This window comes from Velazquezella soli (assembly GCF_977018685.1).
In genome coordinates this window covers 3,371,613-3,429,283 of record NZ_CDRNXF010000004.1, presented here as the reverse complement: position 1 = coordinate 3,429,283, position 57,671 = coordinate 3,371,613, and the positions used below count along the sequence as shown (strand labels likewise).

Here is a 57,671-nt window from a genome sequence, read left to right as displayed (position 1 = left end):
GGTCACGACGATCGGATCGCGGATGATGACGTCTTTCACCCCATGACCGACCCCGGATTTCGACCAGGCGACGGCCATGACGCGCGCCGTGCCGTTGAACTGGGGAATGTCGAAGGAGACATTCGCCTTGCCTTCTGCATCCAGCTTCACCGGCCCCGAGAAGAAAGCGACCAGCTTTTCCTTTGGCGGGCTTGCCTGCAGCGCGATGCTGCCGCCATCACCGCCGGTTCGAAGGCGACCGGTAGCACCAAGCGAGCCATCGATCAGCCGGCCGTAGATGTCACGGATTTCGAGCCCGAGACGGCGCTGGCCGAAATACCAGTCGTCCGGCGCCGGTGGCTCGTAGCGGGTGAGATTGAGGATGCCGACATCGACGGCTGCCACCGTCACATAAGCGTCTTCGTTGGCGCCGGCACCGGTCACGGCCACGGAGATATCCAATGGCTGGCGCGGCAGGGTTTTATCCGGTGCCGTGATCGCGACCGCGAGATCGCGCGCTTCCGGATCGACCTTCAGCCAGGTCACGCCGATCGCCCGCATCGGCATACGGTTTTCACGCGCAGCACCCGGGCGGTAGAGCGTTGCGGTCACATAGGAACCTGCTCCCCATTCGGCCGTGACGGGGATCTCGATCTCTCCGCCGGTCTCCGCAAGGCTTGCCGTCTTGACCGCGGTCAGCTGCTCGGAGCCTGCAATGATCATCAGTTCGCCGGCATAACGCGAGGAAACCTTGAGCTTGGCAGTATCGCCGACCTTGTAGCTCGGCTTGTCGAGGGCAATCTCCAGCGCGTCGGGCGTCTCGGTCGACGTAGCGGTCACGAACCAGCCGGCATCGAACTCGGTGCTTGAGGCCGGGCCGCCGGCATCGACCGTCTCGACTTCCAGCCGGTAACGGCCCCATGCGACCGGAACCGAAATCCGGCCGCCGTCAGCAGTTACGTCAACGCTGCCATTGGATACCTGCTTGGTGCGGGTGATCGGCTCGTAGCGCCAGGAACTGCCCTCGCGATACCACTGATAGTCCTGCTCGACCTTGACCAGCTTCCAGGCCAAGCCTTTCGCGGCCTGCTTTGCTCCGGTCTCGTCCACGAGGATGACGTTGAAACTGCCGACCGCGCCCTCGGGCAGGTCACCTGAAAACTCCGGCTTGATGCCGATCCGCGGTCCATCCGCCTTGACGGGTAGCGACAGTGTCCGCTCGATGGCACGGCCACCGGTTTCCTGCATGCGCACGACGATATCGGCATTGATCAGCTTGGTGGTCGAGGGAAGCTCCGCGACATCAGCCGCAAACGATGCCTTGCCGTCTTCATCGGTATCGTCGAGGGCCTCGAGCGGAATGCGGACGGTTTCCGCCTGTTCCTCGTCTGCAAGGCCGAACTGGTAGCCCGGGAAGGCAGCGTTTTCGCGGGTCGGCTTGAGGGCGATCTCGCCTTCCAGGCCAAGTCCCGCCGCCGGTGCGCCATAGAGGAAACGTCCGTCAATCTCGACCGTAGCGGGTTCGCCGACCACGATTTCCTTCGCCGCGCTGGTCATGTCGAACTCGATGCGATCGGGCACGAAATCATCGACCAGAAACGTCTTTTCGCCGATCGCCGAGCCTTTGGGATCGGTAAAGACCTGCATTGTCCAGGTCCCGCGCATGGACGTGTCCTGCAGCGCGAGATCGAGCGTATAGCCACCGAGCGCGCCTGTTTTCACCACGCGGCGATCCTCAACGCCGTCAGGGCGCAGGAAGACGAAGGTGAGCGGCAGGTTGTCGATCGCGGTCGCATCCACATTGCGGGCAAGGGCGCTTGCATGCACCGTCTCGCCCGGCCGGTATATGCCGCGTTCCGTCCAGGGCAAGAGATCGATCGCGCCGGGTGCCGGCCGGCCGGTGACGCCGCGATCGGAGAGATCGAAACCGGCGCGGGTCATGTCGAGAAACACGTAGTCCTGGCCGCTGTTTTGCGCCGTCAGCACCGCCGGCACCATGGCCGCCGTCCCGCGCATCAGGCCGGCCGTAAACGTGGCACGGCCATCGCCATCGGTCTTTGCGGTACCGAGCACTTCGTTATTCTTGGCAAGAAGCTGCAGATCGACGCCGGCAATCGGCTTGGCCGAACCGAGCGAGCGGGCAAACACACTGAGGCCGTCGGTGCCGGCATATGTGGTCAGCCCGATATCGGAAACGACGAACCACTGCGTCGCCTTGTTATCCCATTCCTGCGAAATGGCGTTGGCGGCCGATGCGGTCAGCACATAGACGCCGGGCTTGCGGTTCGGCAGCGCCTCGTCGACCGGGAAACTGGTCGCGACATCCTTGTTGAGCTCGCGGTTGGATTCGGGCCCAAGAGCGATCGTGCCCTGCCAGACGAGTTCGCCGTTTTCCTGCTCGATGCGGTCGGCAGTGTAGCCGCTCATCTGGGTCAGAAATTCCGAATCCGTCAAAAGCGGCGCGATATTGCGGTCGCCGATCCGGTAGAGCTTGAGAGCGGCCTTTTCGGTATTCACCGAAACGATCGGAATGCCACGCCGGGCCGTGGATGGCAGCACGAAACTGTCTCCGGTAAACCGCACCGTCGGAGAGCGATCCTTGACGTAAAGGTCGAGATCCACCTGAGCTGGCAGCGGTTCATCGACGGAGGAGGGAAGGCCTCGCCGCAGCGACAGCTTGTAACGCTGGCCGTGGGTCAGACCCTCGACGCAGATCTGGCTGTCCTTCGCCTCCATCGCTTTCGGCGCCTTGCCGTCCAGCGTGACGAAGGGTGCATAGTCGACGCCGGCCTTCACCAGAGGATCGGAAAACTGAACGCAGGCGCGCGGATTGGCGCTGTCTGCATCGACCGTGTTGCCGGTCACGCGAAACCCGTGACGCTCGCGAAGGTCGTTATAGGAAGCCTGCACCGTGCGGGCGCTGACCAGCGCGAGGCTCTGCTTGTAGGCGGAAATCGCCTGGCGGTAAGCCTGCTGCTTGGCAAGCGCTGCACCGAGAACGGCAAGCGCATCGGCTCTTGTCTGGGTCGTTCGGGTTAGAAGATAGCCGTTGATGGCGCCAAGCGTCGCATCGCCATCTGCAGAGCCGTTGCCATTGGCGGTGGAGGCTGCGCGGGCAAATTCGATCCAGAGTGCGCCATCATCCGGCGTCAGCGACAGGGCGCCTTTGTAATTATAGATCGCATTATCGAAGCGACCTGCGAGAAGTTCGGCCTGCGCGTCGGTCTTCAGTCTTTCGACATCCCGGCCCTGCTGGTTGTCACCGAGCGTCAAGCCATCCTTCTGCTCGCGGGCCTGCTGAAGCAGTTCTTCCGTCAGAAAGGAGAGCCGCGGCGCCGCTCCGATATCCGGCTCTGCCGCCACTTCGACGATCTTGCCGGCGACCGCGCCTATAAACGGATTGAGCTGCGCGTGGTCGGACTTGAGAAAGCACCACTTGGCTTTGACATTATAGGTAAAGGCGCGGCACTGGTTGTCGCCGATACAGGCAGTTTCGCACTGACCCTGGCTGACATTCTTGACGGTCCGCAGATCAAAACCCGAATAGTCCCCATCCGCCGTGGTCTCTATCCGCCGCTCCGCCGCAGTCAGAGGCAGCGCCAGAACGAGAGACGAAAACAACAATGCGGAAAGTCCGAAGATCGCGCGCCTAGACATCAAAAAGTCCCCCCGGTGGCTGCCGTCCAAGTTATGTTGTCGGATCTGAGTAAGCACTTGTCAACGGAAGTAAAGCCAACCGTCGGCATCTGTTTTGTCTATTTCTGTGCCGTCGTAGACTGCATCAGTCGAACGGTTCTGTCATGGGGCTATCGATCACTGTGGAAGCCGCTTTCTGCAAGACAGTGTCCGAGGACCGCGCTGGAATCTTCAGCGATCTGGCCCCTTACAACACCCGCCCCTTCATCTCCGAGAGCAGTTCGATCGCTTCCTCGAAGCTGAGCGGCTTGTGGAGGGTAGGGTGGAGATAGCGGGCGTAAAGGATGTAGGCGGCTGCGAATATCTCTTCGGGAGTTCGCTTTGCCGTCCGCCGTTCGCATTCCTGCCGGTCGTCCGTTGCGCCCCAGCCCGCATAGAACGGCATCCCCAGACAGGTGACCGGGATGCCGCGGATAAGTGCCTCGAAGCCTGACAGCGATGTGATTGTGTAGACATGATCAACGGTTTGAAAGGCATCTGCCAGGGTGATGTCCTGTTTCAGGATCATCGCCAGATCGCTCACGTCATTTGGATCGGACTGGTTAGCGCGCGTTCCGTGAAGCACTTCCGGGTGCGGCTTGTAGATGATCTGGGCCTGCGGGTTCTCGCTCGCGGCAATTCGCACCAGTGCATTATTATCGATGATGCGGTCGCACCCCAGTCGGATCGAGGCATCGTCCTCAACCTGACCGACGACGAGAATGCGCTTCCGATCGGTTTTGGGTCCATAGACTGCGGCGATATCGGTATCGGTCGAGGTGTTGTACTTGGAAAGCCGCGAGGCAATGAGCTTGTTAATGCCAGTCCGGGCACGCGCAATCAGGTCGGGGTCGGCGTTGAAGTCGTAGGCTTCGATCAGTTGTTCGAGGTCAGAACGCTGGGTCGCGTCGAAATACATCCCCGAACGATCGAAGCACAAGGAAAGGGGTGGCGCTTTGAAGGCGCCGAGAGATATGGACCGGATGAACCCGTCTTCGACACGGATGATCGGGATGTTCCGTGATCGACAGAACTGTTCGATGTGGGGCTGAACCTTGTAACCCCAGACATAGACCTTCGAGCCTTTCCGCGCGGCAATGGCGGGAGCGATAACAGCATGAAACCAGACTTTTCCGACATGCCTGCTTTTTTGCGAAACGGTTTCGCCGTCCAGCCAGTGGCGCACGTTTTTTTTCCACGGGCTCATCCCGAACACATAGGCACGCGGCTTGACCCCGGCCCACGTGAAAGATGAAAGCACCCAACCCAGATATCGCTCGTACATCGCGCGTGTCACCGCAAGTTTGTCAGGAATGATCCTCACCTGAAGTGCCGTGCTTTAGCATGCCGCCCGGCATCTTCAACCATCTCTCTGGACGTCCAGCATCCGCAGGAGTTCCCGGATCACATTTAGCGCTTCGTTCAGCACCACGATGACGTCGTCGGATGGTAAAGAGTCGTAATTCTCGATCGTATCCGTAATCCGGTCGATGACATCTAAGCTGATGCAGGTCGCTGAAAAATCATCTGCCATCTCTCAAGAGCCCTTCGCTGATCGCGAGAGGAGTGTAGCAGAACTTCAGGCTCAAGATGGGATATCCGGCGGCAGCCTGCGCTTGCTGCGGACGAAACGATTGCGGCATCTCACTGCCGCATGCAATTTCGCTTTATCGTGTGAAGACAATTCGCAACGTCAGAACGAGTTATTTTATCGTTCACGTGCAAAAGGGATCAAGGTGAACGTGAGCATGCCGACGAACAACAGGCATGCCGACCATTCGGCCAGATAGCGGCGATCTACTCCATCCAACGGGCTCTGTCCGTAAAAACCTTCCCGGAGAAGGATCACAACGTGCGTGAGCGGATTAAGGAGCATATATTCGCGAAACGGCGATGGCAGCAGGCTGGGTACGTAGAACACGCCGGAAAGAAGTAGAAGCGGCTTCGTCACGATCGAATACAGCTTCTCATACAACGAGTACCTCTGAAAAAGCGCTGCATTGAAGAAGGCCATGCCCAGCGCTAGCGCCCAAGCATAGAAAACTGCTTCCAGTAATGCTTTCCAGTTCAAGGCTAACGCGTGAGGTTCCGTCATGCGAGCAGCAGTCAGGATCACCAGCGCCACCAGAAGCGACGTTATGGATTGCAGAATGAAGCGTCCTACGAAAGCGTCGATTGGAGCGACTGTGGGATAGGAAAGAAGTGCTCTGTTCGCGCTGATCGAGGAGGTCAAATACCGGTATGTATCGGAATAGAATGCGAAAGCGATGAAACCGGTCGCGAAGAACAGCGGAAAGCTGGTACCCAAAGCAGGATGACGCGCAAGGGCTCCGAAGAGGAAGCTCATCAGCACCACGTAGGATACAGGCTCAAGGAGCGCCCAAATATATTTCCGCCGGGATGCTTTCCATATCGCGTCGCGACCTCACGCAAAGCAAACGACGTCGATACCCTTATATGTGTCTTGAAATACTGCATTACGTCCCCGGCACTGCTTCCCAATTGTCATAGCGCGGAATTTGTGGCGGCAAAATGGATTTCTCGATATCCGCCACCTCTCCCGCCCCCAACACAAAAAGACTTGTTCGCCACCAAAAAATCCGTGACATCTACCCTATCGAACAGGAGGCTTTCATGGACCACGCGAGCAAGACAAACGCGCTCAATCTTGACAATTTCTGGATGCCGTTTACGGCAAACCGCCAGTTCAAGGCGACGCCGCGTCTGCTCGCGCAGGCGGATGGCATGTATTACACCGATGTGGACGGCAACAAGGTTCTCGACGGCACGGCGGGGCTGTGGTGCTGCAATGCCGGCCATGGTCGCAAGAAGATCGCGCAGGCCGTCGAACGCCAGCTCACCACCATGGATTTTGCCCCGACCTTCCAGATGGGTCATCCCATCGCGTTCGATTTCGCCACGAAACTGGCGGAGCATGCGCCGGGCGGTGCCGCCGCCAAGCTGGATCGGGTGTTCTTTACCGGTTCCGGTTCCGAATCCGTCGATACCGCGCTCAAGATCGCCATCGCCTATCAGCGGTCGATCGGGCAGGGTACACGAACTCGCTTCATCGGTCGCGAGAAGGGCTATCACGGCGTCGGCTTCGGCGGCATTTCGGTCGGCGGTCTCGTCAACAATCGCCGTGTCTTTCCGCAGATCCCGGCAGACCATATGCGTCACACGCTCGATATCGAGCGCAACGCCTTCTCGAAGGGATTGCCGGCGCATGGCATTGAGCTTGCCGACGATCTCGAACGTCTCGTCGGACTGCACGGGGCGGAAACCATCGCAGCCGTGATCGTGGAGCCGATGTCAGGCTCCGCCGGCGTCATCCTGCCGCCCAAGGGCTATCTCGAAAAGCTGCGCGCAACGGCCACCAAGCACGGCATTCTTCTGATTTTCGACGAAGTCATCACCGGCTTTGGCCGTCTCGGCATGCCGTTTGGCACGGATTACTTCGGTGTCGTGCCGGATCTCGTCACCACCGCCAAGGGCATTACCAACGGCACGATCCCGATGGGCGCCGTCTTTGCCAGCCGCACCATCTATGATGGCATGATGGCAGGACCAGAGAACGCGATCGAGCTGTTCCACGGCTATACCTATTCCGGCCACCCGGTCGCCTGCGCCGCCGGTCTCGCGACCATGGAAATCTACGAGGAAGAGGGCCTGTTGACCCGCGCTGCCGGTCTTGCCGGCGAATGGGAAGAGGCGCTGCACTCGCTGAAGGGCCTGCCGCACGTCATCGACATCAGAAACCTTGGCCTCGTCGGCGCCGTCGAGCTGGCATCGCGCGAAGGCGCTGTGGGCGCACGTGCCTATGATCTCTTCGTCGATTGCTTCCAGAAGGGGCTGCTGGTCCGAGTGACGGGCGACACGATCGCGCTGTCGCCGCCGCTGATCATCGAAAAGGAGCAGATCGGCACCATCGTCTCGATGCTCGGTGATGCGCTCAAGCGCGCGGCATGACGGGCGACCTTAAAAAGAAAGTGCAGCCGGTAGGTGGTACCGGCTGCACATGAGTTCGTCTGTCTAGCGTCGATAAGCGCGAGACCGTTTCCGGATCAGGGCCTTGCTGCTGGCGCAATGTCGGTTTGCGACGGCTGCAGCGTATCGCTTTTACCGGACACTGGGGCCTGACCGGTCAGCCGCTCTTCTGCAGGGGCGGTTGGTGCGGCGAGTGCCGGTTCCGTGGAGCCGGTCGTCCCGTTGGCCGGAGGACTCACTGCTGCAACCGGTGCCCGATCCGTCTTGTCGGTGGTCGCGGACTGCTGTGCGGTTGCCGCGGTCTGGTCGGTGCCGATCGGCTGCGGAATGACCGTGCCGTCGGCATTGGCGACCCGCCAGACCGTGTTGCCGGAATCGTCGGCAACCAGAAGCGCCCCCGTTCCATCGATCCCGACACCGACAGGTCTGCCGCGCGCCTGATCGTTCTCGATAAAGCCTGTCACGACGTCCTGTGCCTTGCCGACAGGCTTGCCGTTTTCGAAGGGCACATAGACGACCTTGTAGCCGTTGAAGTGATCCCGGTTCCAGCTGCCATGTTCGCCGATGAAGGCACCGCTTGCGAAGGCGGACGGCATGGCGGAATTGGCCGAAAACGTCAGGCCGAGTGCTGCGACATGGCTGGACAGCGCGTAGTCCGGCGCGATCGCCCTTTCGACCATGTCCGGCCGTGGCGGGTGAACGCGAACGTCGACATGGTTGCCGTAGTAGCTCCACGGCCAGCCGTAGAAGCCATCTTCCTTCACCGACGTCATGTAGTCCGGCACCAGGTTCGGACCGAGTTCATCACGCTCGTTGACGACGGTGTAGAGAACGCCCGTATCCGGGTTGAAGGCAAGACCATTCGGGTTGCGTAGGCCGGATGCGAAGACGCGTGCCGCCCCCGTCTGACGATCGACTTGCCAGATCGCGGCGCGGCCCTTTTCAGCCTCGAGCCCGTTCTCCACGATATTGGAGTTCGAGCCGACCGAGACGTAGAGCATCTTGCCATCGGGGCTGAGCGCCAGATCCTTGGTCCAATGGTGGTTGATTGGCCCGCCAGGAAGCGGGGTCAGCACCTTTGGCGGCGCGGTAATCTCGTTCTGGCCGAGTTCATAAGGGTAGGCGATCACGGCGCTGGCCGAGGCCACGTAGAGCGTATTGTCCACCCAAGCCAGGCCAAACGGGGAATCGAGCTTGGTCAGAAGGTCGTGTCGTTCGTCGACCGTGCCATCGCGATTGGTATCGCGAAGCAGGGTGATGATATTGGTTTCCTTCTCAGCGCCAATATCGCCGTGGGCGATCGACATGATCCAGCCGCGGATGAAATCCTTCGGCCTCGAGGTCGGCTCGCCTGCCGGTGCCTTGGATTGCACGACAAGCACATCGCCGTTCGGAAGCGTGTGGACGGTGCGCGGGCTCGAAAGATCCTTGGCGTAAACGGTAACCTTCAGGCCTTCAGGAACCTTCGGCGTTTCGCCATCCTTCCAGCCGATCACTTCCGCGACTTTCAGGTCGGGGATGAGCGGGTGCGATGGTTCCGGCAGGACAGGATCGGGGCCAATCTGCGAGTTGACGTCGAAGTCATTGCTTTGGGAAAAGGCCGGCAAGGCGGTGCCGAGCGACAGCGAAAGCGCGGAGGCAAAGAGAATGCGGGACGGCTTCATGGATCAGATCCTCCAGGCCAGGCGGGAATACTTGCGGGCGGAAATCGCAGCGGCGAAAACCGAGAGAACGAACGTGACGACAGAAATCGCCAGTCCGTAAGGCACAACGGCCGTCCAGCCGTCGCCGGCGTGAACAAGGCTGTTGAGGAAGGCCAGCGCCAGAATGACGATATAGATGACGATGGTGAGAAATGCCGGGCGCAGCGGCCGCGTTCTTGGACGAAGCATATCCAGCAGGCCGGCGACGATTGCGACGCCACCGAAGACAAGGCCGGCGAACAGAAGCCAGGAGGAAAAGTTCTGCCACATCAGGTGACCATCGCTTAGCCAGAAGGCCAGGTCGGTCCCGAGTGTCAGGGTGAAGCAGACGAAAGGAAAGGGAACGAAGAGGGACTGCAGCGGATACGCCGCAGAGTCTCTGTTATCGGAAGAAAAAACAGTCATGAAAACGCTCCGGGAGGCAAAGAGCCAGGGAATGGACGCCAACCCGTGACGACGCCCTTTGTTCCCTTGGCGCTATCGAGTGGTTAGGTTGGATCATGATCCACAGAAATGGTGAGGCACGACATGACACTGGCAGTCGGATTTTTCACGCGGTCTGCGGTGGATGTGGCGCGCGACCTGATCGGCGCTGAATTCGAGCTTTCGGGCGTCGGCGGCGTCATCGTCGAGACAGAGGCCTACCAGCCGGATGATCCGGCATCCCACAGCTTTCGCGGGCCGACGCCCCGCAACCTTGCCATGTTTGGGCCGGCCGGTCATGCCTATGTTTACCGTTCCTACGGCATACACTGGTGCGTGAATTTCGTTTGCACGCCAGGCAGCGCGGTGCTGATCCGGGCCTTGCAGCCCGTGAACGGCATTGCCGAGATGGAACACCGGCGGGGCAGGGCGGAGCCCCTGCTGTTATGCTCCGGCCCCGGACGCGTCTGCCAGGCGCTGGGAATTGGTATCGAGCATGACGGCCTGTCGCTCATGGAAGCGCCTTTCCGGCTTGCTCCGCCGGTAACACCGCCCTTGGTGGTCGCGGGACGGCGGATCGGCATCTCGCGTGGTATCGACCAGCCCTGGCGGTTCGGCCTTCAGGCATCGCTGCATGTCAGCCGACGCTTTACCGGCAAGGGAGGGCTGCCGGGGGACCCGACAGCCGCACAGGATTGACCTGCCGTGCCTATTTCCGACCGAGCCGGGTCAGCAGTCCACCGGTTGCCAGCCCCACGAGAATTGCACTCGCGACGAGAAGCAGTCCGTAGGACATGATGTTGTCCGACAGCCAGTTCGTTGCGATCAACCGTGCATTCGAGAGTGAAAAGTTTGCAGTCGGCGTGAAGTGGAACCAGTTGACCGGAACAATCACCGGATCTGCTTCGGAAACATCGTGCACGGACACGCGTCCGTCGAGTTGGTTCCACGCCTCGCGTGCCGAAAAGGCCTCCATCCCGGCGGAAAGCTCATCGCCCGTCGCGCCGATCACTGCCGTCCAGGTGCCGGTTTGGGTCGGATCGTTTTCCTGTGCGATGATCATTCCGGCGGTTTTCGGCGGCACATAGATCGCGTCACCGGCCGGCGCAAACCGCAGCATCGGTGCGGAGAGGTCAAAGTTCCGCTTGGCCCAATCCGCCACGGAAGAAAGCTGTCGGCCGAAGAAGTTGTTGCCGTTGCGATCCTGCCAGTCCTGGAGCGTCAATGACGCCCGGTCGGCCGGGACGTGATCGCTGTTCTCACCCCAGCTACCGCGGCTTTTCTGCTCGATGCCGAGATCCGTCAGGATATTGGCTGGAAATTCGGAGATCGCGCCGACAAACAGCGCATTGCGCCCGGCGATACGCGCCGTTGAAATCGTCACCGAGACCGGTATTGCCCGATGTGACGCGGTCGCGATCTTGCCAAGGAAAGTTGCCGCAGATCCGAGGGTCTTTTCATCGATCCGGCCGAGGAACAAAGGAACGGACTCGGTGCCGGTCGAGTAAGGAAAGCCGGTGCCCGACGTAGCGCCGAGATTGGGGACGCGCGCGATGCGGGCGAAATCCGGCATCTCGAACTGTGAAGTACCGAAGAGAGCAAACCGCGTGCCTTCATTCGCAGTGGCACCCGGCGCGCAGGCCTTGTCCGACGCCGTCAGCAGCGCAGCTTCGAGCGTGATCGTGTTGACCCCAGGTTTGAAGTGACGCAGCGTCAGCTTGATCGGCAGGTGGCGCAGAATGGCGCCTCCGTCCGAGGTGATCGGAACGGTTGAGGCAATATTCCCATTGACGAAGACGTCGATGTGACTGCCAGGCAGAACCTCCGACACATAGGCGGCATCCAGCAGGATGCGCGCTTCGCCATAGGCGTTCGCGTAGAAATCCGCCGGAACGCCGATTGTGAACTCGGTACGGTAAAGCCGCCCGGAAAACTCCTCGCTGCTGACCCCGAGAGAATTAAAATCAATCGATTTCTCGGCAAACAGGAATGGCGTATCGATGCCGCGCCAGCTCGAGGTCGCCAGTGTATCGCGGCGCTGGATGCTGCCGCCATCGGTGGAGGCAACGAAACTGTCGATAAGGCCCTGAAGCGCCGGCCAGCTGGGTCCCGACAGGACCAGAGCGGAGGATCCGTGCCCGGGGTAATCGGTAAAGCTTGCAACGGCTGCACTGGAAGCGGCTGCCGCCAGGTTCGGAAGGATCGGTCGAAGCTCGTCCGGTGTCCCCACGAAGACCGCAAGTTCGCCGGGCCTCAGATCGGGTGTAATGGTTTTCTGGAATGAAAACGACTGGTTCGGCATGCCGCCCACCAGCGATAATCCCTGCGCAAGCCGCATCAGAACATCCGTCGCGCCCAGCTGGTCGAGCGCCGGCACGATCAAGCGGAACCGTGTCTTACCGCTGCCGTCGACGCCGACTGCCCTGACATCGTCCAGTCGGTTGAACCGGTCGCTACGCTCGTCGTCGAACGCCAGGAACGTCCGCTTCGGGTCGATGTCGGTCCAGAGTTCGAACGTGGATTCGACCGTGCAGTCGGTGCGGTGACGCTGATTGGCCGCGAACCGTACCATATTGCCGCCCGCCTTCAGAACGCCCGGCGGTATGTCGAGCACCCGTTCGAACGGCTGGTCGGGCGATGCAATCTTGTCGCCATAGATCTCGACGTCGTTGATCGTCACGGAAAGGCGCGAGGCCTCCGGCGCAACGACGATCGAGTTCTGGTACGTAAGGTGCAGCTTTGCACCCGTCGCCGCCTGCTCCTCGGTCAGGTAGACGGACCAGGAACGCTGCTGGACCTCGCCGTTCAGGCGCAGCGACGGGGCAGGGATGAGGTAGCGCCGCGCCGTTTCGGTCGAAGCCTTGGCTGCCGCCTGAGGAGCAGGGGCCGTTACCGGAGAGGGAGAAGCGGTGGCCGCCGGTGCCGGTGCCGCGGGCGTTTTCGGAGCGGCTGGAATGGGCCGTTGAACCTGTGGCACAGGTGCCGGAGCCGGGGTCTGCGGTGAAGGCGGCGCGGTCGGGGTTACACCTTGGCGGGATCGCTCCGGACCCATGTCGAATGGCGATGATGCGGGGGCCGGCGATTGAGCGGGTTGCTGCGCAAGCGACGAGACCGACAGGGCGCCGGTCGATGCCAGCATGGCCGCGACGAAGAGAAGGCGGGGGAAGCGTGTATTGATGATCATGTCGCTCAACCTTCCTTCGTCGTCTGGCTCTTGCCCAGATCCTTCAACAGGTAGCCGAGGCCGCGGGTCGTCTGATAGGCGGCAAGACCCAGGAACCAGATCGTGCCGCGCAAGAGGCCCGGGTTGTAACGTCGCGAGGTCTGGAATTGTGTCCACTGGCTCGAATTGGCGAATATGAGATCGGCGATCAAACGGTGATCGGTGGATTTCTGGGGCATGTAGCGGCACCCCGCCGTTGTCACGTCGCCGACCGTATCGAAGTTGCGGATTTCGATCGGCAAGTCGCTGATCGGCAGGTCGCTGAACGGCTGGAACCGGAGCACACCCATGGCACCGTTCGCGATGTCCCTGGCGCCTTCCGTATAGATCTGCAGTGCTGCACCATTGACCGAAACATCCTCGATCGTCGCCGTGAACCAGCGGTCGCCGATCCCGAATTCGCAACGCCGGCTGACGCGGATACGGCGGGACGACTGCTTCTCTCCACGTTCGGAAACGACGCCGAGCGCGCAGCCCGCAATGATGATGTTGAGAAGATTCCAGCCCCCAACCACCAGCGTCACGTCCGCTTTGAACGGTTCTGTATAGACCCGGTAGATGCTGATGAAGAAGGCAATGACGAGAACGCAGAAGATCACGAAGAACGGCCGGCTGATCTCCGAAAGTCGGCTGACGGACACGGACTCGTCTTTCGCCGTCACCTTGAAGGTCGGCTTGCGCGGATTGAGCATGACCGAAACGACAGCCGGCAGCAGGTGCACGGTCTGGACGTATTCGTAAAGCTCCGAAATCCACGGCCAGCGGAACGAACCGTAGAGGTAGTTCTGCATCAGCATGTTCACGATCATATAGGTCAGCGAGTAGACCAGGAACTCGCCGCCGGACGAGGTGAAGATCTGCAGATCGAAGAACAGATAAAACAGCGGCGCAAACAGGAAGATCGTCCGCGGGAAGGGAAACAGCCAAAATAGCGTCGAGGACATGTAGCAGAGGCGCTGCGGGAAGGAGAGCCCGCGCTTGAGCGGCGGGAAGCGGAACCGCAGGATCTGCATCATCCCTTGCGCCCAGCGCGAGCGCTGGCCGATGAAGCTGGCGAAGGTCGCCGGCTGCAGGCCGGCAATCAGTGGGCGGTCGACATAGATGCTGTGCCAGCCGAGACCGTGCAGATCGAGCGCGGTTTCACAGTCTTCCGTGATGCTGACGCCGCTGAAACCGTTGGAGACTTCGAGCGCCTTGCGGTTGAGAACGGCCGCGGAGCCGCAGAAAAAGGCGGCATTCCACTTGTCGAGACCACGCTGGATGATGCCGTAGAACATCTCGTTCTCGCTCGGCATCTTCTCGAATGTGCGCAGGTTGCGCTCGACGGGATCAGGATTGAGGAAGAAGTGCGGTGTCTGCACGAGGAAGAGTTTCGGCTCCTTCTCGAAATAGTGGACGGTTTCCAAGAGGAAGTCGCGCGTCGGGGCGTGGTCGGCGTCGAACACGGCAATCAGATCGCCGCTCGAATGGGCAAGCCCGTTGTTGAGATTGCCGGCCTTTGCGTGTTCGTTGCGCTCGCGGGTCAGGTATTTGACGCCGAGGTCTTCGCAAAGCTGGTTGAGGGCCTTGTAGCGCGCATCCGCAGCCCGTGCATCCGCCACGTTGTCGGCGCGGCGCTTCTGCAGCGTGCTGCCGTCATCGAGCAGCCAGACGGTCAACTTGTCGGCCGGGTAATCCATGTTGCGGCAGGCTGCAAGCGTGTTGGCAAGCAGCGTCTCGTCCTCGTTGTAGGACGGCACAAAGACGTCGACGCTCGGAAGCGGTCCTTCAGTGCGGCCGTGCGGCTTTCGCGCCGGCAGCGGCATGGCAACGACGAAGAGGCTGAGCGCCAGCATCATCACGCTGTACATCTCGGCCAGGTAGACGAGCATGCCGGGAATGAAATTCTCCAGCTGGTTCACCGGCGGCAGCGTGCTCGTCGTGCGCCAGTAGACGTAGCGCATCACCATCGCGGTGCCGAAGGCGAGAGCCACGAGACGCCATTTGCCGTCGGCGTTGAGCATCTTGATGATGATCATCACCGTGACGATCAGGACGCTCGCGATCAACTGGGTGCGCGTGTTGATCGGCAGGGTGACCAGGGTCACGATCATGATCGTGGCGAGAACCCACACGATGGCAGAAATAAAAGTACGCATCGCCGGATTACCTTTGCGGTTCGATCGACCGGATTACGGTTGGCAGGATCACGACGGGATTGCCGGCCTGACGCTCAGCGACATACGACATTGGCACCCTCCGCCTGTGTCGAGCAGGAAGGCGAAGGAACCGTGACGCGCGGAGCGGCTGCGGGTGTCAGTGACCTCGGGGACGCAGCAGCGTCCGAGGGCGCTGACGGACTGAGGCCTGCGGGAGAAAGTGCGGAAACGCTGGGGATCCTTGGCCCCACCGGCTGCATGACAGGCTCCATCATGCTGCTGGCAACCGGTGCTACGGCTGGCCGGACCGGCGCGGCAGGGGCTGCGCGGCGGATCATCGGCGCAGCTTGCCGTTGCGGCAGGACCGGAACGATAGCTTCCGTCGAGGCAGGACGCGGGTAGGTCGGAGCGCCGGTTCGTCCGATTTCAGGCGAAAGCGGGCTCGCATCGCCATAGGGATTCCAGCCGAGCGAGTCGACGGAGGCGTTGATAGTGAAATTGTACATGAAGGCGAGAAGTGCCTGCTCCGTCGCGCCGGCCTCGCAGATCCGCACGCGGATCTGGATCGAGCCGTAGTTATCGACCGGCGACATCTTCTGCGCCTGCGAGCGGATCTGCTGCCATCCGTAGAGGCAAAGATCGCTGCCCCTGCCGCGCCCGAACGCATAGCCGAACGGGCCATAGCTGTTCTGGACGTAAAATTGCGACCGCACCATCCGTACACCCGGAAACCCGGATGCCATTTCGCGTGCCGTGCCGCTTTGCGAGACCATTTTCGACGTCAGCCGGTTCGAGCTATAGCTGAACGCGCTCTTCGTGCCGAAGAACTGCGCCTTGATGAAGTTCTGGCCGGGCGTGAGTGCGGATGTGAAGAGCGGAATTTCCTGCTCGATGGCGTTGTCGTAGCGCCGCTCGATGACGCCGACGATACCGGGGCCGGATGGCGGGGGCATGACCATGGCTTCTTCCGCCTGCACGGTCTTCACCAGGGCGCCCGGCTGGATCGGAGCTCCGCCGCAACTTGCCAGGACGAGAGGCAGCAATCCTGCGATGGCAATTGCGAAGCTTCGGCGGTCGCTGCGTACGAACCGGCGAACTTCGGCAAATGATCTTTTCGTCATGGGCACTCGCATATAATGGCGCATCTATTGGACAGTCATCGTCCGATCGCTTCCGTCTCGATTTCCGCTTCCACAAAAGTCTACGCAACGAAGCGAATCGCGAGTCTTGCTTACAATTTGCTAAACAAATCTAAATTGTTCGTTAACCATATCAGCTCATTCTTACACATCATGGCGTTCATGCCATTGATGTGCCTCGTTGCGGGGCAACAGGTCGGGGTTAGGATCGGGATCGGAAGTCCATGAAGGTTATGATGATCTCATTGACGGTGGTAGGTATAGCCGCTGTTGGATTCTGGAGCCTCGATAGACAATCCTCCAATGTCGACATGACGCAGCTGACCGGCGCCATCAGTCCCGAAGCGCTCGCATGGGCAGACGGAATGCAGCCGCGTCCCAAGACCGAGCGGCTTACGGCTCAACTGCTCTCCTCCGACGAACCTTCCGCGCAGTCTCCGGGTACAGCAGCGCTTGTGATCACGCAAACGCTGCCGAACGGATCCGCCACCGAACCGGCCGATACGCCTTCCCCGGCGCGTTCGGGCATGCCCTTGATCGCACAGTCCCCGGCCGCATCGTCGCCACCACCCTTGCAGCGTCCCGAAAACTTGACGGCGCAGCGCGGCAACACGCCGCCTCCGGTGGTCGTGGATGAAAGCGCCTTGCGATATTTTGCTGCCCGTGGCGACACGGCACGGCTTCAGGCCGAGATCTCGCGCCTGCGCGCGCTCTATCCGACCTGGTCGCCGCCCGCTGATCCGCTGGCTGTGCGCGCAAGCAGTGATCCACAGCTCGAAAACATGTGGCAACTCTATGCGCAGTCGCGCTTTGCCGACGTACGAAAGGCAATCGCTGACCGTCAGACTGCCGAGAGCGGCTGGCAGGCACCGGACGATCTCCTCGACCGGCTAAAGCTTGCCGAGGCACGTGTCAGCCTGACCGGCGCCTCCGACAGCAAGGATTACGACGTCGTCATCCGCATGGCGGCCGAAAACCCGAGCCTTCTCACCTGCAGCGAAATCGACGTCTTGTGGCGGGTGGCGGAAGCCTTTGCCAAGACCGAGCGACAGGGTCGCGCCCGGGATGCCTATCTCTACGTCCTGGACAATTGCGAGGACACCGCCGCGCGTGTCGCCACGGTGCAGAAGGCAAGTGAACTTCTTCCCTCCACCATGCTGGAAGATCTCCTCGCAAAGGAAAAAACTCCCGCCGGTGGTCAGCCGGAATTCGAGGGTCTGAGAAACGATCTCGCGCGCCGCTTTGTCAACGAAGCCGGCGACGATGCGAAACTGGTCGTAGGCCAGCAGTATGTCACGCGTCTCGAACAACTCGCGGAACGCGAGGGGCTCGCCTCGGACGCGCTGCTGCTGGGCTGGTATGCCTATCGCAGAGACAATCTCGGCGGTGCCGAGCGCTGGTTCCGGCGCGCCTATGGCAAGGAAGAGACGGCCTCCGCTGCTGAGGGGCTGGCGCTCACCCTGGTCCGCCAGAAGTCGCCGCTTGAAGCGGAAAACGTTCTCTATCGTTTCCGGGAAAGTTCCGAAGGCACCAAGGCGGCCTATCTTTCCGCCGTCGCCAATCTTCTTGCACTCGATCCTCCGCCCATGCTGCAGGAAGAGGTTCTGGCCCGCATGGCGCCTGTCGTGATCGCCGCCCGCGATGCCGACGCGGCACAACAGTTCGGCTGGTATGCAAGAGCAATGCGGCAGCTTCGCACGGCCGCCGAGTGGTTCGGGGCAGCACTCGCCTGGAAGCCGGATGACGAGCCCTCCGCCTATGGTCTGGCGCTGACCCGCAACGACCTGGGCGACCGGGCCGGTGTCGCTTCTCTCCAGCGTGCCTGGGGCGGTCGTTCAGAGCGCATTGCAAATCTCGGCAGACCATCTGTAGCGGGCGTCGATGATCGGACAGGTTACCGTCGCCAACCGCCGCTGCCGAGCGTCAGGCCCGAGGATCGCACTGCGGAAGCCTATTCGCAGCAGGACGGACAACCCTACCAGCAACCAGCGCAACGCAGCGTTCAGCAACCCAACCCGCAGCGTGCCGCTGCAACCCGGCAGCCTGTTGCCGTGCAGCCGTCGGTCCGCCAGGCAACCAGATCCGCTCAGGCAAGCTCCGGGCCGCCGTCGCGCGGTTGTGCTCTGACGGAACTCCGCCAGACCAATCCAGACCAGGCGCTATCGCGCGGCTGGTGCCTGATGGATCTGAACAGGCCGCTCGAAGCCGTCAAGGCTTTCGAGGTCGCGCAAAACAGTGCTTCCGACGTGGTCCGCTCCGATGCGTCCTATGGTCGAAGCCTTGCCTATCTGCGGGCAGGCCTGACGGATCAGGCGTCTGTTGCCGCCGCCGCCGCCAAGCAGACCAACTCCCGCGCCGTGGAGCTTCAGAGCGCCATTCTTGCCAATCGCGCCCAAAGCTCCTTCAACCTCGGTCGCTACCGGGAGGCGCTCATCGCGCTCGATCAGCGCGCCCAGATCACGCCGGAACAGACCGATTTGATGATTCTTCGCGGCTACGCCTACCTCAATGTCGGTCGCAAGCCCGATGCGCGAAGAATTTTTCAGGCCCTTGCATCGACCGGAAGCAAGGACGGCCAACGAGCGCTGGCCGAACTGATCTGGCCGCCGGACAATTGAAACACTGCCACAAGCTGAACTTCCAGATTAGATCCATTTGATTTTACTGAAAGTTTTAAAGCTTTTGGTTGAGCTTTTCTGCGCCTCTGTTTGTTGTCACCTTTGCGGACAGTCCGAGCTATGGCCGGTTTCTGACTTTGCTTGAAAGAGCATTTCACACCGCCCGTGTTAACCTTCGGGCAAGGAATTAACCATACATATTAGATAGACGGCGAATGGGATGTCCCGAGGGCTCCCAACAGGCATGAAGCCGCCAAGCCGTACCGGTCTGAATCCGGTATTTCTCATCGACAGATTACGAAATGCTTCGCGGTATAAGCGTCGCCACCGCAGACAGGTCATGGCCTGTCCCGGCACGCTCCCTCCCGTTTCGGATTTGCCTCGCTGGGCGGCAATACACCAACTCGTCGGGTTGGTCTGACTTTCATGCGGGGACGGTTTTGGTGCAGGACACGCCGACAGAACAGGGGCGACGGAGCCAGGCAGGCAGCCTGAGTGAACGCTTGGCCTTTGCTGGCCTCGACGGGGACCTGCGCGACTTGCTGCGCCGGTGCCGGCCGCAGCTCGAACCTCATCTCAAAGCCGGATTGCGCGACTATTTTCACCGGCTGCAGTCCGTTCCCGAGGCTGCCGGTATCTTCGAAAGCGAACAGCAGATCGAACGCCTGCATGACCTCCAGGCGTCTCACTGGAGCGTGCTCAGCGACGCGCGCTTCGATGCACTGTATGCCGAACGAGTCAAACTCCTCTCCGATACCGAAAGCCGCATGGGTCTTGATCCGCGCTGGCACCTTGCCGGTCATTCGGTGATGCTCGAGCATCTGATCACCGGTGCGGTCACCGGAATGTCATCCCGCTCCATTCTTCCGGCAAGTCGCAAGCGCGAACAGGAACTCAACGATCTCGTCAGCGCAATCGTGCGCCTCGTCATGGTCGACGCGGAGATCGCGGTGTCGTTGCGCTTTAACGAATTGCGCCTCAAGCACCAGCGTGCCCTGACCGAGCAGCGCCAGGCCGATCAGGCGCAGGCCGTTGAGACGTTCCTCTCCGTGGTTTCAGCGCTGGCCGATCGCGATCTGACCGCAAAGGTTCCGGACGACATGCCGGACGCCTATCGCGAACTCGGCGACATCCTCAACAGCGCCATCGGCGACATCCGCACGACATTCGAGACCGTCGGCGAAACCGGAATCCAGGCGGACATGCTGACCGACGCGCTTTCCGAGAGCGCACGCACGTTCGCCAGAACTTCCGAGAACCAGTCCGCCCGCTTGCAAAAGTCCGGCGAAACGCTTTCGTCGATCGCTGCCGGTGTCCGCCAGAGTGCCGTCGGCACGGCCGCCGCCGAAAAGGCGACGGCTGCGACGCGCCGCTCGGCGGAAGACAGCGGCAAGGTCGTCGGCCAGGCAATCAGCGCCATGGCAGATATCGAAGCCTCCGCCGAAAAGATCGGCCAGATCATCGGGACGATCGACGAGATCGCATTCCAGACCAACCTCCTTGCCCTCAATGCCGGCATCGAGGCCGCCCGCGCCGGCGACAGTGGCCGCGGCTTTGCGGTCGTCGCCCAGGAAGTGAGAGCGCTCGCCCAGCGTTCCGCCGAGGCCGCCCGCGAGATCAAGACGCTCGTCAACGGCACCAAGACGCAGGTCGATGCGGGTGTCGAAATGGTTCACCGCACGCAGGGCGCCATCGATGGCATCGTCCAGCAGGTGTCCGCCATCAACGACACGATTGCGGGCATTGCTCGCGATACCGGGGTCCAGGCGGAAGGCCTCGACGTCGTCACGGCACATGTCAGTGATCTCAGCCAGGAAGTCGCATCCAATGCCGTTCTGGCGCGTCGCTCGGGCGAAGGCGCGGACGAATTGCAGACGGTGATCCTGGAGCTTGGACGCACGGTTCGCGAATTCCGGATTGCGCGACAGGGCCGTTACGATGACGACCGCTCAAGGCCGGCTGCACGCCGGCCGGAAATTGCCACCGACATCTCCCCGCGGGCCGCGGCGGAACGCATCGGTTCCTCAGAGACATTTTACTCCAAACGACAAGGAATAAGCTGATGGCGGCCAAGAAAGCCGGTCCGGGAAGTTTGAAACTGTCTTCCGTGCTGGACCTCAACGAGGCGTCCGCGCTGCACGCCAAACTGCTGTCCATGCGCGGTAGCGACATCGTCATCGATGCGTCCGGTGTCGAGCGTCTCGGCGTCCAGTGCGTCCAGGTCCTCGTCGCCGGCGCAAACGCCTGGGATGACGACAAGAAGTCCTTTGCCGTCCAAAAGCCTTCCGATGCCTTCGTCAAGACGATGCAGCTCATCGGCCTCGATACACAGAATTTGGTTGCTAAGGAGATTTAGCGATGAAGAAAAAAGTCCTGACCGTGGACGATTCACGGACGATCCGGAACATGCTTCTGGTCACTCTTAACAACGCCGGTTTCGAAACCATCCAGGCTGAAGACGGCATCGAAGGTCTCGAAGTCCTCGAAGGCTGCAACCCCGATGTGATCGTCACCGACATCAACATGCCGCGCCTCGACGGCTTCGGTTTCATCGAAGGCGTTCGCCGCAACGACAAGTACCGCGCCATCCCGATCCTGGTCCTGACCACGGAAAGCGACGCGGAGAAGAAGAACCGCGCCCGCCAGGCCGGTGCCACGGGTTGGATCGTCAAGCCGTTCGATCCCGCCAAACTGATCGATGCCATCGAGCGTGTAACCGCCTGAGCCAGGAAATCCTCCCATGGATATGAACGAAATCAAAGAGATCTTCTTTCAGGAATGCGAAGAACAGCTCGCTGAACTGGAATCTGGTCTGCTGAAGCTGAACGACGGGGACCGCGACCCCGAAACGGTCAACGCCGTCTTCCGCGCCGTTCATTCCATCAAGGGTGGAGCAGGCGCCTTCGGCCTCGATGACCTCGTGGGCTTTGCCCACGTCTTCGAGACGACGCTCGACTGCGTCCGGTCCAACAAGCTCGAGCCGAACCAGGACGTTCTGAAGGTGATGCTGAAATCGGCCGACGTGCTCGCCGATCTCGTCACCGCGTCCCGTGACGGCGGTGGTGTGGACGAGGCGCGATCACGCGGCCTCGTCAAGGAACTGGAAGCCCTTGCCCATGGCGAAATGCCTTCGGCCCATGCCGAAGTCGCAAAGCCTGCAAAGGCCGAGGCACCGAAGCCGAGCGATGACAGCGGTTTCCAGCCGATACCTTTCACCTTCGATGGTTTCGACGACGACGTCCCGGCAGCAAAAGGGTCGGTCTACGAGATCGGCTTCAAGCCGCGCCACGATCTCTATGCCAAGGGCAACGAAGCAGCCCTCCTGCTGCGCGACCTGTCCAAGCTCGGCGAGATGAGCGTCGGCTGCGACATGGAGCAGCTGCCGACCCTCGACAAGCTGGATCCGGAAGCCTCCTATTTCAGCTGGAAAATCTCCCTGACGACCGAAAAGACCGAAGCCGATATTCGCTCGGTGTTCGAATTCGCCGAGTGGGACTGTGATCTCGACGTCAAGCTGGCCGCAGCAAAGCCAAGCGACGAAGAACTGCCGATGGTTCCGGTACCATTCGATCTCTCGTCGCTCGACGATGAGCTCGGCTCCGACACGAAGGCTGCCGACGAGGCAGCCGCCGTCGTGGCGACTGAAGCTGCCGCCAACGTCAGCAAGATGGCTGCCGCCGCGGCACGCGTCGAAAAGAAGGAAGCCGCAGCACCCGCGCCGGCTCCGGCCCAGGCCGCTGCCACAGCGGCCGCCGGCCAGACGATCCGCGTCGATCTCGATCGCGTCGATCGCCTGATCAACCTGGTCGGCGAGCTTGTCATCAACCAGGCGATGCTCTCGCAGAGCGTCATCGAAAACGATGCCAGCGGCACCTCCGCCGTCAATATGGGTCTCGAAGAGCTGCAGCAGCTGACGCGCGAGATCCAGGACTCGGTCATGGCGATCCGCGCGCAGCCGGTCAAGCCGGTCTTCCAGCGCATGTCGCGTATCGTCCGCGAAGTCGCAGACATGGTCGGCAAGCAGATCCGTCTGGTCACCGAAGGCGAGAACACCGAAGTCGACAAGACGGTTATCGACAAGATCGCCGAGCCGTTGACCCACATGATCCGAAACGCTGTCGACCACGGCATCGAAAGCCCTGAAAAGCGCGAAGCCGCCGGCAAGGATCCGGAAGGCACGATCAAGCTTTCGGCCAAGCATCGTTCGGGCCGCATCCTGATCGAACTGATCGACGACGGTGGCGGCATCAACCGTGAGCGCGTCAAGCAGAAGGCAATCGACAACGACCTGATTTCGCCGGATGCCAATCTGTCGGACGAGGAAATCGACAACCTCATCTTCGCGCCTGGCTTCTCGACGGCCGACACGATCTCCGACATTTCCGGCCGCGGCGTCGGCATGGATGTGGTCAAGCGTTCGATCCAGGCACTTGGCGGCCGTATCTCGATCTCCTCGCGCCCGGGTCTGGGCTCGACCTTCACCATGAGCCTGCCGCTCACGCTCGCCGTCCTTGACGGCATGGTGGTAACGGTTGCCGGCCAGACGCTTGTCGTGCCGTTGACGGCGATCGTGGAGACATTGCAGCCGGAAGCGTCTGCCATCCACTCGTTTGGCGCAACGCAGCGGCTCATCTCGATCCGCAACTCGTTCTGCCCGCTGGTCGATGTCGGCCGCATCCTCAACTTCCGCGCCACACAGGCAAATCCGGTCGAGGGCGTGGCACTTCTGGTCGAATCCGAAGGCGGCGGTCAGCGCGCGCTGATGGTCGATGCCATCCAGGGTCAGCGTCAGGTCGTCATCAAGTCGCTGGAAGCCAACTACACCCATGTTCCGGGCATTGCCGCCGCCACCATCCTTGGTGATGGCCGCGTCGCTCTCATCCTGGATGTTGACGCAGTGGTTGCCGCGTCCCGCGGGCAGTCGCTCAGTCCGGAGATGTCGCTCGCTGCGACAGGTTGAACACAATGTCCTACGCTGTGAAAAATCTGACGCAGGCAAGCCGGGAGCTGATCGCTTTCCGGATCGGCGATCAGGAATTCAGCGTCAACATCATGTCTGTCCGCGAAATCCGCGGATGGACGCCGGCAATGCAGCTGCCGCACGCTCCCGCCGATGTGCGCGGCGTGATCAATCTGCGCGGCGCCGTGCTGCCGATCGTCGATCTGTCGGCGCGGCTTGGAATGAAGGATGCCGAACCGACGGCGCGTCACGTCATCATCGTTGCGCAGGTCGGGAAACGGATCGTCGGCCTGCTGGTCGAGGCCGTTTCCGATATCCTTACGATTACAGAAGAGAATATCCAGCCTGTGCCGGAGATTTCCTCCGACCTGGCGAAACAATACGCGAAGGGCATTCTGGCGTTCGATAAGCGGATGATCTGCATGATCGAGCTGGATCATCTCTTCCCCGAGACGTACCTCGAAAAGGAAAGCGAAGCCGCATGATGCCCCTGGGCGCCATAGAAGCCAGACAGTCGCCGGACGAAGTCCTCGCCAGCGGGGAATACCCGTTGACTCGTCGCGACCTGTCGGAGATTGCGGCGATGATCTACGCCGATGCCGGGATCTACCTCAACGATTCCAAGGCGTCGCTCGTCTATTCCCGCTTGTCCAAGCATATCCGCAACCTCGGACTGCGGGGCTTTCGGGAATACTGTACCCTGGTCGCCTCTGTCGAGGGCGCTCCGGCACGCCGGGAGATGCTGTCGCATCTGACGACGAACTTCACCCGTTTCTTTCGAGAGAACCACCACTTCGAGCACCTTCGGGACGAGGTCCTGCCCGGGCTGATCCAGCGTGCCCGCAATGGCGGACGTGTGCGCATATGGTCGGCGGCCTGTTCCGACGGGCAGGAGCCCTATTCGATCGCGCTGACGGTGCTGGGCCTTCTTCCCAACGCTGCCGACTATGATTTCCGCATCTTGGCAACCGATATCGACCCTAAGATCCTGGCTGCCGCGCGGGCAGGAGCCTATGACGAAGGTGCCCTCGAAACTGTTTCCCCGGCCATGCGCAAGCAGTGGTTCCGCGAGGTCGACGTCGGTGGCCGCCGCAAGTTCCAGGTCGATGATCGCGTCAAGAAGCTTATCACCTTCAACGAACTGAACCTGATGGCGCAATGGCCCTTCAAGGGTGGTTTCGACATCATCTTCTGCCGCAACGTCGTGATCTATTTCGACGAACCGACCCAGGTGAAAATCTGGTCGCGCTTCTCCCAGCTTCTTCCGGAAGGCGGCCATCTCTATATCGGCCATTCGGAGCGGGTATCGGGCGAAGCGAAGAACACGTTCGATAATATCGGCATCACGACCTACAAATATATGGGCAAGAATGCCGGGAGGAAGGCATGATCGCACCGGCCAGAGTTCTCGTCGTCGACGATAGCCCGACCATGCGAGGCCTGATCACGGCCGTCCTCAATTCCGATCCCGATGTCAGCGTCGTCGGGCAGGCCAGCGATGCGATGGAAGCGCGTAGCGCCATCAAGCAGCTCAATCCTGATGTCGTGACGCTGGACATCGAGATGCCGAACATGAACGGCCTCGACTTCCTCGAAAAGATCATGCGTCTGCGTCCGATGCCGGTCATCATGGTCTCGACCATGACCCAGCGCGGCGCCGACGCAACGCTTGCCGCGCTCGAAATCGGTGCGTTCGACTGCGTCGGAAAGCCGGTGCCGGGAGACGTTCGCCCGTTCATGGATCTCGCTGAAAAGGTAAAGGCTGCGGCACGCTCTGCACGCCGACAGGTCAGTGCTCCGGTCTCAATGGTCCCGACGCCGGCATCAGATTACCGCAACGGTCGCAAGGTTGTGGCGATCGGATCTTCTACCGGTGGCGTTGAAGCGTTGATCGCAGTGCTTCAAAAGTTTCCGCTGAACTGCCCACCGACTGTAATCACTCAACATATGCCGTCCACGTTTACGAAAAGTTTTGCTGAACGGCTTAATCGTATCTGCGCTCCTGTAGTGCAGGAAGCGACCGATGGTGCGCGTCTCGAGATCGGCAAGATCTATCTCGCGCCTGGTGGCGACCGGCACCTTCAGGTGGTCAATCCGTCGGCGCCATGCTGCCGGCTGGTCGAACGCGATCCGGTGAACGGCCACAGGCCCTCGGTCGATGTCCTGTTTGATTCGGTCGCGGAGTTGGCTGGTCGCAATGCGGTCGGGGCTATCCTGACGGGCATGGGTCGCGACGGGGCTTCGGGACTGTTGAGGATGCGTAGCGCAGGCGCTCGCACGATCGGCCAGAACGAAAAGACATGTGTGGTCTACGGCATGCCGAGGGTCGCCTACGAAATTGGTGCAGTCGAGCAGCAGCTGCCGCTCGGCTCCATCGGAGACGAAATACTGAAACTAACTGCCGCCCGAAAAGAAGGTACCGAATAATGTCCCTCGCTGAAAAAATCAAAGTTCTGATCGTCGACGATCAGGTCACCAGCCGACTGCTGCTCAGCGACGCTCTGACACAGCTCGGTTTCAAGCAGATCACTGCCGCCGGCGATGGTGTGCAGGGCATGAAGATCATGGCCGAGCAGCCGCATCACCTGGTGATCTCGGACTTCAACATGCCGAACATGGACGGTCTGGGCCTGCTGCAGGCAGTGCGCACCAACCCGAACACCAAGAAGGCAGCGTTTATCATTCTGACGGCGCAGGGCGATCGCGCTCTGGTTCAGAAGGCTGCTCAGCTCGGCGCCAACAACGTGCTCGCCAAGCCATTCACAATCGAAAAGATGAAAGCTGCTATCGAGGCGGTGTTCGGAGCCCTTAAATGAACGACCCGGCAGGTGCCAAACGCGTCCATATTATCCAGGGCGAATTCAAGGTCGAAAGCGATCCCAATGTGGTTTTGTCGACGATTCTTGGCTCGTGCGTGGCTGCCTGCCTTCGTGATCCTGTCGCCGGTGTCGGCGGCATGAACCACTTCCTGCTTCCGGGCTCGGGCGGGGCAGCGTCGTCGGGGGGCGACGCGACCCGCTACGGCGTGCACCTGATGGAGTTGCTGATCAACGGTCTCCTGAAAAAGGGTGCCCGTCGTGACCGGCTCGAGGCAAAGATCTTCGGCGGCGCAAAGACGATTGCCAGTTTCTCCAATGTCGGCGAACAGAATGCGGCCTTCGCCGTGGAGTTCCTGCGTGACGAAGGCATTCCGGTGGTGGGGTCCTCGACCGGAGGCGATCACGGCCGCAAGCTGGAATTCTGGCCGGTCAGCGGCCGTGCCCGGCAATATCCTCTCACAGGCGCCGAAACGCAAAAGACGGTTGCGCTGGAGCAGCGTCCTGTCCGTACGCCACCAAAGCCCGTCGAAAGCTCGATCGAATTCTTTTAATTCTTACGCCTGGGTAAAGACGAGGAAATTCATGACTGAAATCACCGCCCCGATACGCGATTCCCTTGAGGAATCTCTGCCCGAGGTACTGATGCGCCTCGTCTCGGAGCTGCACGATGTCGCCTATCTGATCGAGCGTATCGAACCGCAGGTGTTGGAACTGGGCGGCCCGGGCCTGCTTCATTCGCCCGACAGCGTAAAAGTGCTGCAGGGCATCGATCTCGCGGTGCAGAAAACGCGGGGTCTCGCAGAGTTCATCGATACCGTCACCGCGAGCATCCCGAGCGACTGGATGGTGGATCTGTCGACGGCTCTCAGCCTCGTCAAACTTGCCGACATGCAGAAGGCGCTGGCCAACGGGATGCGCCACGGCCACTCCCAGCCGCTCAACAAGGCCGCTGGAGACTTCGATTTCTTCTGACGTCAGAGACTGTCTCTGACCCTGCTGCCAGGCCGCGTTGCAATCATCATGCGGCAACCAGACAGGACGTTTCGAAACGCTCGCGCAAGCTTCGCTCCCTAGGGTGATGCTGGGCATAGGCTCGAGATGTTATCTGGCGGCGTGGGACAGAATGAATCTGTTATCTCAATTTCCAACAATATTCAAAAATCTGGCCAGTCTTGGCCAGACACGATTGATCGCGCTGGGCGCCGTCGGCGTCGTTTCGATAGCGATCGTTCTGGCCGCTGCCCTTTATGTGAACAAGCCCTCCTATGAGGGACTGTATGTCGGTCTGGAAACAGCCGATCTCAATCAGATCAGCATCGCCCTTGCGGAAGCCAACATGCCCTTTGAGGTTGGCTCTGATGGCGCAAGCATCCAGGTGCCTGTCGGTATGACCGGCAAGGCGCGTCTGATGCTTGCAGAACGCGGCCTGCCCAACAGCGCCAATGCCGGCTACGAGCTGTTTGACAATGTCGGCTCGCTCGGTCTGACCTCCTTCATGCAGGAAGTCACGCGGGTGAGGGCGCTCGAAGGCGAAATCGGCCGTTCGATCCAGCAGATCTCCGGCGTGTCGGCCGCACGCGTCCACATCGTCATGCCTGATGCCGGCAACTTCCGTCGCGGCGAGCAGAAGCCGACGGCGTCCGTGATGATCCGTGCGAACGCATCCGCCGGTCGCAAAGCCGCTGCGTCTATCCGCCATCTCGTCGCCTCGGCCGTCCCGGGCCTCGAAGTCGACGACGTCACGATCCTCGATTCAACCGGCCAGCTTCTCGCCTCGGGTGACGATGGCAGCAACAGCCAGATCAGCCGTTCGCTCGGTGTGGTCCAGTCGGTCCAGCAGGAAATCGAAAACAACATCGACAAGGCGTTGGCACCCTTTCTCGGAATGGATAACTTCCGCTCCAGCGTGACTGCCGCCCTCAACACCGACAGCCAGCAGATCCAGGAAACCGTTTTCGACCCGAACTCCCGCGTTGAACGGTCGGTGCGCTCCACCAAGGAAGCTTCCAAGTCGCAGCAGGCCCAGAACGACAGCGCGACCACGGTCGAGCAGAACGTTCCCCAGGCCGCTCCTCAGGCCGGCGGCGACGGCGCTCCTAAATCCTCCGACCAGTCGGACAAGAAGGAAGAGCAGACCAACTACGAAATCAATCAGAAGACCACGGCGACAGTTCGCAACGGCTATCAGATTGAAAAGATTTCGATCGCCGTCGTCGTCAACAAGGGCCGTATTGCCAAGATGGTGGGCGAGCCCGCGGATCAGGCAAAGGTCGACGCCTATCTTGCCGAAATGCAGAAGATCGTGTCTTCGGCTGCCGGCATCAGCAGCGACCGCGGCGATGTCGTCACACTCACGGCCATGGATTTCGTCGAAACCCAGCTTCTCGACGAGGCCGCTTCGTCTGGTCCGGGTATGATGGAAGTGCTCAACCGTAATATCGGCGGCATCATCAACTCGCTTGCGTTCGTTCTTGTCGCCTTCCTCGTGGTCTGGCTTGGCCTTCGTCCTCTGGTGCGCACCGTCGGTGGCAACACCAGCGTCCCGGCCGGAGAGCTTACCGCCGATGCGGCCGGCCTCGAACTTCCCGACTTCTCACCGGGTGGCGCAAGCCCGGCGCTCATGGATGGCTTCGGCGCCGACTTCGGTTTCGACAGCTCGGACGATCTTATGGGCGGTGCCGACGACGGCGGCTTCAACCGCCGGGTCAAGGAAGGTCCGGAAAAACGTCTCTCCCGCATGGTCGAGATCTCCGAAGAGCGGGCCGCGAAAATCCTGCGCAAGTGGGCGATCGACAAAGCAGCCTAAACTGCCTTCACAAACATATGATCACAACAGGCCGGGCTCGTCCCGGCCTTGTCGCGTGGGCATTGCCATACAGTTGGCGCATTTTAGCCTCATTGATGAAGCCTTTATGGATGGAAGTGGGCAAAATCGGCGCTCGCGGCATAGCATTTCCAAAAGCGATTCCTACAATGGCCCTGATTCGTACGGCAACGTCTAGGCTTTGCACATGTGAAGTCTGATTCGGAATGGACCGGTCACGCCAGGGTATCGGCACCCGGAACTGCCTTAATTCTGGAAGCGGATGCCATACGTCGTTTGAACATACCGGTGTCGCCCTTCGGGGAGAGGAGCCGGTGGGGAGCAGATAACGGTGGAGTTGCCTGAAGCAGAGATGACGATCGACCAGCGCGCGTATCACGATGGACCTGGGTCGAAAATTATCTCCCGTGAACAACTGGTAAGACGGCTTTCGATCTTGTCGAGATCGAACAACGTTCAGGCTATCATGCGGCTGCTCGCAGACTACGTTGGCGCTTCGCATTTTCTTCTCGCCCGCTACGACCTCGTCCAGGAACACGGTCTCGATTTCATCGTAACCTCCAACTGGCCATTCGATCTCGTCCGACGGCTCGGGGCGGATCTGGCGAGTGGTTATGCGCGTTCGACGGAACTCGAAAAGTGTCTGTCGCTGCTGACCCCGAGCTTCGCGCTCCTGCCCGATGACATCACGCCGCCGGACGACATCAGCCGCCAATACTGTTCGCTGACATTCTGCGTCGGCAAAACCCGTTTCTCTCTGATGCTGCTTTTCCTGGAAGGCATCATCCTGTCACAGGAAAGACTTCGCGAAGTCGGACTGTTTGCATCCTATGGCGCAAGCTTTGCCGAGGCGCGCGATGCCAAGGCCGAACGCGACTTCGAACTGACGGAACGCGAGCTGGAATGCCTGTTCTGGATCGCCGAGGGCAAGACCAGCGATGAGATAGCGGTGATCCTCGGGATCTCCCGCAATACGATCAACAACTACATCACCAGCGTGATGCGTAAGACGGCAACCAAAACGCGGTCGGAAGCGATCGCTTATGCCGTACGCAACAATCTGGTTTAGGAAGGCTTGGGGCAACAATGGGCTTTTCCCGCGGTGGAACGTCAGATGGACCGGGCAGCATCCAGTATCTGCGTCTTCAGCGTGCCTCCAGTCGTTCGGACATATTTCCCAAACTCGTCGCCATGCAGAGGAACCTCAAGGCGCGGCACTTCGCTGTGTTTCGTGTTACCGGCGCCGGGCTTCCCAACAAGCGCAAGCTGGTCTGCGAGCTGGACAACTGGGGCGCCGGAAGCGGGGAGCATCAGGGCGTACTCGTGAGCTCCTACGGCGATATGTTTCTCGATCATATCGAAATGTCGATCCTGCCGATCGTGTGGACCGGCACGGAAAAAGGGGCCTATAGCGAGGCCGGCGATTTTTCCTCGCTCGTGCGCAAGATCGACGACCGGATCATGCCATCGTCAGGAATTGCATTCCCGGTGCGGTTGGGTGCTCTCGGGAATGGCTACGTCACGTTTTTGTCGGGCTCGCTGGAGCTGGGCAGCAATCTGATCATCGACCAGCACGTCAGAAGTTGTCAGGTCATGATGGACCTTCTGGCACTCGATGAGCGTCGAAGCGTGCCGGCCGAATCCCTGAGCGAACGGGAAGTGGCGTGTCTTCAACTGGCCGGCGACGGTCGTATCAGCGAAGAGATCGCCGAGAAGCTTGGCCTCTCCGTTCACACTGTCAACGCCTATCTCGGCTCCGCGACGATCAAGCTCAATTCCGTGAACCGCATCCAGGCGATCGCCAAGGCGATCCGCCTCGGCTACATCCACTGAAGTCTCTATTTCGATGAAAGCTGGGCGACGGCAAGCAGCGTATCGGAGCTGATGCGTGTCGTGCCGGTGGTTGTGAGCAGCGTCAGCGCCGGCGATGTCGTCGAACTGTTCTCGGAATCGTAGAGCGCCGTGTATTGCTTGATCAACTTGGTCACGTAGTCCGGATCCTGAAGCTTCGAGATGTCGACGTATTTCTCGATCATGCTCGCCTGCTGATCCGTATCCATGTTGGATATGTAGTCGGACATGCTGAACGTCGTCTTGAAGAACTCGAAAAGCGCCGTGTCGCCAAGGATCGTATAGGCGCTCGTAACGTCCGCCGCCTTGCGCTCGAAATACAGCGCCAGCCGCACGCCCTCGTTGGATTCCCCCTCCTGCTCTTCAAGCGTCTGTTGCTTGTAGTTATTGACGGTCGCCAGCACGTCGCCGCGCTGCTGGATCGTGCCCACGGGCTGCGCAGAAAGGTTGCCTTCGCTATCGAAGTTGAACGATGCGACGATCTCAGCAAATACGCCGTTGGCAAGACTGTTCACATAGCTTTTGGGATTGTCGAGATCGGACGAGAACATGTTCTTCAGCTCGTCCTTGGTGACCGATTTGGGATCGATCCCCTTCGATTCGAGCACGAAGGACACCAGGCGGTCGTCGGCAATAAGCTCGGCGGCCGTGGTGATCGTCTGCATCTGGGTATTGTAGTAGTCGATCTCCTTGTCGGCAGCTTCCTCCGCCTTCTCGCGAGCGCTGCCCTTGAGAAGTTTGAGCTGTTCCGTCTTGTAGTCTGTCGCGAAATTGCTGATGACGCTGGCTGACTGGACGAGGAGAGGCGTGTCGATATCGCCTTCCGCGTCGAAGTTGAACGCCTTGACCAGATTGACGTACCGGTCGTCTTTCAGCTGGTTGACATAGCTCTTCGGGTCGTTCGGATCACTTGCCAGAATATCCTTGAGCCGGCTCTTGCTGACATCGGCCGGATCGATCCCGTAGGCGCGCAGCGCGACGTCCCAGATCTCCGTCACATCGTCATTGGTATCGTCGTCGTCGTCTTTATTCGAACTTAGAAAGTCATCGACGCTTTTCACCTCGGCGATGCGCGTCTGATAGTTGGTGACCGCATTGGTGACCGCATCTTCCTGGTTGGCCTTGAAGGCCGTCTGGTAGGAGGTGCTGGTAGACGCCAGCTGGGTCTGGTTCTGAGCGGTCTCGCCAGCGGCGATCGAACCGTCGCTCTGGAAATTGAACATCGCCTTGACGCCCGTATAGCCGAGCGTCGCTGCAGCCGAATCGCTGGTCAGCAGCGACCGGATCGTGGAGGTGAACTGCACTTTGACGCTGAAGGCCGTGGTCAGATACTCGACCATCCGGGGGTCGTCGACCAACTCGTCGACACTGGTCATCGAGGCAATATTGGTTTCCCAATAGGTCTGGTTGGCGGCCGCGAGCGTATCGGATGGGAACGTCGATTTGTTGTAGACGTAATCGAGCCTCAGCGATTCGATCTGGCCGCTCGTCTGGGCGCTGTCGCCGTCTGCGACCGTGCCGTCAGCCTGGAAGTTGAACGCTTCGGCTAGCGCCACGAACTTGTCGCTGCCGGTCTGGTTGGCAAAGCTGTTCGGGTCTTCGAGATCGCTGGTCAACACCTGCTTCAGATAGCTGGTGGACGTGTACTTGGCATCGAGCCCGAATGAATCGAGCACATATGTCTTCAGCCGGCTGTTCGACAGGAGGTCGTCGACATCGGTGATATTAGCGATGGCCTTGCTGTAATAGTCGACCTCGGACTGGATATCCTTTTCTTCCTGATCGAAGGAATCCTGATACGCCTTGACGAGATTATCTTCCTGAACCGAAGTCTGCGCCTCGGCGGTCTTCGTGCCGAAGTTGAAAGCTGCCGCCATGGTCGCATAGCGCTTGTCGGTCAGCGAATTGGCAAAGCTTGCAGTATCGCTGAGATCGCTCTCCAGGACCTTCTTCATGAAGGCCTTTCCGTACGTCATTTCCTCAAGGCCATAGGCCTTCATCGCATAGGAATACAGTCGATAGTCATCGACGAATTCGTCGGCTGTCGTCACCTTGTCGATATTGGCTTCGTAATATTCGGTATCGCGAGCGACCGTGCCCTGGTTGGCGACGCGGTCAAGCGACGACTTCATGTCGCGGTTGACGATCAGATAGCTCGTATAGGTCGACAGCGTCGTCGAAGTCATGGTCTTCACCCTTAAAGATCGGGCTTCATTCCCGGGCATCGCCGCTTGATTCGGCAGTCAAATGCCGAATCAAGCATATGTACCAGAGACCCGGTTAAGCGGAGCTTTACGATCCGCGGTACGACGCCTTTTAGTTCGCCGTGGCGGCCATGCCGGCCAAACCGCGCATGGACGGTACGAAGGCTGCGTCCTGAAGACTGCGCTCGAGAAACCGGGTGTTCTCGTCAGGATTGGCCGAGGGCGAAAGGAAGCTGATGTAGTTGATTTCGACGCTCGCCTTTTCGGCCTGAAGCGTCAGCTGAGCATGGATCGTCACGCCACGCGGCTTGATCTCCAGGTCCAGCGTGACCGATGGGTGCGTATCCCAGTCGAGATGATAGTCGCCACCGACGCCGAAATTCACGGTGCCGGGATGGAAATACAGCTCGGCCGCCGAAGAGACGAGGTCCGAGATATTGGCATGATACTCAAGCCGCAAAAGCGAAATGAGATCGGCCGCATCGATGAGCCGTAATTCGGATGCAAGCGGGCCGATGGCCTTTGCGAGAATTTCTTCACGTACGGCGGAATAGGAGCATTTTTTCATTCTGTCAGCGCATCCGTTTGTTCTGACGACGTCCCGCATAGATCCGATGGATCAGTTCAGCGACCGCCTTATAAAAAACCGATGGGATGACGCTATCAACCGAGACTTGCGCAAACATGGAACGGGCGAGCGGTGGGTCTTCAAAAATCGGTATTCCGTGCTCCTGAGCAATTTCGCGGATTCGCATCGCAATCAGATCCTGGCCCTTGGCAACCACGACCGGAGCTTCCGATTCCTGCGCGACATAGCGCAATGCGATCGCATAATGGGTCGGGTTGGTGATGATCAGTGTGGCGCGCGGAACGCTGTTGATCATGCGCCGACGGGCGCGATCACGGGCAATCGAACGCTGCCGGGCCTTGACGAAAGGGTCGCCCTGCGACTGCTTCATCTCGTCCTTGATTTCCTGCTTGGTCATCCGAAGCTCGGTAAACCAGTGGAACCGCGTCCAGGCGATATCCAGTGCAGCAACCAGAAACGTGCAGGCCAGGACGACGATGATCATCTTCTTGATGATTCGCGCCAGAATTGGGAACAGCGTCTGCGGGTCGGAAAAGATCGAATCGAGCAGTTTGAAATACTCGTTGCGCAGCGACAGGTACATGATGATGCCGGCGGCGACGATCTTGATCAGCGATTTGCCGAAATGGACCATGCCCTGCATCGAGAAAAGCCGCTTGAACCCGGACATCGGCGAGATCCGGTTCCACTGCGGCCTGATTCGTTCGAGAATGAACGACGGCATGTGCTGACCTGCCGACGCAAGCAACCCGAAGCCCATGAACAGGACGGCTGCCGGAAGCATGAAATAGGCGCTCTGAAGCAGCACATAGGCGCAGAGCGACACTAGGTCCGCGCTCGAATCGATGCGCCACTGTTCGGGGCGTTCGACCAGATCTTTAAGAACCTCAGCCAGATGCGCGGTATTTTGCGGGAGGAAGAAGATCAGGTAGATGTAGAAGGCAAGCGTCGAGGCGAAGATCGCCACCTCGGACGAGATCGCGATGTTGCCCTTGTCCATCGCGTCCTGGATTTTTTTACCAGTCGGGTCTTCGGTTTTGCTGTCTTTATCCTGATCGTCGGACAAGAGCCAACTCCTGCTTCATCGGCAGCAAGCTTAGCAGAAGCACGGCGCGGTGGCATCTGTCCGCCCGTGCCGCGCCGCAAGGTTTGCCGGTTTCTCACAGATGCTTTGAACCCAACGGCCGTCGAGCGGTTCACCGCGACGCGGTGAACCTTACTTACGCGACATAGCGGGCGATCACGGCGGAGATCTGGTCCGGGCTCAACGATCCCATCTGCGTATCGATCAACGCCGCAAGCTGGTCGCTCGTCAGATGCGAGATGTCTGCCGTCGATATGCCGGAGATCCCCGAGGCGCTGATGAGCGAGATGTCTTCGGCCGAGAATGTCGCAAGGCCCGCATCCGTCAGTGCGGAAATCTGTGCCGACGTCATCGCGTTGACCTGCAGCGGTGTGAGGGCCTCTGCCTGTGCCGTGGTGAGCGACGCGATGACCAGCGTGCTCAAGCTTGAGATCGCACCGGTGCTGAAGGCGGCAATCTCCTCGGTGGTGAAGCCCAGAATATCGTCGGCGCCGATGCCCGATGCCTGAAGCGCGCCCAGGGCCCCGACCTGATCGACCGACAATGCGGCGAGCTGATCGGTGCTCATGGCGACGATCTGGTTGTAGCCGAGGCCGGCCACCTGGCTGGTCGTCAGCGCGCCGATCTGGATCGTGGAAAGACCTGCGATGATGCTGACCGGCAGTCCCTTGATCGAAGTCGGGTTGAGAACGGCCAGCTCTTCGAGTGTGAACGTGCCGAAATCGTCTGCCGAAATCCCCCCAAGTCCGTTGGCGCTGAGGCCCGCAAGCTGTTCGGTCGAAAGCGCGTCGATCTGCTGCGCACTCATGGCGTCGATCTGCAGGCTTGTCAGGCCGCCGACGCTGCCAGCGCTCAAGGATGCAATCTGATCGTTAGAAAGCGCGGCAATAAAGCCGGTCGAAAGGCCCTTGATTGCGGATGAGCTGATCGCTGCCAGATCCGCCGTCGAGAAGGTCTCGAAATCTTCCGACGAGAGCCCCATCAGCGCGCCGGAACTCAGCGCCGCAATCTGGCTTGTCGTGAACGCGTCGATCTGCTCGGTATTGAGAGCCGCGATCTGGACACTGCCGAGACCGGAAATGCCGCCGGCACCGATAGCTGCGATCTGTTCGACCGAAAGTGCTGCGATATAGTCTGTGCCGAGCGAGGCCATCTGCTTGGAGGTCAGGGCGCCGACCTGGTCGGTCGTCAGCGCTTCCAGGTGATCGACGCTGATGGCGTTGATCTGGCTGGTGGAGAGACCCGAGATCGCAGCCGGGCTCAAGGCCGCGATCTGCTCCGTCGTGAAGGCGCCGATCGTTGCCGTCGAAAGTCCACCAACGCTGGCCGAGCTGATGGCCGCAAGCTGCTGGCTCGAGAGAACGGCGAGATCTCCGGTGTCGAGCGCTGCAATCTGCTTGGACGTGAAAACCGCGATCTGCGTGGTCGTCAAAGCTTCGATCTGCATCGAACTCAAGACGGCGATCTGCGCCGTCGAAAGTCCTGCAATGCCGCCGGTACCGAGCACGGAGATCTGCTCGACCGAAAACGCCGACAGCATTGCTGTGGAAAGGCCAGGCATCGCCTTCGAACTGATCGCGGCAATGTCACTGGTCGAGAACGCTTCGATATCGTCCTGGCCAAGCGCGGCAAGCTGTGTGGATGTGAGCATGCCCACCTGATCGGAGGTGAATGCCTCCACCTGATCGACCGTCAAGGCGGCAATCTGGATCGCCGAGAGGCCTGATATCGCGCCTGTGTTGAGCGCCGCGATATCGTTCGGAGACAGCATCGCCAGATCGTCCGTGCCGAGCACCGCAAGCTGGCGGGACGTCATCACCGAGAACTGCGCAGTCGTCAGGGCTTCCACCTGCAGCACGCTCAGGGCATTGATCTGGGCGGTCGACAGGCCTGCAATGCCGTCGGCGCTGAGAGCCGCGATACGGTCGGTCGAAAGTGCCGCAATCATCGACGTCGACAGGCCGGGCACGGCCTTGGACGTGATGGCGGCGATGTCTGCAGTCGAGAATGTCTCGATGTCGTCAAGTCCGAAGGCTGCGATCTGGCCTGAGCTCAAGGTGGCGATCTGGCTTGATGTCAGTGCCTCCGACTGGCTCGTGCTGAGCGCTGCGATCTGGACCGTCGAAAAAGCGGCGATCACCGACGGGTTGAGCGCCGAAATGTGATCGGCCGAGATGGCAAGAATGTCGTCGGTGCCGAGCGCTGCCACCTGCCTCGATGTCAGAGCCGAAAGCTGGCCGGTGGTGAGTGCGCCGACTTGATCGGTGCTGAGGACATTGATCTGGGCCGTTGTCAGCCCGGCAATGCCGCCGGTGCCGAGTGCAGAGATCTGATCGGCGGAGAAGCCTGCAATCGTCGCTGTCGAGATCCCCTGCATGGCCGACGAACTGATCGCCGAAAGATCGCCAGTGCTGAATGTCGCCAGATCGTCCGTGCCAAGCGATGCGATCTGCGTCGAACTCAGCATGGCAACCTGAACGGACGTCAGAGCTTCGATCTGATCGCTGCTCATGCTGCTCATCTGGGCCGTTGTCAGCCCCGCGATGGCGGCCGTGTTGAGCGCTTCGATCTGATCGTGGGAGAAGGCAGCGATCCCGGATGTGCCGAGCGCCGAAATCTGCCGCGAGGTCAGGTTCTTGATTTGGCTCGTGGTCAGCGCAGACAGCTGATCCGTGCTCATCGCCCCGACCTGAGCCGTCGTCAGGCCGGCGATATTGGCGGTGCCTAGCGCTTCGATCTGGTCTGCCGAAAAGCCCGCGATGGTCGCGGTCGACAGACCCTGCATCGCAGCCGAGCTGATCGCGGCGATATCGGCTTCCGAGAAGGTCGAAAGATCGTCGGCGCCAAGCGCTGCAATCTGCGATGAACTGAAGGCGCCAACCTGGGTCGCCGTAAAGGCCTCGACCTGAGCGGTGCTAAGGACGCTGATCTGCGCGCTCGAAAGCCCCGTAACGCCGCCCGAACTCAGAGCGGCGATCTGGCCGGCCGAAAGGGCCGCGACATCTTCCGTATCCAGCGCTGCGATCTGCTTGGAGTTGAGAACCGCAATCTGGGACGATGAGAGCGATCCGATCTGGTCGCTTGTCAGAGACTGGATCTGCTTCGTCGACAGCCCGGACAGTCCGGCTGCACTCAGCGCTGCGACCTGATCGGTGGTCAGTGCTGCGATCACGGCGGTCGAAAGCCCGACGATGAGGTCGGAGCCGATCGCTGCAATATCCTGCGTCGAGAATTTGCCGATATCGGCAGTGTCGAGCGCCGTCGCCTGCCGGGAATTGAGGGCCGCGACCTGCTTGCTTGTCAGCGCCTCGATCTGCGCCGAGTCCATGGCGTCGATCTGCCTGGTGCTGAGACCGGCTATGCCGGCTGTGCTGAGCGAATCGACCTGGTCGACCGACAGTGCCGCGATCATGTCGGTGGAGAGGCCGGCAATGGCGTCCGAGCCGATCGCGGCGATATCTGCGGTGGAGAATGTGGCGATATCGTCGGTGCCGAGCGCTCCAAGCTGCTTGGAGCTGAGCGCGCCGACCTGCGAGGCCGTCATGGCTTCGACCTGCGCCGTGCTCAACGCACTCAGCTGGCCGGTCGAAAGCCCGGCGACACCCGCCGCGCTAAGCGCCGCGATCTGGGAGGTCGTCAGCACGGTCACGTCGCTGGCGCCGAGAGCACCGACCTGCGCCGAGGTCAGTGTCGCGAGCTGCTTCGTGGTGAGGACCGAAACCTGGTCGGATGTCAGCGCATCCACCTGTTTCGTCGTCAGTCCGGAAATGCCGTTCGTGCTGAGCGCCGCGATGGCTGCGGTCGAAAGAGCAGCGATCACCGATGTTGAAAGCCCGGCAACCGCGCTGGAGCTGATCACGCCGAGGTTCTTGGCGGAAAACGCCTCGATATTGTTGGAGATGATCGCCACGATCTGCGACGAGCTCAGAACCGCAGCCTGGCGGGTGGACAGCGCTGCGATCTGATCCGAGGAGAGCGCGGCAATCTGGCTCGTGGTCAGGCCGACAACACCGGTGGAACTGAGTGCGTTCACCTGGCTCGAGGAAAGAGCGGCAATATCTGTAGTCTCAAGAACAGAGACCTGCAGCGAGGTCAGCGCCGACACCTGCTTCGTGGAAAGGATCGCGATCTGACCAGCGCTCAGGGCATCGACCTGCCGTGTCGTCATGCCGGAGATACCGGCTGTGCTGATCGCCACGATCTTCTCGCTCGACAGGCTGGCGATCGTTGACGTGGACAGACCCGAAATTGCGCCCGAACCGATCGCCGAAATCTCCTTGGTCGAGAATGTCGCGATGTCGTCGGTCCCGAGTGCAGCAAGCTGCGAGGATGTGAGTGCACCGATCTGATTGGAATTCAGCGCTTCGGCCTGATCGACCGACAGAACGGCGAGCTGTCTGGTGCTGAGACCCCCAACGCCGGAGGCGCTTAGGGCTGCGACCTGCATGGAAGATAGCCGTGCGATGTCGGCGGTATCAAGCGCTGCGACCTGCGTCGATGTCAGGGCCGCCATCTGCTTGGAGCCGAGCACCGTGATCTGTGCGGATGTGAGAGCCTCGACCTGATCGACGCCAAGCGCTGCCACTGCGGAGGCGCTCAGTGCGGCGACCTGCGCCGTGGAGAGAACCGCAATGTCGCTCGCGCCGAGCGCTGCGATCTGTGTCGGTTTCAGGGCGGCGATCTGCTGAGTGCTCAACGCTCCGATCTGGGATGTCGCAAAAGCTGCGATCTGGCCTGTACCAAGTGCCGCCAGGGCACCTGTCCCAAGCGCTGCGATCTGGCTTGCGGAGAGCGACGAGATCGCATCCTCCGACAGCCCGCCAACCGCGCTCGATCCGAGTGCTGCAATATCGAGCGTTGAGAAGGTGGCGATGTGATCATCGTCGAACGCCGAGAGCTGTTTCGACGACAGGGCGCCGACCTGTGCCGACGTCAGGCTTTCGGCCTGCCGGGTCGACATTGCACCGATCTGGTCCGCGACCAAGCCCTTGATGGCACCTGTTGACAGTGCTGCCACCTGGTTCGTCGACAGTGTCGCGATACCGTCTTCCGTCAGCGCAGAAACCTGCTTGGAAGACAGGACCTTCACCTGAGCCGCCGAAAGCGTAGCCACCTGATCCGTCGACAGTGCCGCAATCTGCTGCGTGCCGAGGTTGGCAATCGCGCTCGTCCCGAGAGCGGCGATCTGCGCTGTCGTGAGTGCCGCAATGATATCGGTGCTGAGGCCGCCGATGCTCTTGTTGGTGAGCGTCGCGATTTCTGCGGCCGTAAACGTCGCGATTGCCTCGGGGGAAAGCGCTGAAAGCTGTTTCGAGGTCAGTGCCGCGATCTGCAGGGTGGATAGGATATCCGCCTGCTCGGCCGAAAGGCTGGCGATCTGGGTTGTCGAAAGCTTGGCGATCGCACCCGTGCCGAGAGCCGCGACCTGGCTGATGGAAAGTCCTGCGATCGCATCCGAACTGAGGCCGCCGATACCCTTGCTGCTGATCGCGGCGATTTCGGCGGTGGTAAAGGTCGCGACTGCCTCCGGCGACAGTGCGGCAAGCTGCTTCGAGCTCAGCGCCTTGATCTGGACCGAAGACAAGGCCTCGGCCTGTTCGACCGAAAGGGCGGCAATCTGGTCCGTGCCGAGGTTGGAAATGGCGGACGTGCTGAGCGAAGCGATCTGTCCGGTTGTCAGCGCGGCAATGTTCTCGACGGTCAGCCCCGCAATGCCACGATTGCTGATGGCAGCGATATCGTCGGTCGAGAAGGTGGCGATTGCCGAATCGCTGAAGGCTGCGATCTGCGTTGAGGTCAGGGCCTTTACCTGGACCGAGGAGAGCGCTTCCGCTTGATCTTCGGAAAGTGCTGCAATCTGAACCGTCGAAAGCTTGGCAACGGTCGCGGTTCCGAGTGCTGCAATCTGCTGCGTGGAAAATTCGGCTATGGTCCCCGTGCTGATTGCGGTGATCTGCGTTGCGCTGAGCGCTGCGATCTGCGCTGTCGCCATGGCAGTGAACTGATCGACCGAGAGCGCTGCGACCTGCGTTGCCGAAAGCTTCGCAACCGTCCCCACGGTCAGGGCGGCGATCTGCTGTTCGGACAGGGCTGAGATCACGTCGGTTGTCAGACCGGAGACCGCCTTGCTGCTGATTGATGCGATGTCCGCCGTCGAAAACGTTTCGATCGCCTCTGCGCTCAGAACCGCAAGCTGGATCGAGGTCAGCGCTTTTACCTGGACCGAGGATAGCGCTTCGGCCTGGTCGATGGACAGAGCAGCAATCTGATCGGTGTTGAGACCGACGATCGCCCTTGTGTTGAGCGCCGCAACCTGATCCGTCGACAGCGCCGCGATATCGTTGCTGGTCAATGCGCCCATTTGCGACCCGCCGAGAGCGGCGATCTGGATTGTCTTCAGCGCGGCAAGGTGATCGGCGGAAAAGGCATCGATCTGGCTCGTGGCCAGATTGGAAATCGCCGCTGTGTTGAGCGCTGCGACCTGTTCTTCCGACAGTGCGGCGATCAGCGTCGATGTCAGGCCGCGCACACCTTTCGCGCTGATCGCAGCCATGTCGGCGGTCGAAAATGTTGCGATCTCGTCCGGTGTAAGGGCCGCGATTTGTTCCGAGGTGAGGGCACCGACCTGGACGGAGGTCAGAGCCTCGGCCTGATCGTCCGAAAGGCTGCTGATCTGTGCGGTCGACAGTGAGGAAACCTGTCTCGTGCTCAGGCTGGCGATTTCGTTCCCGTTGAGAATGGACAACTGGTCCAGCGTCAGGCCGATGATCGCATTTTGCGAAATGGCATTGAGCTGCACCGTGTTCATCACGTCGACGTCTTCGACATCAAGGGCCGCAATCTGCGAGGACGACATCGCAGCGATCTGCTTGGTCGAAAGCGATGCGACATCTTCCGTGGTCCACGCAGCAACGCTTGCCGTTGAGAGGGACCTGACCTGAGAGGCACTCAGGGAGGAAATGGTCGAGGTCATACGCTATGATCCTTGATGCGGCACTTGATTTTAAAAATGGATTTTGAGCGTTTGATACTGCCGAAAACCCGGACGCTCTCGATCGAGAACAGCCGGGTCAGGACAGTTCAGCCCTTGTTTTGTTTCCAGAAACGGTCGTCGTAGGGAATCGGCGCATATTCGTTCTGATATGCCAGCTTGGATGTGTAGCGCTTCCGGTAGGCATCGGCAGTTTCGAACTCGATCCCCTCGAGAACGAGCTCCGCGCCGACTTCATAATAGATGTCGAGATTGCGAAGATCAGGCACCGGCGTCTCGCCACGCTCGGCCTCGCCCTGCATCTGCCAGTAGAGTTCTTCCAGCCGACGCGCGAGGCCGGGCATGTCCCGAAGCGCGCTCGTATCGCGCTTGTCCCAGAGCGATTTTCTGATCGCCCGCAGGCTCTCGCGGTCATGCGCAAATCCGATGGCGCGCGCGACATACTCCTCCGGTGTGGCGCAGATCATCTCCGGAATGCCGGCGGCGGCAACAATGCTGCCGCAGAACCGCGAGGCAAAGCCGTTGCCGGACACAGTTAGGATCGGAAGACCCATGGTGATGGCGTCCGATGCCGTCGAATGCGCGCCGTAGGGGAATGTATCGAGGAAGAGATCGGCACAGGCGATGCGGGCAAGGTGATTGGCGTTCGGCGCTTTCGGCGCGAAGATCAGCCGTTCTGCCGCGATGCCTTGCTTTTCTGCCAACTGGCGCAGCCGCACATTGGCATCCTCGTCACCCGCGAGCAGCCAGAGGACGCTGCCGGGCGTTGCCGACAGGATCTTCATCCAGCGATTGAAGCAGTTCGACGTGATCTTCTGCATGCCATTGAAGCAGGCATAGACGAAGGCGCCGTCTGGCAGTCCGGCATCGATGCGGCTCGGCGTCGGGGCGATTACGCGCTTGCGGTCGATCGGCTGGTTGCAGGCGATCCGCAGCACCTTCTCCGTATAGAAGATCTCGTTTTCCGGTGGCACGATGTGACCGTCGGCAATCATGTACTGGTGGAACGGGCTGCCGATCGATCCCGGATAGCCGCAGAAATTGACGATGACCGGTGCCGGACGGTAGGCGAAGATTTTCGCACGGGCCATTTTCGTATAGCCGTTGACGTCGATCAGGATATCGATCTCGTCGGCGCGGATCGTCTTCGCCGCTTCCGCATCGCCAAGTGCCGCAATATCGCGCCACTGGTCGGCGACCGCCTTGATGCGGTCTTGCGTGGCATCGTTGGTGCGGGCCTCGCCGCAATAGTAGGCGTAGATCTCGACGCTATCCTTGTCATGCAACTCGAGCACTTCACGCAATGCGAAACCGACGGCATGGTCGCGAAGGTCTGATGAGAGATAACCGATGCGCAGACGCTGCCCGGTTCCGGTCTTTTTCTTGGCCGCCTTGCGGGGGAAGGCGCTGAGGTCGAACGGCCCGCCGATAAGCTGCTTGCTGTAGCGATAGGCCTTGGCCAGCTGGAACATCGGATCGTCCGAATAGCACGACAGCGTCAGCGGCGACATCGCATCGAGAAGCTGGCGCGGCGTCACATGCGGCGATGTCGTAGTCAGAACCGGCCATTTGCACTGGCGCTGGCGAATCGAACTCCAGTGCTGGCCGGCCTCCGTCTTGTTTGGCTGCAGTTCGATCGCCTGCCACAGGATGGATTCCGCATCATCCAGCCGACCTGCGTTTTCGAGCACGCGGCCGGTATGCTGCATGGCCATCAGGCGGTTGTTGATGCGGTCAGGAATGACTTCGTCGGTCAGATCGATATAGGTGCGCCATTTCTGGAGTGCCTGATTGATGAGGCCGGAATCTTCGAGCGTACGTCCCAGATTGATATGGGCCGGGCCGAAAAGCGGATCGAGCCTGTTGGCCGCCTGCAAGGCGAGAATGGCGCCGGCATTGTCGCCCTGCTGTCGCAGCGTCACGGAGTAGTTGAAATAGGCGACATGCAAAAGCGGGTGGGTTTCGTTGAAGGCGGTCCACACCTTGTAGACCTCGACGGCGCGCGCCTGCTGGCCGCTGGAATTGAGCGCTTCTGCAACCTGGAACAGATCGCCGAGCGAGAGTTGCTGGTTCTGCGCCTTCTCCAGAATACTGGCGAAGGGCGAAGCCTGGGCAGTTGCAGGTGCGATATTGGCGTTCATGACCATCCCGTTCCAAGGCAGCGGTGCTGACGATTGACGCACTCCACGCGTCTTATCCTTGTAATTATCGGGGTTAGCTTGCGTCGGGCTTGTTATTGCGGTCGCGAAGCAGGGTGAGGGCAATCCAGACGTGCAGTGGCGCGCGCGACGATGTCGCGTACTACGTGATAAGATTATCCAGGACCTTTGCTCCAGAGGACGGTCGTCTTATGCAGCATGTCCATGTATGTCACATCGCTTAATTCTCCGACGAAATAGCAGAAGAATAAACGTGGTTGGTGCAGTAGCCGTTAGTATTGGAGAAAGCGCCTGAGTTTTTTCGCAGCAGCGCCTGATATCTGTTCTCCAACCTTAAGAGCTGCGATCTCTCGGTTCATATGGGTAACCGTATTTGTAGTGGATGCATTTTTAATAAAAATAAGCTGTGGCCAAGTGACTTTGGTAATTCATGAATTTCGAATCTATCATGCCTACCAACTGTTCTTGTTCGCAGCAGCGGAAAGCTCCAGGCATCGCTGGATTAGCCCAACAATGTGTCGGACGGAGCGCCAACACTTTATGCCTGTGCCCTTGTTAAGCCTCATTTAAGAATTTTCGGCTAAATATTTTAGGGCGCGAAAACAGCGTTCAAGTTTTCGCACAAGTGAGCGTGGGAAATCCGAGCTATGTTCTGGCTCGAATTGCATGATGCCTTTCCGACGCCGAGGTTCACGTGAGCCATGTCCCCTTTTGTTTCGCTGTATTTGCGCAAGGTCGGATTGCCGCCAGGTGTGTGGGTGTCTGACGGCAGATAGGCGTGACCTCTCGTTAACGACATCAAGGACACGTCCATGACCACGATCATCTCTTCCCTATCCAATACGCAGATTTCCAAACTATCGACGACCACGATCGCGGGATTGACCTCGGAAGATGTCGATGCTTTGAGCAGTGCTCAAATCAAATCCCTCACCTCATCGCAGATTGCCGCCCTAACGACCGACGGCCTAGCTCGTTTCGATTCAGCGGATATGAGCGCCATTTCGGTAAAGTCACTTGCGGGCTTGAGCCTCGATCAGATCCAAATTCTCAGCTCTGCACAGCTCGATGGCTTCTCCACCGCCCAGGTGGCAGGTCTGTACAGCAGCCAGGTTGCTGAGCTCTCAACTGCGCAGATCGGGTCTCTTGATAGCACGCAGATCGTCGCAATCAGCAAGAGTGCGATCGCTGGCCTGGATGTTGCCAAGCTCAGCACCGACAATGTCGCAGTTCTCAGCTCCACGCAGGTTGCAGCGCTGTCAGCGACGCAATTCGGCGGTTTGTCTTCCGATCAGGTGACAGCGCTGACCAGCTCGCAGGTCGCCGGTCTGAGCTCCGCTCAGGTAGGGACCCTGGACTCTGCAGAAATTGCTTTGTTCTCCACCGACGAAATTGCGGCCATCAGTATCAAGGCTCTCGGTGGCCTCTCCGCTGACGCAATCGCCGGCCTCACCACCGGCAGCACCGAAGCCCTGACCACGACACAGGTCGCAGGACTTTCTTCGACCCAGCTTGCCGCCCTGTCCTCGGGCCAGCTCGCGACCTTCTCGTCTGACGATATGGCTGCGATCAGCAAAAAGGCTCTTGCCGGGCTGGATGTTACCAAGCTCAGCACGGACAATATCGCAGCTCTCAGCTCGACTCAGATTGCTGCGCTGTCGGCCACGCAATTCGGCAGTCTGTCTTCCGATCAGTTGACGGTGCTGAGCACCACGCAGATCGCTGGTCTGAGCTCCGCCCAGGTAGGGACCTTGGACTCCACAGAAATTGCATTGTTCTCGACCGACGAAATTGCTGCCATCAGTGCCAAAGCCCTCGGTGGCCTCTCCGCTGACGCAATCGCAGGTCTCGGCACAGGCGGTGCGGAAGCCCTGACCACGACACAGGTTGCAGGACTTTCTTCGACCCAGCTTGCCGCCTTGTCCTCGAGCCAGCTCGCGACCTTCTCGTCCGACGATATGGCTGCGATCAGCAAAAAGGCAATCGGTGGCTTGGATCTTACTAAGCTCAGCACGGCAAATGTCGCGGCTCTGAGCTCGACGCAGGTTGCAGCGCTGTCAGCCACGCAGTTCGGCACTATGTCTTCCGATCAGGTGACAGCGCTGACCAGCACGCAGATCGCCGGTCTGAGCTCCGCTCAGGTAGGGACCTTGGACTCTGCAGAAATTGCATTGTTCTCCACCGACGAAATTGCTGCCATCAGCGCGAAGGCTCTTGCTGGCCTCGCCGCTGACGCAGTCGCCGGTCTCGGCACAGGCAGCGCGGAAGCCCTGACCACGACGCAGGTTGCAGGACTTTCTTCGACCCAGCTTGCCGCCCTGTCTTCGGGCCAGCTCGCGACTTTCTCGTCCGACGATATGGCTGCGATCAGCAAAAAGGCGATCGGTGGCTTGGATGTTACCAAGCTCAGCACGGACAATATTGCGGCTCTGAGCTCGACGCAGATTGCAGCACTGACATCCACCCAGTTCAGCGCTATGTCTTCCGATCAGGTGACGGCGCTGACCAGCACGCAGATCGCCGGTCTGAGCTCCGCTCAGATGGGAACTCTGGATTCGACTGAGATTGCACTGTTCTCGACTGACGAAATTGCTGCCATCAGCGCCAAGGCTCTTGCTGGCCTCTCCGCTGACGCAATCGCCGGTCTTGGCACAGGCGGCGCGGAAGCCCTCACCACGACACAGGTCGCAGGACTTTCGTCGACCCAGCTTGCCGCCTTGTCCTCGAGCCAGCTCGCGACCTTCTCGTCCGACGATATGGCTGCGATCAGCAAGAAGGCGATCGGTGGCTTGGATCTTACCAAGCTCAGTACGGCAAATGTCGCGGCTCTGAGCTCGACGCAGGTTGCAGCTCTGACAGCCACGCAGTTCAGCGCTATGTCTTCCGATCAGGTGACAGCGCTGACCAGCACGCAGATCGCTGGTCTGAGCTCCGCCCAGGTAGGAACTCTGGACTCGACAGAAATTGCGCTGTTCTCCACCGACGAAATTGCGGCCATCAGCGCCAAGGCTCTTGCCGGCCTTTCCTCTGACGCAATCGCCGGTCTCACGACAGCCAATGCGGAAGCTCTGACCTCGACACAGGTTGCGGGACTTTCGTCGACCCAGCTTGCCGCCTTGTCCTCGGGCCAGCTCGCGACCTTCTCGACCACCGATATTGCTGCGATCAGCAAAAAGGCGATCGGTGGCTTGGATGTTACCAAGCTGAGCACGGACAATATTGCGGCTCTGAGCTCGACACAGGTTGCAGCACTGACATCCACCCAGTTCAGCGCTATGTCTTCCGATCAGGTGACAGCGCTGACCAGCACGCAGATCGCTGGTCTGAGCTCCGCCCAGGTAGGTACGCTGGACGCCACAGAGCTCGGATTGTTCTCCACCGACGAGATCTCTGCTATTGGCCTGAAGGCGGTCGCCGGCTTCTCCACGGACGCACTCGCCGGTCTCGACAGCACCCACATGGCTGCATTGTCGTCATCGCAGCTTCAGGCGCTGAACACTGCACAGGTTGAGGCCGTTATTGCAGCGTACAAAACCTACTGATTGCGACTAACGGGGAGACCACAGACTCTCTGGTCTTCCCGGCACTCTCTAAACGAAGTTGGGGCGCGGTTTATAACCGCGCCCCAACTGTTAGACACATGGTTGTCTTTGACGATCTCTCTACGGATTAACGAAAAACGCTCCGAGCGCGCCTTTCCCCTGCAGGGCGTTGATATAGGCGTCCCCCGTGTCCAGGGCCTCGCGGATCGTCACGTCCATGTCGAGGTAACGATAGGTGCCGAGCCTGCCGACGAATGTCACGTTCTGCTGCGTCCGGGCCAGCTCGACATAGCGCTCGAGCAAGGCCTTTTCGTCGGCCATGCGGATCGGATAGTAGGGGATGTCGCTTGGTCCGCAGGCGCGTGAATATTCCCGGTAGCAGATGCTCTTCTCATGGGTTTCCCAAGGCGAGAAATGCTTGTGCTCGGTAATCCGGGTATAGGGAATGTCGAGATCGCCGTAGTTCATCACGGCGCAGCCCTGGTAGTCGCCGTTGTAGCTGAAGCGATCGAAATCCAGCGTCCGATAGCCTAGCCGACCCAGTTCGAAGTCGAAGTAACCGTCAAGCGGTCCCGAATAGAAGACATGGTCGAATGACGCGGCATCTGGCCGGGTGAAACGGGTCCCGAGCCTGACATCGATTCGCTCGTGATTGAGGATGCGTTCGACCATTTCCGTATAGCCGTTCTCCGGCATGCCCTGAAAACGATGGAAGAAGTAGTTGTCGTCATAGTTGAAACGGACGGGCAGACGCTTCAAAATGCTGGCCGGCAGCTTGCTTGGCTCGCAGCCCCATTGCTTGACCGTGTAGCCCTTCAGGAACGCCTCATAGAGATCACGGCCGACGAATTTCAAAGCCTGCTCTTCGAACGTCTTCGGCTCACCGATGGACGTATCGGCCAGCGACGCAATAAACTGTCTTGCCTCGTCGGGTCGCAGCGTCTTGCCGAAGAACTGGTTGATCGTGTGCAGGTTGATCGGCAGCAGGAACACGCGCCCGCCACTGGTCGTCTTCACGCGGTTGACATAGGGCATGAAGGTCTGGAACCGGTTAACATAATCCCAGACCGGCTCATCGTCGGTATGAAAGATGTGCGGTCCGTAGACATGCACCATCACGCCCGTATCGCTGTCACGCTCGGTAAAACAGTTGCCGGCGATGTGGGCGCGCTCGTCGAGAACGACAGCGGAATGACCGGCCTCCGCAAGTTTCCTGGCGATGACGGCGCCCGACAATCCGGCTCCGACCAGCAATATGCGCTTATTCGACATCGATCTCTCCCAGTGGCATTCAGCATGTCGGCCCACGAAAGCGCGACATCTCCCCATACTCGTCCAGCTCGGCGAGCGCGAAAGCCTTAACCGATTCGCGGCGCTGCGAGCATAGTTTCCATCGTGTCTCGGCTATGCTTGACCGCATCCGAGATGGCGAAGGATAACAAAATGCCCGCACGAGGCGGGCATTTCGGTGTTGGATGCGTCCGGCAGCGGAGGCAATCAGGCCGCTTCGCTTGCCGGTGCTTCTTTTTCCTTGAGTTCGATCTGGCCGGAATTGGCAAGCCGGATCGCTTCCTGCGAGATCGCGCGGCGGGCAAGCGCCACTTCGCGCGGGTTGATCGTACCGCCGGCGGCAAGATCCGATTCGACCATGCGGCGCTGGCGTGGGCTGAGGCAGACGAGCACGGATTCGCGCATCGGTGCCGACGAACCTTTCAGCGCCATCGTCAGGATGTCGCCCGCGATATCGTTGAGCAGGATGACACGGCTGCGCTGCGGCATGACCATGAGATCTTCGAACAGGAAGATCTTCGGGCGAACCTTCTGGGCTGCTTCCTGACTGACCTGTTCCAGTGATTCGAGCAGGGAATCGACCTGCGGCTTTTCGAGCTGATTCATCAGGTCCGCGACCTTGACCGGGCCGGTCGAGTTCCGCTCGGCATCGATTTCGTTGACGAGATCGGCGATCCGCTTTTCGATGATTTGCACCGCCTGCGGATTGACGTTCTTTAGGTTCACCGCACGCTTCATGATGTCGGCACGCAGGCTTTCCGGCAGTTCGACCAGGATCTTCGCACCAAAGGCGGAAGGCAGCATCGAAAGGATGTAGGCGATCGTCTGCGGATGTTCGCGGCCGAGATACTTGCAGATGAAAACCGGATCGGCGTCCTGAAGACGGTCCCAGAGACTGTCCTCGTAGGTCTGGAACGCGGTGCGTCTGCCGAGCAGGCCGTCGACCTCTTCCGGCGTCAGGCCTTCGTCGAGAATCTTTTCCATCGCCATGGCGTTGTCCATCAAACCTGTCCCCTCGGTGAACAGGTCTTCGAACTCGTTGACGAGAGTGGTCAGTTCGTCTGGCGGAATGGCGCGCAGGCTCTGCGCGGAGGCAATGATTGTCTGCAGTTCGGCTTGGGTAAAATACTTCAGCAGCTTACCTGCAACGCCCGTTCCCATTGCGAGCAGAACCGCAGCCGCTTTCTCTGCCTGAGAAAGCGGCTGGCCGGGCAGGTTGTCACTAAAGGTATCGAAGTCCATCATGGGCTTGTCCTAAAACGCTAAATTCATTTTAGCTCTTGGGAGCTCCTGACAATTCAGTGAGCTTTACGCCGAAGCGTGTATCGTCGTCTTCGAGAAGCGTGATTTCGCCGCGGGCGATCAGGCGACCGTTCACGGTGATATCGACCGGCTCGCCGATTTTCTTGTCGAGCGTGATCGTCGTGCCTTCCTTGAGGCTCATCAGACCCTTGACCGGCATGCGGCTTGAACCGAGCACGATCTGGACATCGATCGGAATGTCCAAGATGAGGTCATGATTGGCCTCGAGGCTTTCGCCGTGCGTGTCGGATCCGAAGCTCGGCATCGCACTTGCGCCACCACCAAAGCTGCTGGCTCCGAAGTCGGACTTGCCAAGGTCGCCACCACCAAAGTCGCTGCCGCCGAAATCGGTCGAGCCAAAGTCGCTCGTTCCGAAATCCGTCGAACCGAAGCTGTCGCTGCCGAAATCGGAGGCCGGTGACGCGAACGGATCGGCCGACAGCAGCGTGCCGTCCTCGTCCGCCTTCAATGCGCCACGCAGGTCGTCGATCGCGTGTTCCAGATCCAGGCTGCTCGAGGCGATCGGATCTTCGGTTAGTTCGTTTTTGACGGTCGTTTTTCTAGCCATGATCTATTATCCACATCGAAACTTGTCTGAAGCTGCCGGGCGCGGAAGCGCCGCGTCAATTATCGAGAATTTTTTTGAGTATATTGCCGTCTGGAGAGACGTTGGATTTTATCTTTACGGAATAGCTGTCGCCGGACCGGCCGAACTCGCAGCGGTAGATCAGTTTCCCGTTCGCATCCATATCGACCCCAATGTCGCCGATGTCTTCGAACGGTATGGTATCACCAGGCTTCAATCTGGCAATTGAGCCAAGCTTGAGCGGCGTGAGCTTGATGCGCGCGCAAAGATCGATCTGCGAGCGCAGCACGTGATCGGCAACGGCGTTGGCCGGCGCCGGAAGACTGTTTGCCAGTTGTCCGGAAGGACGGGTGATCGTCGTCTTCAGCAACACGCTTTGCGGAATGACGATCACGACCTCCCCCGTCAGCGATCCAAGCTTGACCTGAAGCCGGACCGCGGCTGCGAAACAGTCGGGGATCTCCAGCGATTGCCGGGCGTAGTCGGTGATCGGATAGCATGGCGACAGCACCGGCTCGAACTCCCCCTTGGGGCCGAGGCCGAGGCGAAGCACGCCCGCGATCCGCGAAACGAGCAGCGATGCGATATCGCCCTCGATAGACGTCAACGTGCGCGTGTCATCAGAAGGCTGGTCGGTATCGCCGAGCAGCTGCGCGATCATGGCGATCGGCAGGCTGTTCCGGGTGGCGATCACGAAATGGGTACACCAGTTGCGCTGACTGGCGCTGACAAGCGTGTAACCCGCGCCAAGCCCCGCGATGACCTGAGAGCGCAGACCGGAGACGTGGCCGGCATATTCGACGCCGATGTCGAGCTGCATTTCCTCCTGGACGACATCGCCGAGAAGCTGGCATTGCAGGGCTGCAACATCGCTGCAGCAATGGGCAATCGTCTTCACGTCACCCAGGCTGCCTGTCAGCCGCGCAAGGACGATCGGGTCAATCGGCTTAGTGACTTCGCTCGACGGATTGTTCATCGTTAGGCCGCCTTGCTCTCACCACCGGGGTTCATCATCTCCTGCTCGACGGCGTCGATCGAAGGACGATCGCCGTTGCCGATGGTCTTGCGACCGTATTCGAGAGCGACCTGCGGTACGGAGCCGTTCATGTAGGCGATGAGCGTCTGCTTGACGATCGTGTAGAGGCGATGCTGCTTTGTGCGGACGACCTTGATCTGCGAGGTCAGCGGATTGCAAACGCAGTAGGAGAGAATGATACCGAGCATGGTGCCGACCAGTGCGGCGCCGATCAGTCCGCCGAGGACCTCAGGCGACTCGTTGATCTTGCCCATGGCCTTGATGACACCGAGAACGGCGGCGACGATACCGATGGCCGGGAAGGAGTCTCCCATTGCGGTAATCGCATGATAGGGCTTGAGCTTGTCCGACAGCATCGTCTCCAGCTCTTCGTCCATCAGCGCCTCGATCTCGTGGCTGCGGGCGTTGCCGATGATGATCAGGCGAACATAGTCGCAGATGAACACGGTCAGCTGCTTGTTTTTCAGAACCGTCGGAGCCGTCTGGAAGATCGACGATTCCTGCGGGTTGTCGATATGCGCTTCGATCTCGTTGCGCGGCTTGGTTCTGAGGTCGCGCATCAGTGCGTAGAGAACGCCGAGGATGTCGAGATATTCGCGCTCCTTGGGAACCGCGAACTTGAAGGCTTCACCCAGTGCCTTGCCGCTGTCTTTCACGACCTTGATCGGGTTGGCCATGATAAAGCCGCCCAGGCCTGCGCCGCCGATGATCACCAGCTCGAAAGGCTGGAACAGAACATTGAGATGGCCGCCCATGGCCATGAAGCCACCAAGCACGCAGCCAATAGTGATTATGAAACCCACAATGATCATCATTTTGATGTGTATCCGCCGTCATTAATGCAGCGGAACATCTAGGCGGGTAGCCTTGCGTGAAGCTGGCTATCGCGGCCTCTCCGCCGTTTCGCACTTTCGATCAGCTTCACACAAGCAACCCCTGTTTGAATGCGCACGAAGGCCGGTTCAGGCCGCTCGGCGATTCCTCGATGGTAGGAGCCGCTTCATCTCAGGAGATCCATCGATGCAATCTGGTATTTATGTTGGCCTGTCGGCCCAAATGGCGCTTGAGCGGCGGTTGACGACCGTCGCGGACAACATGGCCAACATGAACACCGTCGGCTTCCGGGCGACCGAAGTAAAGTTCGACCAGATGCTCGCCAAGATCGACAACAACATCTCCGCGTCGGTCTCCTTCGTGTCGCAGGGCAACGACTACCTCTCCACGAGATCGGGAGAACTGCAGCAGACCGGCAACCCTCTCGACTTTGCGGTCAAGGGTGACGCATGGATGGCGATCGATACGCCGGCGGGCCAGGTCTTGACCCGTGACGGACGCTTCACCATGGCAGACACGGGCGAACTCCAGTCGATCCGGGGCTATCCGGTTCTCGATGCCGGAGGTGGCGCCATCCAGCTCGACCGCAACGGCGGCCCGCCCTCGGTCGGCACCGATGGCCGCATCATGCAGGACGGCAGGATTGTCGCTTCGCTGGGTCTCTTCCAGGCCGATCTTTCCAAGGGCTATCTGCGCTATGAAAACAGCGGCGTCCTGCCGTCGTCACCGGCACAGCCGGTCGTCGACAACAGCGACGTCGGCGTCATGCAGGGCTTTATCGAGCAGTCGAACGTCAACGGCATCGGCCAGATGACCGAGCTGATTTCGATCAGCCGCAATTTTGAAAGCATTTCCTCGCTTCTCAGCTCCACAGACAGCAGCTTCACCGAGGCCATCAAGACCTTGGGCGGTAGCCAGTAAGCCGGAAAACGATCCCTCATGACCGCAAGTCAGACAGTTCACGGCCCGGCAAACAAGCTCGATCTCTTGGCAGCCCTTGTTGGGCGCCACACCGGGCCGGCCTTTGCGTTTGCACCGGGCGGCGTGGTCACCGCAATTTCCGCGACCTATTACACCGTCAGCGGCCTTTCGAAACATGTCAGGCTGGGCGACTTCGTCGAGCATTGCAGCAGTGTTGGTACGCATCTCGGCCAGGTGATCAAGGTCGAGTCCGACCAGGTTCATATCTGCCCGATCGAACCGGGCGAGCCGATCGGCATCCGTGACAGTGTTCTGCGCATCGGTGAGTTCAAGGTATCCCCGCATGACAGCTGGTGTGGTCGCGCCATCGATGCGCTGTGCCGGCCGATCGACGACCGCGGCCCGCTCGTGCAGGGCGACGTGGCGCGGTCGATCATGAGTACCGCGCCGCCATCCATGTCCCGCCGCCGCGTCGAGGAAGGTTTCCGTACCGGCGTCAAGGCGATCGATATCTTCACGCCGCTCTGCTTCGGCCAGCGTCTCGGCATTTTCGCAGGCTCCGGCGTCGGCAAGTCGACGCTCCTGTCGATGATGGCCGGCGCCGATGCGTTCGACCGCGTCGTGATTGCGCTGGTCGGTGAACGCGGCCGCGAGGTGCGCGAATTCATCGAAGACACGATGGGCGAGAACATGAAGAAATCCATCGCCGTGGTGGCCACCAGCGATGAAAGCCCGATGCTGCGCAAGATGGCGCCGCTGATCGCCATGACCATTGCCGAGCACTTTCGCGACAAGGGCGAAAACGTGCTGTTCATCGCAGACAGCGTGACGCGCTTTGCGCATGCGGTGCGTGAAGTCGCGATCGCCGGCGGCGAGTTGCCGATTTCGCGCGGCTATCCGGCTTCGGTGTTTACCGAACTGCCCAAACTGCTGGAACGGGCAGGGCCGGGCCTCGAAGACAGCGGCACGATCACCGCCATCATTTCCGTCCTCGTCGACGGCGATAACCACAACGATCCGGTCTCCGACTCCGCCCGCGGCATTCTCGACGGGCACATTGTGCTGGAGCGCGGTCTCGCCGACGAAGGTCGCTACCCGCCGATCAATCCGCTGTCGTCGATCTCGCGTCTAGCCCGAAAGGCCTGGACGCCCGACCAGGAGAAACTGGTCATGCGGTTGAAAACGCTGATGCATCGCTTCGAGGAAACCCGCGATCTGCGCCTGATCGGCGGCTACCGGCAAGGGACAGATGCCGATCTCGACATGGCGGTGAGGCAGGTGCCTGCGATCTATGAAGTGCTGAAGCAGACGCCCGGCGACAAGCGCGTTGCCGATGCCTACGCGGAGCTGGCCATCGCGCTGCGCAATGTCGCGGCCCAGGGCCAGATGCCGGCTCTCAAGAGGGGTTGATGAGGGATTGGGGATGAAATTCACGCAACGGCAGAAACTGGCAAAACGCTTCAAGAAGAAGTCGGACGAAAAGACCACGGCGGCAGACATCACGCTGAAGGGCGGCACGTTGTTGCTCGCCGTCGCCGCCGCCATGTTCCCGTGGTACGTCTTCCTCAACGAAGATAAGTTCGGCGTCAACGTTTCGGGTTGGGAGCAACTGCGCGACCTGCGCAGCTTCCGTCAGCGCGACGTGGTCGAAGTACCGCCGATGTCGGTGGCCCGCAGACCGCCCGAGGACCCGACCGACCTGCTTGTAACGGCAACAGTTCCCAAGGCGGGCTCGGCCGATGCGAAGGGCGAGGACACGGGCACTCAGCAGCCGTTCCCTGGACGCTCCAGCTTCCGTCTTCTTCACGTCGCCAACGGACGCGCGATGATCGAGGACGATCGGGGAATGTACATTGTTCAGACGGGTTCGGTCCTGCCGGACAACAGCCGTCTGGCCGCGCTTACCCAGAAGAACGGCAAATGGGTGATCGTCACCTCCACCGGAGAAATGTACGAGAGCGCCCAGTAAGCAACTGGCAGCATAGCAAAAAGCTTCGGCACGTCCGTACGCTGCCCATCAAAGCTGTATCCAGCTTTGATGGGGTCAGTTCACCGGCGTCCGAGGCTTTTTATTGGGATAATTTCAGAGCCGTGGCGCTGAAGAGGGCCGCCCTACCTAAAGAGGGTCGCGAGGCTCTGCAGATGGGTATTGGCCATGCCGAGGATTTGGGACGAAAGCTCCTGCTGGGCCTGATAGGCGCTGACCTTGGTCGACTCCGCCTCCATGTCCGCATCGATGAGGTGCGAGATGCTCTTGTCAAACACGTCCGCCAGGCTCGAAACGAAGCTCGACTGGGTATCGATCCGGTTCGACATCGTCCCAAGCGTTGAACCGAGCGTCGTCAGCTTCTGCTGAATGTAGTTCATGACGTTGATCATGTCGTCGATGTCTTCGGACGTCGTCTCGTCGGTCAGTTCGATCGGGGAACCATCCGTGGCGATCTCCGACCCTGCGTCCAGCAGATAATACTGTTTGCCCGAGCCGGTTCCGTTCGAGGCAAGAGTACTCGGATCGATCGAGCTCGTAAGAAGCCCACGGTTTGCATCGCCGGTATCGATCAGCGTGGAATTTGTTGCATCGAATGTCGCGTAGGACAGCGATACTGAACCCGACACACTGCGCTGGAAATAGGCCGGAACGGTCTTCGCGCCAGCGTCGGCCTCCGACGAGTTGTAAAGCCAGTTGTCACTCCCGAACGATGCGGATTTGATCAGTGACGAGAGGCTGGCCTTGAGATCGCTGATTGTGGCGTTGACGGCGCTCTGGTCGACACCGTCTTCCTTGGCGGTGGTCAGGTTGGCCACGATCTGGTCGGCAATATCGATCGACGATTCGACAGCGGAATAGGCGGCATCGACCTTTGCGGCGCCAAGACCGAGCGCATCGTTCACGCTGCTCAGAATTTTCGTGTCCGACGTCATCGAATTTGCGACCGACCAGTAGCTCGCATTATCCGCCGGGGAATTGATCTTGTAGCCGCTGGAGGTACGCTTCTGTGCCTCTTCCAGCGAATCACTGGTGAACAGCAGAGTCTGCAACGCACTCTGGATATAGCTGACGGAGATAGCGTCGGACATCAGGCATGATCCTTGAAAACTAAGGGATTTTGCCAAAACATCTGGCTGCGATCGAATGGCTTCATGCCCGCCTGGTCGAAGACGCAGGCCCATCGCTTTTGCAGCAATTTGTAAGCTTATGTTTAACAGAAAGTTAATTAGGCCTCAACGGTCGACCCGCAAAACCTCGTGCAACGGGTCCGCACCCACGCAGCATTCATCTTTGTTGCCGGGCTCGCCGCGGGTCTGCGGGCATCAGCACAAGTCCCACGCAAGTTTCTAATCTTACTCCTTTGTCGAGAAGACGGAGAAGACGTGATGCAACAGATCCAATTGTTTGAGCTTGCCTCCAGGCAGGCGGAGTGGCTGTCGATCCGGCAACAAGTCGTCAGCACCAACATCGCCAACGCGAATACACCACAATACCGGGCACAGGACGTGACGCCGTTCCAATCGGTACTCGACGCCTCGAACATCCCGATGGCGCGCACCAATTCGGCCCATTTCGCCAGCGTCGGCCTCGGCTCGGACAATGTCGACGTCAGGGACGAAGATCTCAACAACGAGATCGGCAACCAGGAGTCGGGCAACACGGTTGCTGTTGCCAGCGAACTCTCCAAGAGCGGGGAGATCAAGCGCCAGTACGAGCTGAATACGCAGCTAGTGAAGGCGTTCCACAACATGATGTTGACCGCAGTCGGCAAGTGAGCCCAATGGATCCTTTATCAGCAGCCCTC

Annotated in this window: 42 protein-coding genes (2 of these 42 cut by a window edge); 22 read left to right on the top strand and 20 right to left on the bottom strand. The window is 60.1% G+C overall.

The genetic code is table 11. The features are described from left to right. The 4 genes from AC0JZ8_RS20180 to AC0JZ8_RS20165 form a co-directional block, all read right to left on the bottom strand. On the bottom strand, positions 1-3,636 hold the 5' portion of the coding sequence (locus AC0JZ8_RS20180; RefSeq protein ID WP_471893286.1) for an alpha-2-macroglobulin family protein. It extends 1,830 nt beyond the left edge of the window; only the first 3,636 of its 5,466 coding nucleotides appear in the window; it begins with the start codon at positions 3,634-3,636; its stop codon lies beyond the left edge, outside the window. 226 nt (positions 3,637-3,862) lie between these two features. After that, entirely contained in the window at positions 3,863-4,861 is a 999-nt protein-coding gene (locus AC0JZ8_RS20175) for a capsular polysaccharide export protein, LipB/KpsS family (protein WP_471893285.1), read from the bottom strand. A 153-nt stretch (positions 4,862-5,014) separates the two neighbouring features. Continuing rightward, positions 5,015-5,188, bottom strand: coding sequence for a hypothetical protein (locus AC0JZ8_RS20170; protein WP_209903151.1), 174 nt, complete (start codon positions 5,186-5,188; stop codon positions 5,015-5,017). A 174-nt stretch (positions 5,189-5,362) separates the two neighbouring features. After that, a complete protein-coding gene (locus tag AC0JZ8_RS20165; protein WP_471893402.1) occupies positions 5,363-6,067 on the bottom strand; it encodes an ABC transporter permease in 705 nt (234 codons plus the stop codon). Positions 6,068-6,288: 221 nt separating this feature from the next. Between AC0JZ8_RS20165 and aptA the strand changes: the two genes are divergently transcribed. Next, positions 6,289-7,623: an omega-aminotransferase AptA gene (aptA, locus tag AC0JZ8_RS20160; RefSeq protein ID WP_471893284.1), complete on the top strand. Its 1,335-nt coding sequence runs from the start codon at positions 6,289-6,291 to the stop codon at positions 7,621-7,623. A gap of 95 nt (positions 7,624-7,718) precedes the next feature. Here the strand turns inward: aptA and AC0JZ8_RS20155 are convergent, their stop codons facing one another. Next, positions 7,719-9,305 carry a PQQ-dependent sugar dehydrogenase gene (locus AC0JZ8_RS20155; RefSeq protein WP_471893283.1) on the bottom strand — a complete coding sequence of 529 codons (1,587 nt, stop codon included), beginning with the start codon at positions 9,303-9,305 and terminating at the stop codon, positions 7,719-7,721. A 3-nt stretch (positions 9,306-9,308) separates the two neighbouring features. Beyond that, a complete protein-coding gene (locus AC0JZ8_RS20150; RefSeq protein WP_062453848.1) occupies positions 9,309-9,749 on the bottom strand; it encodes a DUF2231 domain-containing protein in 441 nt (146 codons plus the stop codon). Between the two features lie 123 nt (positions 9,750-9,872). Between AC0JZ8_RS20150 and AC0JZ8_RS20145 the strand changes: the two genes are divergently transcribed. Beyond that, positions 9,873-10,466 (top strand): DNA-3-methyladenine glycosylase, encoded by a 594-nt coding sequence (locus AC0JZ8_RS20145; RefSeq protein ID WP_471893282.1) that lies wholly within the window; start codon positions 9,873-9,875, stop codon positions 10,464-10,466. Positions 10,467-10,476: 10 nt separating this feature from the next. On the opposite strand, the gene AC0JZ8_RS20140 is transcribed toward AC0JZ8_RS20145, so the two are convergent. From AC0JZ8_RS20140 to bcsN, 3 genes are all read right to left on the bottom strand, one after another. After that, positions 10,477-12,951 carry a cellulose biosynthesis cyclic di-GMP-binding regulatory protein BcsB gene (locus AC0JZ8_RS20140; RefSeq protein ID WP_325261912.1) on the bottom strand — a complete coding sequence of 825 codons (2,475 nt, stop codon included), beginning with the start codon at positions 12,949-12,951 and terminating at the stop codon, positions 10,477-10,479. A gap of 5 nt (positions 12,952-12,956) precedes the next feature. Next, positions 12,957-15,128, bottom strand: a complete 2,172-nt coding sequence (gene bcsA, locus AC0JZ8_RS20135; protein WP_062453845.1) for a UDP-forming cellulose synthase catalytic subunit — start codon at positions 15,126-15,128, stop codon at positions 12,957-12,959. 74 nt (positions 15,129-15,202) lie between these two features. Then, positions 15,203-16,249 (bottom strand): cellulose biosynthesis protein BcsN, encoded by a 1,047-nt coding sequence (bcsN, locus tag AC0JZ8_RS20130; protein WP_162238117.1) that lies wholly within the window; start codon positions 16,247-16,249, stop codon positions 15,203-15,205. 329 nt (positions 16,250-16,578) lie between these two features. Between bcsN and AC0JZ8_RS20125 the strand changes: the two genes are divergently transcribed. The 14 genes from AC0JZ8_RS20125 (at position 16,579) to visR (ending at position 31,321) form a co-directional block, all read left to right on the top strand. Beyond that, positions 16,579-18,885 carry a tetratricopeptide repeat protein gene (locus AC0JZ8_RS20125; protein ID WP_471893281.1) on the top strand — a complete coding sequence of 769 codons (2,307 nt, stop codon included), beginning with the start codon at positions 16,579-16,581 and terminating at the stop codon, positions 18,883-18,885. A gap of 440 nt (positions 18,886-19,325) precedes the next feature. Further along, complete coding sequence (locus tag AC0JZ8_RS20120) at positions 19,326-20,948, top strand: methyl-accepting chemotaxis protein (protein WP_471893280.1); 1,623 nt, start codon at positions 19,326-19,328, stop codon at positions 20,946-20,948. Next, positions 20,948-21,241, top strand: a complete 294-nt coding sequence (locus AC0JZ8_RS20115) for an STAS domain-containing protein (protein WP_062453840.1) — start codon at positions 20,948-20,950, stop codon at positions 21,239-21,241. The genes AC0JZ8_RS20120 and AC0JZ8_RS20115 overlap by 1 nt, the downstream gene beginning before the upstream one ends. A 2-nt stretch (positions 21,242-21,243) precedes the next feature. Beyond that, positions 21,244-21,609, top strand: a complete 366-nt coding sequence (gene cheY1 / locus AC0JZ8_RS20110) for a chemotaxis response regulator CheY1 (RefSeq protein ID WP_062453839.1) — start codon at positions 21,244-21,246, stop codon at positions 21,607-21,609. A gap of 16 nt (positions 21,610-21,625) precedes the next feature. Further along, positions 21,626-23,845 carry a chemotaxis protein CheA gene (locus tag AC0JZ8_RS20105; protein WP_062453838.1) on the top strand — a complete coding sequence of 740 codons (2,220 nt, stop codon included), beginning with the start codon at positions 21,626-21,628 and terminating at the stop codon, positions 23,843-23,845. 5 nt (positions 23,846-23,850) lie between these two features. Next, positions 23,851-24,330, top strand: a complete 480-nt coding sequence (locus tag AC0JZ8_RS20100; protein ID WP_062453837.1) for a chemotaxis protein CheW — start codon at positions 23,851-23,853, stop codon at positions 24,328-24,330. Further along, positions 24,327-25,235 (top strand): protein-glutamate O-methyltransferase CheR, encoded by a 909-nt coding sequence (gene cheR / locus AC0JZ8_RS20095; protein WP_062453836.1) that lies wholly within the window; start codon positions 24,327-24,329, stop codon positions 25,233-25,235. Before AC0JZ8_RS20100 ends, cheR begins: the two co-directional genes overlap by 4 nt. Next, complete coding sequence (gene cheB, locus AC0JZ8_RS20090; RefSeq protein WP_062453835.1) at positions 25,232-26,272, top strand: protein-glutamate O-methylesterase CheB; 1,041 nt, start codon at positions 25,232-25,234, stop codon at positions 26,270-26,272. The genes cheR and cheB overlap by 4 nt, the downstream gene beginning before the upstream one ends. Beyond that, a complete protein-coding gene (locus AC0JZ8_RS20085; RefSeq protein ID WP_062453834.1) occupies positions 26,272-26,661 on the top strand; it encodes a response regulator in 390 nt (129 codons plus the stop codon). Before cheB ends, AC0JZ8_RS20085 begins: the two co-directional genes overlap by 1 nt. Then, entirely contained in the window at positions 26,658-27,215 is a 558-nt protein-coding gene (cheD, locus tag AC0JZ8_RS20080; protein WP_062453833.1) for a chemoreceptor glutamine deamidase CheD, read from the top strand. The genes AC0JZ8_RS20085 and cheD overlap by 4 nt, the downstream gene beginning before the upstream one ends. A gap of 31 nt (positions 27,216-27,246) precedes the next feature. Further along, a complete protein-coding gene (cheT, locus tag AC0JZ8_RS20075) occupies positions 27,247-27,636 on the top strand; it encodes a chemotaxis protein CheT (protein WP_062453832.1) in 390 nt (129 codons plus the stop codon). A gap of 151 nt (positions 27,637-27,787) precedes the next feature. Then, positions 27,788-29,470: a flagellar basal-body MS-ring/collar protein FliF gene (fliF, locus tag AC0JZ8_RS20070; protein WP_062579079.1), complete on the top strand. Its 1,683-nt coding sequence runs from the start codon at positions 27,788-27,790 to the stop codon at positions 29,468-29,470. Positions 29,471-29,840: 370 nt separating this feature from the next. Then, positions 29,841-30,557: a transcriptional regulator VisN gene (gene visN / locus AC0JZ8_RS20065; protein WP_082471832.1), complete on the top strand. Its 717-nt coding sequence runs from the start codon at positions 29,841-29,843 to the stop codon at positions 30,555-30,557. A 17-nt stretch (positions 30,558-30,574) separates the two neighbouring features. Continuing rightward, positions 30,575-31,321, top strand: coding sequence for a transcriptional regulator VisR (gene visR / locus AC0JZ8_RS20060; protein WP_062453829.1), 747 nt, complete (start codon positions 30,575-30,577; stop codon positions 31,319-31,321). A 5-nt stretch (positions 31,322-31,326) separates the two neighbouring features. Here visR and AC0JZ8_RS20055 read toward each other — a convergent pair whose 3' ends face one another. The 5 genes from AC0JZ8_RS20055 to AC0JZ8_RS20035 form a co-directional block, all read right to left on the bottom strand. Continuing rightward, positions 31,327-33,525, bottom strand: coding sequence for a DUF1217 domain-containing protein (locus AC0JZ8_RS20055; RefSeq protein WP_092661168.1), 2,199 nt, complete (start codon positions 33,523-33,525; stop codon positions 31,327-31,329). A gap of 130 nt (positions 33,526-33,655) precedes the next feature. Next, entirely contained in the window at positions 33,656-34,111 is a 456-nt protein-coding gene (locus tag AC0JZ8_RS20050; RefSeq protein WP_062453827.1) for a hypothetical protein, read from the bottom strand. Between the two features lie 4 nt (positions 34,112-34,115). Then, complete coding sequence (gene flhB, locus AC0JZ8_RS20045; RefSeq protein ID WP_062453826.1) at positions 34,116-35,198, bottom strand: flagellar biosynthesis protein FlhB; 1,083 nt, start codon at positions 35,196-35,198, stop codon at positions 34,116-34,118. A 154-nt stretch (positions 35,199-35,352) separates the two neighbouring features. Beyond that, entirely contained in the window at positions 35,353-42,189 is a 6,837-nt protein-coding gene (locus tag AC0JZ8_RS20040) for a beta strand repeat-containing protein (RefSeq protein WP_471893279.1), read from the bottom strand. 107 nt (positions 42,190-42,296) lie between these two features. Then, positions 42,297-44,348, bottom strand: a complete 2,052-nt coding sequence (locus tag AC0JZ8_RS20035; RefSeq protein WP_471893278.1) for an O-linked N-acetylglucosamine transferase, SPINDLY family protein — start codon at positions 44,346-44,348, stop codon at positions 42,297-42,299. A gap of 830 nt (positions 44,349-45,178) precedes the next feature. Here AC0JZ8_RS20035 and AC0JZ8_RS20030 point away from each other — a divergent pair. Next, positions 45,179-47,908, top strand: a complete 2,730-nt coding sequence (locus AC0JZ8_RS20030) for a beta strand repeat-containing protein (RefSeq protein ID WP_471893277.1) — start codon at positions 45,179-45,181, stop codon at positions 47,906-47,908. 120 nt (positions 47,909-48,028) lie between these two features. On the opposite strand, the gene glf is transcribed toward AC0JZ8_RS20030, so the two are convergent. The 5 genes from glf to motA all read right to left on the bottom strand — a co-directional run bounded on the left by glf (position 48,029) and on the right by motA (position 52,937). After that, positions 48,029-49,180 (bottom strand): UDP-galactopyranose mutase, encoded by a 1,152-nt coding sequence (gene glf, locus AC0JZ8_RS20025; protein WP_471893276.1) that lies wholly within the window; start codon positions 49,178-49,180, stop codon positions 48,029-48,031. 225 nt (positions 49,181-49,405) lie between these two features. Further along, positions 49,406-50,443, bottom strand: coding sequence for a flagellar motor switch protein FliG (gene fliG / locus AC0JZ8_RS20020; protein ID WP_062453820.1), 1,038 nt, complete (start codon positions 50,441-50,443; stop codon positions 49,406-49,408). A gap of 28 nt (positions 50,444-50,471) precedes the next feature. Continuing rightward, positions 50,472-51,068, bottom strand: a complete 597-nt coding sequence (gene fliN, locus AC0JZ8_RS20015; protein WP_062453819.1) for a flagellar motor switch protein FliN — start codon at positions 51,066-51,068, stop codon at positions 50,472-50,474. A gap of 55 nt (positions 51,069-51,123) precedes the next feature. Further along, the gene (locus tag AC0JZ8_RS20010; RefSeq protein ID WP_471893275.1) at positions 51,124-52,062 is read right to left on the bottom strand and encodes a FliM/FliN family flagellar motor switch protein; all 939 of its coding nucleotides are present in this window, start codon (positions 52,060-52,062) and stop codon (positions 51,124-51,126) included. A 2-nt stretch (positions 52,063-52,064) separates the two neighbouring features. Beyond that, positions 52,065-52,937 (bottom strand): flagellar motor stator protein MotA, encoded by an 873-nt coding sequence (gene motA / locus AC0JZ8_RS20005; RefSeq protein WP_062453817.1) that lies wholly within the window; start codon positions 52,935-52,937, stop codon positions 52,065-52,067. Positions 52,938-53,142: 205 nt separating this feature from the next. On the opposite strand from motA, the gene flgF reads away from it, so the two are divergent. The 3 genes from flgF to AC0JZ8_RS19990 are packed head-to-tail and all read left to right on the top strand — an operon-like array spanning position 53,143 to position 55,846. After that, entirely contained in the window at positions 53,143-53,877 is a 735-nt protein-coding gene (flgF, locus tag AC0JZ8_RS20000) for a flagellar basal-body rod protein FlgF (protein WP_062453816.1), read from the top strand. Between the two features lie 18 nt (positions 53,878-53,895). After that, entirely contained in the window at positions 53,896-55,287 is a 1,392-nt protein-coding gene (gene fliI, locus AC0JZ8_RS19995) for a flagellar protein export ATPase FliI (RefSeq protein WP_062453815.1), read from the top strand. A 13-nt stretch (positions 55,288-55,300) separates the two neighbouring features. After that, positions 55,301-55,846, top strand: a complete 546-nt coding sequence (locus AC0JZ8_RS19990; RefSeq protein WP_062579093.1) for a hypothetical protein — start codon at positions 55,301-55,303, stop codon at positions 55,844-55,846. Positions 55,847-55,989: 143 nt separating this feature from the next. Here AC0JZ8_RS19990 and AC0JZ8_RS19985 read toward each other — a convergent pair whose 3' ends face one another. Further along, on the bottom strand, positions 55,990-56,955 hold the full coding sequence (locus AC0JZ8_RS19985) for a flagellin N-terminal helical domain-containing protein (protein ID WP_062579095.1): 966 nt from the start codon (positions 56,953-56,955) through the stop codon (positions 55,990-55,992). 297 nt (positions 56,956-57,252) lie between these two features. Here AC0JZ8_RS19985 and flgB point away from each other — a divergent pair, with 297 nt between their 5' ends. Next, on the top strand, positions 57,253-57,642 hold the full coding sequence (gene flgB / locus AC0JZ8_RS19980; protein WP_062453812.1) for a flagellar basal body rod protein FlgB: 390 nt from the start codon (positions 57,253-57,255) through the stop codon (positions 57,640-57,642). Positions 57,643-57,647: 5 nt separating this feature from the next. Continuing rightward, on the top strand, positions 57,648-57,671 hold the 5' end (the start) of the coding sequence (gene flgC / locus AC0JZ8_RS19975) for a flagellar basal body rod protein FlgC (RefSeq protein ID WP_062453811.1). Its footprint extends 390 nt past the window's final position; the window shows 24 of its 414 coding nt (coding positions 1-24); the start codon lies at positions 57,648-57,650; the stop codon falls past the right edge of the window.

Excerpts from the sequence above, each read along its gene's own strand:
- AC0JZ8_RS20150 (WP_062453848.1), bottom strand. The coding sequence starts at position 9,749 with ATGACTGTTTTTTCTTCCGATAACAGAGACTCTGCGGCGTATCCGCTG.
- flgB (WP_062453812.1), top strand. The coding sequence starts at position 57,253 with ATGCAACAGATCCAATTGTTTGAGCTTGCCTCCAGGCAGGCGGAGTGG.
- motA (WP_062453817.1), bottom strand. The coding sequence starts at position 52,937 with ATGATGATCATTGTGGGTTTCATAATCACTATTGGCTGCGTGCTTGGT.
- AC0JZ8_RS20170 (WP_209903151.1), bottom strand. The coding sequence starts at position 5,188 with ATGGCAGATGATTTTTCAGCGACCTGCATCAGCTTAGATGTCATCGAC.
- fliG (WP_062453820.1), bottom strand. The coding sequence starts at position 50,443 with ATGATGGACTTCGATACCTTTAGTGACAACCTGCCCGGCCAGCCGCTT.
- AC0JZ8_RS20035 (WP_471893278.1), bottom strand. The coding sequence starts at position 44,348 with ATGAACGCCAATATCGCACCTGCAACTGCCCAGGCTTCGCCCTTCGCC.
- flgF (WP_062453816.1), top strand. The coding sequence starts at position 53,143 with ATGCAATCTGGTATTTATGTTGGCCTGTCGGCCCAAATGGCGCTTGAG.
- AC0JZ8_RS20030 (WP_471893277.1), top strand. The coding sequence starts at position 45,179 with ATGACCACGATCATCTCTTCCCTATCCAATACGCAGATTTCCAAACTA.
- AC0JZ8_RS20140 (WP_325261912.1), bottom strand. The coding sequence starts at position 12,951 with ATGATCATCAATACACGCTTCCCCCGCCTTCTCTTCGTCGCGGCCATG.
- AC0JZ8_RS19985 (WP_062579095.1), bottom strand. The coding sequence starts at position 56,955 with ATGTCCGACGCTATCTCCGTCAGCTATATCCAGAGTGCGTTGCAGACT.
- AC0JZ8_RS20145 (WP_471893282.1), top strand. The coding sequence starts at position 9,873 with ATGACACTGGCAGTCGGATTTTTCACGCGGTCTGCGGTGGATGTGGCG.
- AC0JZ8_RS20125 (WP_471893281.1), top strand. The coding sequence starts at position 16,579 with ATGACGCAGCTGACCGGCGCCATCAGTCCCGAAGCGCTCGCATGGGCA.
- cheY1 (WP_062453839.1), top strand. The coding sequence starts at position 21,244 with ATGAAGAAAAAAGTCCTGACCGTGGACGATTCACGGACGATCCGGAAC.
- AC0JZ8_RS20175 (WP_471893285.1), bottom strand. The coding sequence starts at position 4,861 with ATGAGCCCGTGGAAAAAAAACGTGCGCCACTGGCTGGACGGCGAAACC.
- AC0JZ8_RS20050 (WP_062453827.1), bottom strand. The coding sequence starts at position 34,111 with ATGAAAAAATGCTCCTATTCCGCCGTACGTGAAGAAATTCTCGCAAAG.
- AC0JZ8_RS20100 (WP_062453837.1), top strand. The coding sequence starts at position 23,851 with ATGTCCTACGCTGTGAAAAATCTGACGCAGGCAAGCCGGGAGCTGATC.
- glf (WP_471893276.1), bottom strand. The coding sequence starts at position 49,180 with ATGTCGAATAAGCGCATATTGCTGGTCGGAGCCGGATTGTCGGGCGCC.
- cheR (WP_062453836.1), top strand. The coding sequence starts at position 24,327 with ATGATGCCCCTGGGCGCCATAGAAGCCAGACAGTCGCCGGACGAAGTC.
- visR (WP_062453829.1), top strand. The coding sequence starts at position 30,575 with ATGGGCTTTTCCCGCGGTGGAACGTCAGATGGACCGGGCAGCATCCAG.
- bcsA (WP_062453845.1), bottom strand. The coding sequence starts at position 15,128 with ATGCGTACTTTTATTTCTGCCATCGTGTGGGTTCTCGCCACGATCATG.
- AC0JZ8_RS20155 (WP_471893283.1), bottom strand. The coding sequence starts at position 9,305 with ATGAAGCCGTCCCGCATTCTCTTTGCCTCCGCGCTTTCGCTGTCGCTC.
- fliF (WP_062579079.1), top strand. The coding sequence starts at position 27,788 with ATGAATCTGTTATCTCAATTTCCAACAATATTCAAAAATCTGGCCAGT.
- AC0JZ8_RS20055 (WP_092661168.1), bottom strand. The coding sequence starts at position 33,525 with ATGACTTCGACGACGCTGTCGACCTATACGAGCTATCTGATCGTCAAC.
- cheD (WP_062453833.1), top strand. The coding sequence starts at position 26,658 with ATGAACGACCCGGCAGGTGCCAAACGCGTCCATATTATCCAGGGCGAA.
- AC0JZ8_RS20010 (WP_471893275.1), bottom strand. The coding sequence starts at position 52,062 with ATGAACAATCCGTCGAGCGAAGTCACTAAGCCGATTGACCCGATCGTC.
- AC0JZ8_RS20040 (WP_471893279.1), bottom strand. The coding sequence starts at position 42,189 with ATGACCTCGACCATTTCCTCCCTGAGTGCCTCTCAGGTCAGGTCCCTC.
- fliN (WP_062453819.1), bottom strand. The coding sequence starts at position 51,068 with ATGGCTAGAAAAACGACCGTCAAAAACGAACTAACCGAAGATCCGATC.
- AC0JZ8_RS20115 (WP_062453840.1), top strand. The coding sequence starts at position 20,948 with ATGGCGGCCAAGAAAGCCGGTCCGGGAAGTTTGAAACTGTCTTCCGTG.
- bcsN (WP_162238117.1), bottom strand. The coding sequence starts at position 16,249 with ATGACGAAAAGATCATTTGCCGAAGTTCGCCGGTTCGTACGCAGCGAC.
- AC0JZ8_RS20105 (WP_062453838.1), top strand. The coding sequence starts at position 21,626 with ATGGATATGAACGAAATCAAAGAGATCTTCTTTCAGGAATGCGAAGAA.
- AC0JZ8_RS20085 (WP_062453834.1), top strand. The coding sequence starts at position 26,272 with ATGTCCCTCGCTGAAAAAATCAAAGTTCTGATCGTCGACGATCAGGTC.
- fliI (WP_062453815.1), top strand. The coding sequence starts at position 53,896 with ATGACCGCAAGTCAGACAGTTCACGGCCCGGCAAACAAGCTCGATCTC.
- aptA (WP_471893284.1), top strand. The coding sequence starts at position 6,289 with ATGGACCACGCGAGCAAGACAAACGCGCTCAATCTTGACAATTTCTGG.
- AC0JZ8_RS19990 (WP_062579093.1), top strand. The coding sequence starts at position 55,301 with ATGAAATTCACGCAACGGCAGAAACTGGCAAAACGCTTCAAGAAGAAG.
- cheT (WP_062453832.1), top strand. The coding sequence starts at position 27,247 with ATGACTGAAATCACCGCCCCGATACGCGATTCCCTTGAGGAATCTCTG.
- cheB (WP_062453835.1), top strand. The coding sequence starts at position 25,232 with ATGATCGCACCGGCCAGAGTTCTCGTCGTCGACGATAGCCCGACCATG.
- visN (WP_082471832.1), top strand. The coding sequence starts at position 29,841 with ATGACGATCGACCAGCGCGCGTATCACGATGGACCTGGGTCGAAAATT.